Consider the following 57,671-nt stretch of genomic DNA (forward strand, 5'->3'; position numbering starts at 1 on the left):
CAAATGTAAAGGAAAGTAATCTTGAAGCTATTGAAAAATCATATGCGCTTTCTATTGAAAGAGTAGAGAATGAAACTTCAATTCCAGAAAGCAAGAAAAGATTAGAAAAATATTCAACGAAGTAAGGAGATACAATGAAATACGGCGATAAGATAATAGAAATGTACGGAGTTATTGTAGAAGTGCACGATGGATGTGTTTCAATTGATCTAAAAGGAAGATTGGGATTTATGAAGATACCAATGAGGATGCTTATTACAGATTATCCTGTGCAGGTAGGTCAGGAAGTGGGTTTTAGAATGAGCTTTATTGAGGTTCTTGCGCAGGAGCCTAACGAAAAATATGTTAGCAATATAGAAATAAGAAGTAGAAAGGAAGGGAAAGCATAATGAGTTTAACAACTGTTAAAGGTATGCAATCAGAAATATTTGTACCAATTACACCCCCACCAGTTTGGACACCAGTAACAAAGCCATTAAATGAAATGAGAGTTGCTTTTGCAACTGCCTCTGGAGTTCATTTAAAATCGGATAAAAGATTTAATTTAGCAGGAGATTTCACATTTAGAGCAGTGCCAGGTAATACAAATACTAATGATTTAATGGTATCTCATGGTGGATATGACAACGGAGACGTAAACAAAGATATAAATTGTATGTTCCCTATTGATAGATTAAGAGAACTTGCAGCTGAAGGTTTTATAAAAGAAATTGCTCCAATGCATTATGGATTTATGGGCGGCGGCGGAAACCAAGATAAGTTTAAAAATGAAACTGGTCCTGCCATTGCGAAGTTACTAAAAGCTGAAGGTGTAGATGCAGTTGTATTAACAGCTGGCTGAGGAACTTGTCACCGTTCTGCTGTACTTGTACAGAGAGCGATAGAGGAATCAGGGATTCCTACCATCATTATTGCAGCATTGCCACCAGTAGTTAGGCAGGCTGGAACACCAAGAGCGGTTGCACCACTTGTTCCAATGGGAGCAAATGCTGGAGCACCAAATGATAAAGAAATGCAAACTGGTATATTAAAAGCTACACTGTTACAACTTGTAGCGATACCATCAGCTGGAAAAATTGTACCATTACCTTTTGAGTATGCAGCAAAAGTTTAATTCACATTTCAGAAGTTTAGCACAGCATAGGGTATGAATAACTTCTAAAATGATGATTTAATTAAAAATATAGGAATGTCTCTAAATTTAATTTGAGACATTCCTATAAAAACATTCTATATAATAGAAAATTTAAAAACATTTGCACTTATAAAACTTAAAATGAATAGAAAGATGAGGTATATATCATGAAAGCAATGAAGATGATTAATGCAGTAGACTCACATACTATGGGAGAACCAACAAGAATTATAACTGGTGGAGTACCTGTAATTCCAGGAAATACTATGCCTGAAAAAAAAGAATATCTAGAAACACATTTAGATTATTTGAGAACAGCAATTATGCTTGAACCGAGAGGCCATAATGACATGTTTGGATCCATTATTACTGCTCCAACAATGAAAGAAGCAGATCTTGGAATTATCTTTATGGACGGTGGCGGATATTTAAATATGTGCGGTCATGGTTCTATTGGAGCTGCGACGGTAGTAGTAGAAACTGGAATGATTCCAATGGTTGAACCATATACAAATCTAACACTAGAAGCACCAGCAGGACTAGTTAAAGCAAAAGTAAAAGTAGAAGATGGAAGAGTAAAAGAAGTTTCTATAGCGAATGTACCTTCTTTTCTTTATAAGGAAAATGTAGAATTAGATATTCCGGAATTAGGAAAAATTACTTTTGATATTTCTTTCGGTGGAAGTTTCTTTGCACTAGTTAAAGCTACTGAGCTAGATATTGATATTTGTCCTGAAAATGCAAATAAACTATGTGAAGTTGGCATAAAAATTTTACATGCAATTAATGCAGCAGTTCCAGTACAACATCCATTACTTCCACATATAAATACTGTAGATTTGGTTGAAATATATGGACCTGCTAAAAATCCAAAGGCTACACTTCAAAATGTAGTAGTATTCGGAGATGGACAAGTGGATAGATCCCCTTGTGGAACAGGAACAAGTGCTAAACTTGCATATTTGTATGCAAAGGGACATTTGAAGAAGAATGAAGAATTCATATATGAGAGTATTATTGGGACTATGTTTAAAGGGAAAGTACTTTCAGAAGTACAAGTTGGGGAATTTAAAGGTATCATTCCAGAAATAACAGGTAGCGCGTACATCACTGGATTTAATCAATTTGTTATTGACGAAGAAGACCCTTTAAAATATGGATTTAAACTATAAATATAATGAATATTTAGTTGCATTTTAATTAGAAAAAGGAGGAATTTATAATGTTATTTGCCGTATTATCAGTACTAGGTCTTTTAACTCTTTATTTTTCAATGATTTTTATTAAGGATTATATCTTAGCATCAAAGGAAAACAGACTAGAAAAACCAAGTTTTTTTGCCACAGGAGCTGTAGGATTTGCCACCAATTTCTTTGATACTCTAGGGATTGGTAGTTTTGCACCTACAACTGCATTATTAAAACAATTTAAACTTACAAATGATAGAACAATGCCTGGAACATTAAATGTATCATGCACAATTCCAGTAGTATTGGAAGCATTTATTTTTATTACAGTAATAAAAGTAGATCCAATTACACTTATTTTTATGCTTTTCGCAGCAACAATAGGAGCGATTCTTGGAGCAGGATATGTTGCTAAGTTGGATGTAAAGAAAATTCAATTGGCAATGGGAGTTGCTTTACTAGTTGTAGCACTTATTATGATTCTTCAACAATTAAACATATTTCCTGCTGGAGGAGACGCAATTGGTCTTACTGGAGGAAAACTAATATTTGCTGTTGTAGCTAACTTTATACTGGGTGCATTAATGACACTTGGAATAGGCCTTTATGCTCCATGTATGGCACTTGTATTTGCGCTTGGATTAAGCCCAGCAATTGCCTTTCCGATTATGATGGGTTCTTGCGCATTCTTAATGCCAGCAGCTTCCGTTAAGTTTGTTAAAGAAGGAGCTTATGATAGAAAAGCTTCTATGGCAATAACGGTATTTGGAGTAATAGCGGTACTTATCGCAGCATATATTGTAAAATCCTTACCACTTGACATATTGAAATGGCTTGTTGTAGTGGTTATTATTTATACATCAGCTATGATGTTTAAATCGTATTCAAAGCCGGTTGTAGCAAAAGCATAGAATTTGTTTAAATATACTAATAATATAAAAATGAATTTCACTTAAACGGACTCTTTATAAAAAAATAAATTTGAAAGATATATCTTTAATTAAAAAGATGATTTCTGTATTACAGAAATCATCTTTTTTATGTTCGAATTTTAAATATTCATTACAATGAAGCATGTATAGCTCAATTTAATTTGCCATTGGAATTAGATTTTTTTTTATAAAATACTGAAAATATTAAAATCCCAATTATAGAAATTAAGGTGCATTCTTTATAATAGATAATAATAAAGTTATTTTTGAAAGTATATTTTACAATCTCTTTAGAGGCTACATCATAGCATCTGTCTATAGAGTCTAAGCTTATATATTTAGAAGTGTCTTTGGGTGTGTGAATTCGCGTCATATCATTGTCACAAAAAGTTATAGCATCAATGTTTTCTTTCCTAAAGCCTTCATGATCGCTAGCATCTTCAAAAAGATAATTAAAAAATATTTTTCCGGTTTTGCAGGTATTTGAAACTGATTTTATAAAAGGTGTTTTATCCGTATCTTTTTTTCCACCCATAATACATAGTGGAACAGCATTATTACTTCCAATCATATCAAAGTTAAATACTTTACTACCCTTTATATCACTTTTGTAGGTTTCAATAAATGCGTTTGAACCTAAGCATCCAAATTCTTCTGCATTAAAGCCTAAGAAAAGAATGCTTCTATCAGGTTTGCCAAGAGAAGTTAAATACTTACTCATCTCAAGCATAAAAGATAGACCAGATGCATTATCTAAAGCCCCATTATATATAGTACCATTTAAATCTGTACCTATATGATCAAAGTGTGCAGAAACAATTATTGGGGGCATAGATATATCCCTGCCTTCTAAATACCCCATAACGTTAGTTACACTGGCTTCTGAGACTATATAGGGGATAAAACAATCAATTGTACAGTCTCTAGCTAATAAATCTTTAAGTTCTGTAAGCGTCTCTTTAGTAATCATAATATACATGTTATAACTGGAATCGTACATAAATGAACTTCTAAAAGATAGGTCATTATCTTTCGGAACAAACAATATAAAGGGGCCGCCCTCGGTAGTAACTTTAATATAGCTTTCTTTTGCTACTTTAACATTGCTTTTGCTAAACGTTAAATTATTGCTTTTAAAGTTTAACATATCTTCTTTGAAATCTTTGCTATAAATAAAGGTTTTTACAATATTTCCGCTTACATCTAAAACCCTCAAATATGGACTATTACTAATTTTCTTAGGATACAGGACTTTGAAGTTTTGAAATTCACTACCTTTATAGGGTTTTAATCCACTATTTTTAAATTCACTGTTAATATAGGTAGCAATTTCTGCATTTTCTAAGGTCCCAGGTAACCTTCCTTTAAATTGGTCAGAAGAGATGTATTTAATATTTTGGTATACATTTGTAGGATTGAATCTATATAGGGTATAATATATATGTGAACTGTAGAAAAATAGTAAAAGACAAGTGGATAAAAAATAAGAGCATATTAACTTTTTCATATATTTCTCCTAAAAATTTATATCTTTTATATAGATATGAGTATTGAACTTGGGGTATGATTAATTATGTTAATTTTGTGGCTTAAATTAAAATTATAAATTATGAGAGGAGGATTGGCTATTTAGACACCTTTAAATAAATTATTAACAAAGAGTTATTTATTTTAGTGTGATTTAAACGGATAGCTGAGAAATATGGAAAATATAGAAAGTAGATTAATTAGTGAATTTAAAATAACTAGGGAACAGGCCGAAAATGTAATCCAATTATTAAATGAAGGGAATACGGTTCCTTTCATTGCTAGATATAGAAAAGAGAGGACGGGAGGACTTGACGATATAGTCCTAAGAAATTTCACAGAGAGACTTATATATCTTAGAAATTTGGAAGAAAGAAAAACAGATGTAATACGTCTTATTGGGGAACAAGAAAAGCTAACAGAGGAAATTGAAGGATCAATAAATAAATGTGAAACCTTAACAGAAATAGAGGATATTTATAGACCCTTTAAACCAAAGAAAAGAACTAGAGCTATTATTGCAATAGAAAAAGGGTTAAAGCCCCTTGCTGAAACTATTTTCAGTGGTGAGTTTAAAGGTGAAATAAACGAGTATGCGCAGGAATTTATAAGTGAAGAAAAAGAAGTGAAGACTTCGGAAGATGCGCTTCAAGGTGCTGGAGATATTATAAGTGAAATGATTTCAGATGAGGCTGATTATAGAAAATGGATTAGGGCACTGGTACATAATCAAGGAATTGTAGAGACTAAGGGCAGCTGTGATGAAACTACACCATTTGAAATGTATTATGAGTATAAAGAGGGAGTTAAATCTATTCCGCCTCATAGAATTCTTGCTATAAATAGAGGCGAAAATAGCAAGATACTTTCTGTGAAAATTAAAGCTGATAATGATAAAATTACTGATTACTTAAGAGCTAAATGTTTAAAAGGTAATAAGGAAACTGATAAGTATATAGAACTTAGTATAGTTGATTCAGTAAAAAGACTTATATTTCCTTCAATTGAAAGAGAAATAAGGTCAGAGCTCACAGAAAAAGGTGAAATAGGAGCTATTGAAATCTTCAAGGCTAATTTAAAGGCTCTCTTAATGCAGTCACCTATAAAAGGGAAGGTAGTACTTGGATTTGATCCAGGGTTTAGAACTGGGTGTAAAATAGCAGTGTTAGATGACACAGGTAAGGTTTTGGACATAGCTACAGTATATGCTACTGCAGGAAGTAAAGATGGTGTTCAAAAATCTATAGGTATTATTAAGGCCTTAGTAAAAAAACACAATGTAGAAGTGATATCCTTAGGTAATGGGACAGCAAGTCGAGAGTCAGAAGAAATTTTAGCTCAGATAATTAAAGAACTTAAAGAGGAATGTTCAAAAGATTTGTACTATGTTATAGTTTCAGAAGCTGGGGCATCAGTATATTCTGCATCAGAGCTTGCATCTAAAGAATATCCAGACATAGATGTATCCATTAGAGGTGCTATTTCCATAGGGCGTAGACTACAAGACCCACTGGTGGAACTTGTAAAAATAGATCCTAAGGCTATTGGTGTGGGACAATACCAACATGATGTAGCGCCTAAAAAACTTGATGAATCCTTAAAAGGAGTAGTTGAAGACTGCGTTAATGCTGTTGGGGTAGATCTTAATATTGCAACACCTTCACTATTATCTTATATATCGGGGATAAATGCTGCTATAGCTACAAATATTGTAGCTTATAGAGAAGAAAATGGTAAGTTCGTAGCTAGAAAAGAATTACTAAAAGTGAAAAGATTAGGTGCCAAGGCGTATGAACAATGTGCTGGATTTTTAAGAGTAATGGAGAGCAAAGAGTTTCTAGATAATACCTCAGTTCATCCGGAGTCATATGTTGCAACAAAAAAATTATTGGGTTTCTTAAAGTATTCAAAAGAGGAACTTAAATCTTTGAATTTTAAAGATTTAGATCAGAGAGTGGAAAGTATTAGCCTTAATGAACTAGCAAAAGATTTAGAAATAGGTGTTCCAACTCTTAGAGATATTATTAAAGAAATCAAAAAACCAGGCAGAGATCCAAGAGAAGAATTACCTAAACCACTATTAAAAACAGGTGTAGTTCAGATGTCGCACCTTAAACCAGGAATGAAACTTATGGGTACGGTAAGAAATGTATCTGACTTTGGAGCCTTTGTTGATATTGGAGTTCATCAGGATGGGTTAGTACATATAAGCCAGCTATCAGATAAATTTGTAAAGCATCCATTAGATGTAGTTACAGTTGGAGATATAGTTGAGGTTAGTGTGCTAGAAGTTGATGAGAAAAGAAAAAGGATATCATTGTCAATGAAAAATATATAATTTAGATATTGCTTTTTACGTAAAATGTATATATAATTATATTATAAAATAAAATTTGATAATCTTCAGGGCGGGGCGAATTTCCCCACCGGCGGTAAAGCCCGCGAGCCGAAAGGCAGATTCGGTTTAATTCCGAAGCCGACAGTAAAGTCTGGATAAAAGAAGATGTGATATATGTGAATTCGCCCTGACATAGTTCTATGTCAGGGTTTTTATTATATCCATCCCTAGAAGACATATTCAATTAGGGGGTATAAAAATGAGAGACGAAAAACTTATTAAACTAATCAAAATTTCACTTTTATCTGTTATGGCTTTTCTTTTAATGTACATTGAATTACCGCTTCCGATGTTTCCAGAGTTTTTAAAAATTGATATTAGCGACCTACCAGCGCTACTCGGTGCTTTTGCATTAGGTCCGATAGCAGGGGTTACTATTGAACTCTTTAAAAATATATTGCATGGATTGTTAGCAACAAAAACAGCATTTGTGGGAGAATTAGCAAATTTTCTAGTAGGGGCAGTTTTAGTATTCGTATCTGGATATATATATAAAGTTCGAAAAAGTAAAGGTGGAGCTGTTGTTGGACTTCTAACAGGAGTAGTTTGTATGTCACTATTTGCAGCAATATTAAATTATTTTGTTATATTACCTTTATATGAAACAGTATTAGGATTCAAGACAAGTATGGTAGTAGGAGCAGGAGCAATTATAAATCCTAATATTAAAAATTTAAATTCTTTTGTTATATGGATGATTATTCCTTTCAATTTATTTAAAGGAGTAATTATATCAGCAATGACGTTAGCTTTATATAAGAGTGTTTCGCCTATACTTCACAAAGAACATATAGAGCAAAGATACAAAGATAGTCAAAGGATTATTGATAGAAAATAAGAGAACTAGCAAATAAACGGGTACCTATTTTATAGGTATCCGTTTATTTGTTAGTTTTCTTAAAATATGTTATAGGTTTCGATTCCACATAATTACTGCATCTTCACCGTTATCTTCATAGTAATGGCGTCTAATGCCTTCTGTTTCAAAGCCATATTTCTCATACAAGTTTATGGCAAGAAAATTTGATTTTCTAACCTCTAAGGTTATTGCAGAAACCTTTTGTTTCCTACATATTCTAAATAAAGCTTCTACAATCATGTCACCACCACCATGACCACGAGCCTCTGGGTGAACAGCAACATTAGTAATATGGGCCTCATCTATGATTAACCACATTCCACCATAACCTACTATAGAATTGCCCTTTTTTAAAACAACATATCTAGCAAATTTATTATCTAACTCACTTTGTAGGGATTCAAAACTCCATGAAATAGGAAAGCTTAGTTCACTAATGTTGAGTATAGATTTAATAGATGAACTATCCATTGAAAAAATTTTAAAATCGCTATTCATTAATCTTTTGCCTCATTTTTTCTTCATATTCTCTTTCAGCTTGTGGTTTCCTAAGGTAAATAGGCACTGATGCATATATATCATCGAAAACTCCCTTAGATAAAAGTTTAAGGCCTAATTCTCCAAGAGATGAGGCTTTAGCTAAATTTAAATGCGCTGGAGCAAACCTAGCCTTAGGTAAATGTGTTATGATGTTTTCTTTGAATTTTGGAACCCCATCTCCTACAAATGATATAGCACAATTTTTTTCTTTAAGCATGGTTATTAATTCATCTATAGAAATATTCATATATTCACTTGTGCGGATTAATTCCTGATTATCAAAAGTATATAAGGCGGTATAAACATTATCTCGTAGCGCATCTAATATGGGACAAATAACCCCATCTGTATATGCTAGGTTGTATGCTAAGGAATCTAAAGTAGATACAGTTACAAATGGCTTATCTGTACCTTGGCTGAGACCCTTAACTGTAGCAAGCCCTATTCTAAGACCTGTAAAGGAACCAGGCCCCTTTGAGGCTACAAAGGCATCAATATCATTTATGCACATCCCAGTGTTATTAAATAATTTATCAATTATTGGCATAAGTATTAAAGAGTGCTGCTTTTTATAATTAAAGGTTATTTCGCCAAGCACATTTTCATCCTCAAGGATTGCGCATGTTGCTGCTGCTGTTGCAGAATCTATGCTTAAAATTTTCATATTTTTATCTCCTTTATATAATCATATCTATTATCAGAATATATAAAACTGATTTTCCTGTAATTATCTCCAAATTCGGGGAGTTTTTCTATGGTGATGGTTAAATTATTTGGGGGAATCAATTCCTCAATATAATTAGCCCATTCAATTATGCTAACTGCATCACTAAATATATATTCATCAAAGCCTATAGCTTCTATTTCGTCGGGATCATTTACCCTGTATACATCAAAATGATATAATTTTAAACGACCTGTATACTCATTTACAATTGTAAATGTAGGGCTTGTTACATGGTCTTCAATCTCTAAGCCTTTTGCAATTCCCTTTGTTAAATGAGTTTTACCAGTACCTAAATCACCAATTAAGCAGATTATGTCACCTGAATTTACAAGCATACCTATTTGCTCACCTATTTTATAAGTTTCATCTACTGTAGTTACTACGAATTCCATAAGTTTCACCTCACTAGATATTTTATCCTATAAAATAAAAAAAGAAAAGGAAATCTAGAATATTACCTGTAATATATAGATTTATTTTTACTAATTATATTTGTAAAATTAAAAACAATTGTTTATACTTAAATTCTAAAATAATGTATAATAGCTTATATACCTATTAAGGAGGGGAAAATAATGTTTGTTAATAATTTGATGCTCTTAAAAGAAAAATTAATTATGGTAACACCAAAGGTGACTATAGGTAAAGCTTTAGAAATTATGGAAGAAAATAATTTTCTATCAATACCAGTGGCTGAGGGTAATAAATTTATTGGTTCAATATCAAAAGAACGGATTTATACTTATTATTATGAAAATTGTCTTGAGAAAAAATGCTTGTTATCAGATTTTATAGTTGAAAATGTAATGAGGACTGATGTGCCTATTATTAATCCAATGCAACAGGCAGAAGAAGCAGCTCATTTTTTAGAGACAAGGAGTGTTTCCTTCGTTGCCGTAGTTGATAACAATGGTAATTTTAAGGGCATAGTTACACATCATGCTATATTTCATCAATTTACTGAATTGTTTGGTCTTGATAAGGGAAAACGATTAGGGGTTATAGCTTATGATATTCAAGGTCAGATTTCTAAGCTTTCAAAAATAATAACTGAAAATAAAGGCGATATAATTAGTTTTGTAGTCATTGATCCCAAAAGTCTTACTGAGGTCAAAGAAATCGTTGTGAGACTTGAGACCGATAATTTTGATGACATCGTTGCAAAAGTAAAGGCTGCTGGTTTTAAAGTGGAGTAATTTGCAAATCATAAAAATAAATATTAGGAAGCGCAGAGTGTGAATTATATGATTAATCTGTGTTTCTTAATAAGTTAAAATATAAAAGACTTGCATTTTAAAAAAATACATGGTATGATTTGAATGTATTTTAGGGGTATAGCTCAGTTGGTGGAGTAGCGGTCTCCAAAACCGTTGGCCGTAGGTTCGAGCCCTACTACCCCTGCCATTTTCTAAAAATTTTATACGCAATAAAGGGGTATGGCTCAATTGGTAGAGTAGTGGTCTCCAAAACCATTGGTTGTAGGTTCGAGTCCTACTACCCCTGCCAAACAAAACCTGTGAAATTATTTTCACGGGTTTTTACGTTTATTTATAATGAATCATCAAATTTTAATATTAGGTAGCCCAAAAAAATATACTGGGTTTTTAACTAGTGATTTTTTAAGATGCCTTGTAATTGGAGGGTATGTAATGCAGCAATATGACATAGTAGTAATTGGAGGAGGTCCAGCAGGCCTTGCAGCTGCTATTTCAGCTAAAGAACACTATGAAAGTGAAATTTTGATTTTAGAAAGAGAAAATCAATTAGGCGGGAATTTAAATCAGTGTATTCATGATGGATTTGGTATAAATGTTTTTAATGAAGATTTGACAGGTCCAGAGTTTATACAAAAATTTATAGATAAGGTTAACAAGTTAAATATCTCATATAAATTAGATACAACGGTTTTAAGTATAAGCAATAATAAAGAAATGAATGTAGTAAATGCTGAAGGCGGAGTTTTTAAAATTGCAGCGAAAGCTATAATAATTGCCACGGGGTGCAGAGAGAGACCAAGAGGATTTTCTAATCTGCCAGGTAGTACATGTGCAGGTATATATACAGTTGGTTCTGCACAGAAATTTGTAAATATAGAAGGGTATATGCCAGGAAAAGAAATAGTTATCTTGGGCACGGGAGATATTGCATTAACTATGGCAAGTAGACTTTCAATTGAAGGGGCTAATGTTAAGGCTGTAGTAGAAAGTAAAGACTTTATTGAAGCAAGTGATAAAAGACTAGGTGGTTTGTTAAATGATTTTAATATACCTTTAAGAACAAAACATAAGGTCGCTGATATTAAAGGCAAAGGCAGAATTGAGGGTGTTACTTTAGTAAAGCTAGATAATAATGATAAAGTTATTGGTGGAAGTGAAGAATATATTCCTTGTGATGCTCTACTTTTATCTGTAAAATTATATCCTGATAATGAATTAGCAAAACAAGCAAAAATAGTGATTAATTCAGCAACAGGTCAAATTGAGTTAAATGAGGATTCACAAACTAATATTGCTGGAATCTTTGCTTGTGGAAATGTAGCTCTTGGGTATGATTTTTCTGAGAATGTGATAAAACAAAGTCAAAAGGTAGGGACTGTTACTTCAAAATACTTAAAGGATTCTATTTTTTAAGGTTTAACTGTTAGTTTATTCTAACAGTTTTTTTTTTATATGTTTATAGGAAATTATAAATATCTACTGCCTATACTGAGAAAAATAATATTCAATAAATTTCAATCTACATAATCTTCAATAATTTTCATGATTTTCAAAACCTTAAAATAGTGTTGACATATTTTAAGGTTAAGCATACAATATAATAAAGAAAAGTAATTCATACTAAAATACTAGGAAATACTGTGAAAAAGGAAAGTAATATAAGAAAAACTTACAGAGAGAGAGTCTATAGCTGAGAAGATTCTTACGGAAAACTTATATGAAGTGCCCTTTGGAGTTGTGCACCGAATTAGGCGTACTAAAATAAATAACAAGTATATTAACTGTTATTTATTTTAATGTGACTTGGGTAGGCTGCATCGGGATTCCCCCGTTATAGGGATAGAGCATAGCGCTGTGCTTGAAAGAGTGGCTTTATAATCACTAAAGTGATTATAACTTAGAGTGGGACCACGAAGTAAAACTTCGTCTCTAATTTAGAGGGAGTTTTTTTGTATTTAAAAATATTTTAGCAATGCACTTACAATATAAAACAGTTTTTTTTATTTTGGAAAATTGTATAAATATAGAAATATAGAAATATAGGAATATAAATAGTGTTTGAAGTTAAGTCAATTGTTTTAAATTTGGAGGGATATTATTATGATGTATAACAATGTTTTAAATATGATAGGAGCAACACCGGTTTTAAAATTAAACAAATTAGTGGTGGGTGACATGGCTGACATTTATGTGAAACTAGAAAAATATAATCCAGCTGGGAGCATAAAAGATAGGGCAGCCCTAGGTATGATAGAAAAAGCTGAAAAATTAGAACTTTTAAAAGAAGGCTTTACTATAGTGGAACCAACAAGTGGAAATATGGGAATAGCTTTGGCTATGATTGGAAGAATCAAAGGATATGATGTAATTATTGTTATGCCAGATACCATGAGTGTTGAAAGAAGGAATTTAATCAAGGCTTATGGCGCACGACTTGTGCTTACAGATGGTACAAAAGGGATGAAGGGTGCTATTAACAAGGCAAAAGAAATAGCAGATGAAAGTCCTACATTTTTTATGCCACAGCAATTTACTAATTTAGCAAATCCAGAAAAACATTATGCTACTACTGCAGAAGAAATCATGGAAGACATTGAAGATTTAGATGTTTTTGTAACCGGAGTAGGAACTGGAGGAACAATAACTGGTGTAGGCAGAAGACTAAAAGAAATTAAAAAAGACATTAAAGTAGTTGCGGTTGAACCAGAAAACTCGCCTGTATTATCGGGAGGCGAACCTGGACCGCATAAAATACAAGGAATAGGGGCAGGGTTTACCCCAGATATTTATGATGCAAGTGTAGTTGATGAAATAATAAAAATATCTGATGAAGAGTCTTTTGAAATGGCAAAACTAATGGCTAGTGAAGAGGGTGTATTAGTAGGAATTTCAACAGGGGCTAATATTGCAGCAGCTATAAAAATTGCTAAAAAGTTAGGTAAAGGTAAAAAAGTAGTTACTATTGCACCTGATGGTGGGGAAAAGTATATTTCAATGGGTATTTATGACTAAATTCGCAATATAATTCTATAGGAGTGAATGATTGTATGCTTAAAATGTTAAAATATGAGATTAAAAATGTATTAGAAAAGGACCCAGCAGCTAAGAATTGGGTGGAAGTAATATTATTATATCCTTCTACACATGCTATAATATTATATAGAGTAGCTCATTTACTATACAAGCATAAAATATATTTCATATCTAGAGCACTATCTCAAATAGCTAGATTTTTTACTGGAATAGAAATTCATCCTGGGGCTATAATAGGAAAAGGATTATTTATAGACCATGGAATGGGAGTAGTAATCGGAGAAACTACGGAAATAGGAGACAATGTGACCTTGTATCAAGGAGTTACACTAGGTGGAACAGGAAAAGATAAAGGGAAAAGGCATCCTACTTTAGGTGATGATGTGGTGGTAGGTGCTGGTGCAAAGATTTTGGGGCCAATCAAAATTGGAACTGGAAGTAAAATTGGTGCCAATGCTGTAGTTTTAAAAGATGTATTAGCTAAGGCAACTGCTGTGGGGATACCTGCTAGAGTGATTTTTGGCAAAGCTGTCCCTATAATAGAGATTAAAGATTATGTTGGTAAAACAAGAAAAATATACAATGATATGATAATATAAAAAGGATGACGATATGGGTAAAAAGGAAGAAATAATTGAGTTTTGTAAAAAAAATGGTTTAGATACAATAGGATTTAGCGAATGTAAGATTTTTCATGAGCTAAATCCTTATTTTGAGAGAAGAAAAAAGCTTGGTCTTGAAAATGAGTTTGAGCAGCAGAATATAGATAATAGATTAAATCCATTTTTATATATGCCAGAAGGGAAAACTATAATTTCTATTGCCTTTCCATATTTATATAGCTTGGATTTTAATGAAAAAACGCATTTTTCTAAATATACATTGGGAAGAGATTATCACGTAGTTTTAACTGAATATATGAATAAAATTTGTAAATTTATTGAGGCTATGGGTTGCAAAGCTTTATGTTTTGTGGATAGTAATGCGCTGCCGGAGAGATATATTGCCTGCAATAGTGGAGTAGGATTTATAGGTAAAAATAATGCATTGATAACTGAAAAATACGGATCTTATGTTTTCCTAGGAGAAATTATAACAGATTTAATTATCCAACCAGATAAACCACTCCTTCAAAAATGTGGTAATTGCCATATATGCTTACAAGCATGCCCTACAAATTCTATAGTTAAAGGGAAATCAGGAATGAATAATAATCCAAATATTTGTTTATCTTACATAACTCAGAAAAAAAGTCTAGAAGATCACTGGTTTGAAAAATTAAATGGTAGGTTATTTGGTTGTGATACTTGTCAGAGCATCTGCCCATACAATAAAGGGATTGAGCTTAGTAAAATTAGTGAGTTTAAGCCATATGAACACATGAGAAACATAGATCTTGAAGCACTAATAAATATGGATAATAAACTATTTAAAGATAAGTACAAAATGACTTCTGCTGGGTGGAGAGGTAAGAGTATACTTAAGCGGAATGCTATTATTAATGCAATAAATATAGATAAAAGTAAAATTGAAACTATAGAGAAGGATGCATCACCATATATAAGGGATTATTATTATAGACTTTTAAAGTTTTTCAAATTATAATAAATATATAAATACTTTTTTATGAAAGGTGGAATTTTGATGATTTCTCCAATGTTATTAAGAATAATAGACATTTTACCAGATAAAGTGGTATCTTTTATAGCAAAAAAAATGCTGGATACATATATGAATAAATACGCAAATATAAAAACTTATGGAATGGAGAAAATTGCGGGTGCGAAGGCTCCTATAATTTTTATATGTAATCATTTAAGTAATGCTGATGGTTTAATTATGAACAGACTATTAAAGGATAATAATGTAACTTTTGTTGCAGGTATAAAACTAACAGATAATAAGCTCACTAAACTTGGGTTTCATTTGGCTAAGACTATAAATATAAAACCTAATTCCGCAGACAAGGAAGCTATATCTAAAATAGTTAATACTCTAAAACAAGGTAATAACATATTTATATTTCCAGAGGGTACTAGGAGTAGAAATGGGAAAATGGCAGAGGGTAAAAAGGGTATTCTATTAATGGCTAAGTTATCAAAGGCAACAATTATTCCAATGGGCATTTGGGGCACAGAAAAATTATTGCCAATCAATGATAAAGGAATGGCTTCTGAAAAATTTAATTACGCAGATATAAATATTAGCATAGGTGATCCGATTATTCTTCCAAGTAAAAATGAAGATGAAGATAAAAATCGATATCAAGATAGGGTTATGAATGAAATAATGTCGAGGATAGCTATACTTCTTCCTGCGCAGTATAGAGGAGTATATGCTAATTCCAAATAGGTAATAATGAGAATAAGTAAAAAAATAAAGCACTTGAAAATAAGAAATTATGTTTAAAAACTGAAATCTTGTTTTATAAATGTATCGTATATATTATAAATGATATTATTATCATCATTACAAATGATGGTAAACATTCATTAATTTGAAAAAAATAAAATAAATAATGCATTTGAAGGATAATTTAATGATTTAGTTTGGTATTTTGAACTAAAAGATATATAATAGACTTGTGATTAAATATGAAATTCTTATAGATTTTTATAAGGACACACAAAATAAGAGGTTGGAGGCGTTTTACAATGGGAAGTAAAGTATTAGGCAAATTCTTAAAAGAAAATTTAGAAGATTTAAAAAGTAAAGGTTTATATAATGTAATAAATGTGCTAAAAGGTGCAAATGGACCTGTTATTGAAGTTGGAGATAAAGAATTAATAAACTTATCTTCAAATAACTATTTAGGGCTTGCTACTGATCCTAGAATGATCCAAGCAACAATTGATGCAACTAAGAAATATGGTGCAGGTGCAGGCGCTGTTAGAACTATAAATGGTACTTTAGAGATTCATACTGAATTAGAACAAAAACTTGCTAAATTTAAACATACGCAGGCGGCTATTGCATTCCAGTCAGGGTTCAATTGCAATATGGGAGCAATTTCAGCAGTAATGAATAAAAAAGATGCTATTCTTTCAGATTCATTAAATCATGCATCAATAATAGATGGATGTAGATTATCTGGTGCTAAAATTATAAGAGTAGAACATTCTGATATGGTAGATTTAAGAAATAAAGCAAAAGAAGCAGTAGAATCAGGATTATATGAAAAAATCATGGTTATTACTGATGGTGTATTCTCTATGGATGGTGATATTGCTAAACTTCCTGAAATCGTTAAGATAGCAGAGGAGTTTGACTTAATAACATATGTAGATGATGCTCATGGTTCAGGAGTGCTTGGAAAAGGTACTGGTACTGTTCATCACTTTGGTTTGTCAGACAAGATAGACTTCCAAATTGGAACACTATCAAAGGCTATTGGTGCTGTAGGCGGATACGTAGCTGGAACAAGAGATCTTATTGATTGGCTTATGGTTCGCGCTAGACCATTCCTATTCTCTACATCATTAACTCCAGGAGCTGCAGGTGCTTCTATTGAAGCAATTAATATTCTTACAGAAAGCACTGAGCTAAATGATAAATTATGGGAAAATGCAAATTACTTAAAGAAGGGTTTAAAAGAACTTGGTTTTGATATTGGAAACAGTGAAACTCCAATTACTCCATGTATAATAGGAGATGAAGTTAAAACTCAAGAATTTAGTAAGAAGCTTTTCGAAGAGGGAGTTTATGCAAAATCAATAGTATTCCCAACTGTTAGAAAAGGTACTGGAAGAGTAAGAAATATGCCTACTGCAGCACATACAAAAGAAATGTTAGATAAAGCACTAACTATTTATGCAAAAGTTGGTAAGGAAATGAACATAATAAAATAATATATAAAGTATAGGCATAGCTCCTAGTTAATAGGTGTTGTGCCATATAATATTAAACGGTTACACATATATATTATTTAGTTGAATATGGAGGGAACATAATGAAAAAAATATTAGTAACAGGAGCCTTAGGACAAATAGGTTCAGAATTGGTAATGAAAATGAGAGAAATATATGGTAATGACAATGTAATTGCTACGGATTTAAGAAAGCTAGAGAGCAGCCCTGTAGTTACCACAGGACCTTTTGAAATACTAGATGTGACAGATCATAGTGCAATGCTTGGAATAGCTAAAAAATACGAAATAGATACACTAGTTCATTTAGCAGCACTGTTATCAGCTACAGCGGAGGCAAAACCTTTACTGGCTTGGAATATAAACATGGGTGGACTTGTAAATGCATTAGAAGTTGCAAGAGAACTTAATTGCAAGTTCTTTACACCAAGCTCTATAGGTGCTTTTGGACCATCTACACCTAAAGATAATACTCCACAGGATACAATTCAAAGACCAACTACTATGTACGGTGTAAATAAAGTTGCAGGTGAGTTGTTATGCAATTATTATCATAAAAAATTTGGTGTTGATACAAGAGGAGTGCGTTTCCCAGGGTTAATTTCATATGAAGTTCTTCCAGGAGGAGGAACAACTGACTATGCTGTTGATATATATTACGAAGCATTAAAGTCAGGTAAATACACTTCATTCATTGCAAAAGGAACAAAAATGGATATGATGTATATGCCAGATGCAATAAATGCAATAATTAAGTTAATGGAAGCTGATGGATCAAAATTAATACACAGAAATGCATTTAATATTGCAGCAATGAGTTTTGAACCAGAAGAAATAGCTGCTGAAATAAAAAAACATATACCAGGATTTATTATGGATTATGACGTAGATCCAATAAGACAAGATATAGCTAATTCATGGCCAAATTTTATTGATTCAACTTGTGCCAAAAATGAGTGGGGTTTTGCTGCTGAATATGATTTGGAAAAAATGACTACTGATATGCTACAAAAATTACGTGATAAAGGAATTGGCACTAAATAATATTTGAACACTATACGCTGTTTGCCCATAGGGTAAGCGGCGTATTTTATTAATTAGTGTGGTATTAGATTATTTTGGTATATAGTATGATAAAATAATAATATAGAAATAGTTTGATTCATAAAAAGTAGGTGATTTATATGAATAAAAAATCAATTAAAGCTGTGCTTGAAATTCTTAATGAAACATATAAAGGTGCAAAATGTGGACTTGATTTTACAAACCATTATGAGCTTTTGGTTTCAACTATATTATCAGCACAATGCACAGATGAGAGAGTAAATATTGTTACAAAAGATCTGTATAAGGAATATAATACACCGGAGGATATGATTAATTTATCACAAATGGAACTCGGAGAAAAAATTAAAAGTTGTGGATTTTATAACAATAAAAGTAAAAATATTTTAGGAGCTACAAAACTTATATTAGAAAAACATAAGGGTGAGGTTCCAAGAACAATGGAAGAATTGATAGAGCTTCCAGGAGTAGGTAGAAAAACTGCTAATGTGGTACTATCTAATGCTTTTGGCATTCCAGCTATTGCTGTAGATACTCACGTTTTTAGAGTTTCAAAAAGAATAGGGCTTGCATCAGGGAAAAACGTGGAAGAGGTAGAGCAGGAGCTTATGAAGAATATTCCTATAAAAATGTGGAGTGATGCTCATCATTATATTATATGGCATGGTAGAAAAATATGTAAAGCTAGGAAACCTAATTGTAATATGTGTCCTATAGCACCTTATTGTGAATTTTTAAATGGAAAATAAATAGTTGTAGCTTTTCATGCGAAAATTAATAGTTGAAAAATAAAAGTCCTCTAATATTTTGTAAATATTAAAGGGCCTTTGATTTTTATGAGAATTATAGAATAATATTTAAAAGTTCATCTTCAATAAGGTGATTATATTTTCCTTGTCTATAATCATTAACTAAATCTTTCTTTTCTTCTATTTTTAGTGAAGTCATCATCTCTAATAATTTTTTTGGAAACTCTATATAGGCTCCCTTTGGATTCATTTCCGAATCAAAAGTTATAATAGTTGGGATTCTAGATTGACCAGTGTATTCCTCTAAAAAATTTTCATAGCCACTTTTGGGAAAACAGAATAAGTTTATGTTTTTGTTTTCTTCTGCCATTCTCTTTATAAAGGGTAAAGTAACGATGCAATCAGGACAGTAACCTTCAGAAAAAATTGCTACATTAATAACAGAAGTTAATTTCTTAAGAGAATCTTTAGTGCTTGAAGAAAGATTAGTAGAATTATAAGCTATAAGTTGTATGTCACCATGTTCAAGTTTTGATTTTTCTAAATATGCTTCAAAAGTTAGGCCTTTTAATAAGTTTATCATAATTAATATCACCCTTTCAATGGAATTATTAATTATAATTTTACCATTTAATATTATACAATACAAATCTAGTTAATGTAGATTATGTATTTAAACATAAGAATGTAATGACAAAGACTTCATAGCATAATAAAAATATGAAATATTTCGTGAAATCCAAAAAGCTTTAAATTTATTTTAGGCCATTTAGTGGCATATTTAACACCACCTACAGTATAAAAAAGTCCACCTACTAGTAGACATATAAAGCCACCTAAGGATATAGCTTTTATTATTGGTACAATGGCAACAACGGAAATCCAACCCATTAATATATAAAAGCCGGTATATAACCATCTAGGGGCATCAAACCAAACTATTTTCAAAATGATTCCCACAAGAGCTAGAAACCAAATAGCTAGGAAAAGAATTGTACCCAATGTTCCTTTTAATGCTATTAAGCATATAGGGGTGTAAGTTCCTGCAATTAAAACGTATATCATAGAATGATATACTCTTCTAAGTACTTTTATAACTTTTTTTGATGATGTAGACTTATGATAAATTGAACTTGCACAGTAAAGTAATATTGCACTTATTCCGAACACTGCAAGAATAACAGCGTTGTATGGATTTGTTGTGTTTAAGGAATACTTAATTAGCAGGATTAAACCTATTGCGGATAAAATGGCACCCACTAAATGTGTAAGGCTACTTATAGGTTCTCTGAACTTTGATAACAAATCTCTCACCCCTCAAAAGAATATAATCTAGCATCTAAAGGTAGTAATATGAATACCTAGTGTAAAACTCATGTGATATCTGCGAAACAAATATAGTATCCAGTAATAAAAGTCCTATACATAGTTTTAAGGACTAGCTTATATATATATTTACATTACGTGTAATTAATGCTATATAATGAAGGAGAGGTAAAATAAATGGATTACAACAAGGAAAGCTTAAATAATTTAATAGAAGAGATTATAGGAACAAAAGATGTTACTTTAATGGAAATACCTTGCGTAGATTTATATATGGATCAAGTTACAACTTTTTTTAATGAAAAACTTGGAAGTCTTAAGAGAAACGAAGACGATAAAATTCTTACAAAGACTATGATAAATAACTATACCAAAGGTAAAGTATTGATGCCAGCAAAAAATAAGAAATATACTAATGAGCATATGATACTACTTATGCTTATATATAATTTAAAGCAAACTATATCACTTAGTGATATTAATACAGTATTTGATTCCATTATCGATGTAAAGGATGCAAAAGATATAAGTCTTTCATTAGAAGATTTATACAACAATTTTATAGATATAAAAGAAATACAAAACCAAAATTTTGCATGTGATATTGATACAGATAGATCATTTATAAAAGATAGAATTAAAGAAATGGGAAAAGTGGATGGAGAATTAATAGAAGTAATATTATTGGTATTGTTACTTATTAATAAAGCTAATATGCAAAAGAGAATGGCTGAAAAATTAATTGATAATTTCTTAAAGAAAAAATGATGATTTTCACAAGATTTATTAACTATTTCTATGAATAGAAATCATTATGACTGTTTAAAACTTGGTATCAATGTAGTATAATATAATGTAATGGTATACAATAAATTGAATTATTTACACACATTATAATAGGCTATTATATTTAATTCTTTTTATGTTTTATGTGCTTATATTAAAATAAGGAGATGGTCATATGTCAAAAGTTGTAGAAAAATTTTTAAAATATGTAAGTTACGATAGTAAATCTGATGAGGAATCATCTACTGTTCCAAGTACAGAGGGTCAAATGAAACTTGCAAAGGAATTAGTTAAAGAATTAAAAGAAATGGGTGTACAAGAGGTAAGTGTAGATGATAATGGATATGTAATGGCAACAATTCCATCTAATGTAGAAAAAGTTATACCAACTATAGGATTCATAGCACATATAGATACTGCTCCAGATATGTCTGGAAAAGATGTTAAACCTAAATTTGTAGAAAATTATGATGGAGGAGATATAATATTAAATAGTGAAAATAACATAGTATTATCTCCAAAGGACTTCCCAGAATTAAAGAATTACATAGGGAAAACTCTTATAACTACTGATGGTACTACACTGCTAGGAGCTGACGATAAAGCTGGAATTTCAGAAATAATGTCTGCAGTAGAGTATTTATTTGAAAACCCTAAGTTTTCACATGGTCCAATTAGTATTGGATTTACACCAGACGAAGAAGTGGGACGTGGTGCAGATATTTTTGATGTAAAAAAATTTGGCGCAGATTTTGCATACACTATGGATGGTGGAACTATTGGGGAATTAGAGTCTGAGAATTTTAATGCCGCATCAGCAAAAATATCTATTCATGGCAGAAATGTTCATCCAGGTTCAGCAAAAGGGAAGATGATTCACTCTACACTTATAGCAAATGAATTTATGAGTTCATTACCACCAAATGAAACACCAGCTACTACTGAAGGCTATGAAGGGTTCTATCATTTGATCGCTCTTAATGGGGATGTTGAAGAAACAAAGCTTCAATATATTATAAGGGATTTTGCTAGTGAAGGATTTGAAAATAGAAAAATATTCATGAAAAATATAGTAGATGTATTAAATGATAAATATGGCAAGGGAACAGTTGATATAGAAGTTAAGGATCAATATTACAATATGAAAGAAAAAATAGAGCCAGTTAAACATATAGTAGATACGGCATTCTTGGCTATGAAGGAAGTAGGAATAGACCCTATAATGGTTCCAATTAGAGGTGGTACAGATGGTTCAAGGCTTTCCTTTATGGGACTTCCAACACCAAATATATTTACAGGTGGACATAATTTTCATGGTAAATATGAATTCATACCTACATTTGCTATGGAAAGTGCGGTGGGGGTAATAATTAAAATAGTTGAGCTATATGCTGCGAAATAAGGTTATTTAAAACAAAGGAGCCATATTTTTATATTATGGCTCCTTTGTTTTTATTATTAACATAATTTATTAAAGGTTTGTTAATAAAGTTGACATAAAACTGTAACATAGAAGCCTTAATATATACTTAAAGGTAAAATAAAAGTTTGAATTCAATAATATGTATAGAAATTCGGTATAATAAAATTCTTTTAAATAATAGTATCTAAATGCTATATAATTACGAAAGTACAAGGAGGAAAATAGTATGAATGAAAATAAGAATAATGATGAATCAAATGAAGTGAATGAACCAGATGAAGTGAATCGAATAAATGAAACTATGCATAATGATGAAGCAAATGATAATATAATTCCTAGTGAAAACGAAAATTGTGATGATAATATAAATGATTCACAAGTAAACATAAATGAAGGATCTAAAGAAGATTTCACCGAAAATGTATCTAATAATGAGCTTTCCGAAGAAGAAAGTAGAACTTTACCTATCCAATTAGAAAATTCTAATTACACAGAAATAAATGATAAAAAGGTGAAAAAAAATGAAGGTGGTATGAGAAAGAGAATAATGTCCTATATACTAGTAGGGGCAATATGTTCTACCCTCGCAGGTGCAGGATCAGCTGTTGTTACAATGAATATGATGAAAAATACAAGTGCTACAAGTACACCGAATGCAGCTAGAACAACTGCTACATCGGTTTCTAGCAATTCAAAAGCAAAGCTTATAACTACTAATAGTACAAAAACTTTAACTACACCTGAAATTGTGAAAAAGGTAAGTCCAGCGGTAGTTGCAATTTCTACAAGTAGCACTAGTGTAAGTACTGCGGTTAGAGGACAGGATGCACAGCAGGAAGGTGTGGGCACTGGAATGATATTTAACAAAGATGGATATATTTTAACGAATTACCATGTTATAAGTGGAGCGCAAACTATTAAAGTTATGCTTAGTGATGGAAAGGAAGTTTCTGCAAAAGTAATCAATTATGATGCTGAAGCTGATGTAGCTGTAATTAAATTAGCTGATAATACTGTAGTGCCAGGTGTGGCTTCGTTTGGAGATTCAGATACACTTGAAGTTGGAGAAACGGTAGTTGCAATTGGAAATCCTCTAGGAAAAGAATTAATAGGATCTGTTACTACAGGAATTGTTAGTGCAGTTAATAGGCAAGTAAGCATTGAAAATAAAGATTTGAAATTTATTCAAACGGATGCAGCTATTAATCCAGGTAATAGTGGTGGCCCACTTGTGAATTCTAAGGGTGAAGTTGTAGGAATAAACACTGCCAAAATAAGTGTAGAAGGAGTAGAGGGATTGGGTTTTGCAATACCAATTAATACAGTAAATCCTAAAATGGATGCGTTAATTAAACCAATTCTCAGTATAGGAATTTCTTGCAGAGACATTACAGCAGATATTTCTAAGCAATACAATATGCCAGTAGGAGTATATGTTTCACAAATTAAAGAGTTTAGTGCTGCAGAAAAGTCAGGTATAACATCTGGGGATATTATAGTGAAATTTGATGGCAAAAAGATTAAAACTGTGGACGAACTAAATAAGATTAAAGGTACACATAAATCTGGAGATGTTGTTAAAATAGAATTAGTTAGAAATAGCAAGACAGTAAAAATAAATTTAACACTTTCTGAATAAATTAAATACATGGTAAATAAAATCAGTTAGGAATGTTAATATTCCTAACTGATTTTATTTACCATATTTAACTACAGATGGTAGATTAGTTAATGACTAATATTATAAGGTTACCCTCTGCTCTTTAATAAGTCCTTTCCTATATGCGGTAAGAAGCAGCTCTAAATCTTTAATTTGCTCCATAATATCTAGGCCTACATCTGTATCCGTTACACGGATACGGTTTGTAGATTTTTCTAAAACTATAGTGGAAGAAAGTATGTCCACACCTTCATCAATAGCCTTCTGAGTAGATTCAAAAGGGGCATGGGAGGCTAAAAGTAGTCCATAGGAATTATAAATAAGAGTATATCCTGCTATGCCTGTTTCTGGTTGATAGGCCTTTGAAAAACCACCATCAATAACTAAAAGTTTACCATTAGCTTTTATAGGGCTCTCGCCTTGTTTAGTCTTTACAGGAACATGCCCATTTATAATGTGTGAGTCATTGGGGTTTAATTCGAATTCAGCTAATACATTATTGCATATTGTTTCATCATCTCTATATTTATAGTAAGGATTCTTAATCTCTTTATGAGTGATTTTGTCATTTATAAAATACCTTTCAAAGGTAGTCATTTTATCTTTACCAAATAATGGAGAATTTGAGCCGCACCACAAATACCATATAGAGTCCAGGGCATAAAGCTTAGAGTCTGAATTGGCTTTGCCAAAGTAGGCTTCTCTTGCTAATCGTTCAGTTCGATCTATATAGGATTTTCCACTATAAGTAATATTATCTATTTTCATTTTTTTAAAACTACCATCTGCATTTAGTGCAATACAACCATGATAAAGTAAATTCGAGTTATATTTTAAGTACATACTGCCTTTAGAGTATAAAAAACGCACATGTTTTTGAAGCTTTTCACTATTTAAGAAAGAAGACTTAAGTTTGTCAATAAGTTCTATTTCCTCCTGTGTTAATTTATAAGGGTCATTAGGATCTATAGTTGGAAAATTAATATCGTTTAGTGTGTATTCTTTTCCACTAATATCTATGGTACCCTTTTCATAATTTATTTTATGGAGAAGTAATCTGTTTTGCATTTCATAATTAGGGCGCCTTTTTATTATTGCGCCTTCAAGTTTAAATTGAATTATAGAAATGGCTTTATGCATCTGAGCCATTAAATTTAGGTCGTTTTCTCTATAATTATTTTCAGACAAAACTTTAGGCTTAAAAGAGTTACAGGGGTCATCACTATAGAAATCTAAAGCAAAGGTTGCAAGGGGTAATAGGTTAATGCCATAACCTTCCTCTATAGTATCTAAGTTTGCATATCTAGTTGAAATACGAAGAACATTAGCCATAGAGCTTTCAGAGCCCGCGGCAGCACCCATCCAAAGTATATCGTGATTGCCCCACTGTATATCGATTGAATGGTAGTGCATAAGAGTGTCTAAGATTATATGTGCTCCAGGTCCTCTATCATAAATATCACCTAAAATATGAAGTCTATCTATAGTAAGTCTTTGAATTAGGTTTGCAATAGCAATTATAAACTCTTTAGCTCTCCCAATTTTTATTATAGTTTGAATAATTCCATTGTAATACTCCTGCTTATTAAAAGTATTTTGTTGTTCGTGAAGTAATTCTTCAATAATGTAAGAAAAATCTGCAGGGAGTGCTTTTCTTACTTTAGATCTAGTATATTTAGAGGAAATAGTCCGACAAATTTTAATAAGTTTATGAAGGGTAATTTTGTACCAATCGTCTATATCATCCTCTTCCCTAAGCGCTAGGTCTAGCTTTTGCTCAGGATAATATATAATGGTGGCTAGTTCTTTCTTTTCTGTTTCTCTAAGAGAATTACCAAAAATATCGTTAATCTTCCTTTTGATTACTCCAGAGGCATTTCTAAGAACATGATTAAAGGATTCATATTCACCATGAATATCTGTAAGAAAATGTTCAGTTCCTTTAGGTAGATTTAATATAGCTTGCAGATTTATAATTTCAGTACAAGCATCAGGAATCGTAGGATACTTGCTAGCCAATAACTTAAGATATCTTAAATCTTCTTCTATAGTATCAATGGGTGTATCACTAGAAAATATCATTTTGACTCTCCTTTATAACTTTAATAATTCTATTGGTGTAGCTCATTGAATATAAAGGCTACACTTAATATTATAATACATTATTATAGAATATTGTATTACCAAAACAAAAATTATTATTTTATTTATATTAGTTGATAAAAAGACTTAAAATACACCAGACATAAGTGTCTTTTGAATAGAAAATATTGGGTTTAAATAGTAAAAGCACACTAGCTTTATATGCCAATGTACTTTTACTATTTTGCAGAGCTTTATGCCTTTACTACTGCATTTGGCTTTTCAAGTAAGATATTAGCTCTTTCAATAGCTTCATCAAGGTTACTACATATGTTTGCTTCGCCTAATTTATCTATAAATCCATAGTTACAAAGAACTGTAGTAGGCTGTTCTTGAAGATTTAATATTATTAATTGAGTTCGGTGTTTTTTACAAATACCATAAAGCATTTCTAACGCATGGTATCCTGTAGCATCCATAGCGGGAACATTGGACATTTTTACAATTAAGATTTTAGTAGGAATACCTATTTCTTTAATTGCATGCATAAATTTGTCTGCTGCACCGAAAAAGAAAGGACCATTAATTTCATATAGTGATACATTTTCTGGAGTTTTTATGCTGTCAATAAGCTCAATCTGGTCTAAATCCTCATGTTCATCAAGAATATACCGAACATCAGAAACATCAGCCATTCTTTTCATGAATAACAATGAGGCAAGAAGTAGGCCTACTCCAATTGCAATTACAAGATCAAAGAAAATTGTGAGTGAAAAAGTTACCAGTAATACTAAGGCATCACTTTTAGGAGCTTTAAATATTTTTTGAAAAGACTCCCATTCGCCCATATTGTAAGATACTATAATTAGTACAGCAGCTAAAGATGACATAGGTACAAGCTTTACATAAGGCATGCATACTAAAAGTATTACCAATAGAGCTAATGCATGAACTATACCAGCAATAGGAGTTCTACCACCGTTTTTTACATTAGCTGCAGTTCTTGCTATGGCACCAGTTACCGGAATACCACCCACAAGACCAGAACAAATATTAGCCATACCTTGAGCCACAAGTTCCATGTTAGAACGATGTGAACCACCAATCATACCATCAGCTACTACTGCAGATAAAAGCGATTCAATTGAACCTAAAATTGCAATTGTTAGGGCTGGGAGCATTAGCTGTTTTATCATAGCAAAAGAAGTATGAGGAAGAGAAATGGTAGGCAACGCGCTTGAAATATCTCCAAAACGACTTCCAATTGTTTCTATATTTAAATTAAATAGGAGAGTTATTACGGTGGTGAATACTATTGCAATAAGTGTTCCTGGAATTCTTTTATTTATTTTAGGCCAAAATACGATTATTAAGAGTGAAACAATACCGACACCCATACTTTGTAAATTTAAAGTGCTAAAACTATTAAAATAAGCAGCCCATTTAGGAATGAAGGCTGAAGGTACGACTTTCATGTTTAGCCCAAAGAAGTCTTTAATTTGTGTGGAAAAAATAATAATAGCGATACCACTTGTAAATCCAGTTGTGATAGGATATGGAATGAACTTTAGCATACCACCAAATTTTAGAAGGCCCATTATTATAAGAAAGATACCTGCCATTATTGTAGATACAATTAGGCCATCAATGCCAAATTTTTCAACAATACCAAATACAATAACTACAAAGGCTCCAGTGGGACCTCCGATTTGAACTCGACTTCCTCCCAGTAAAGAGACTATAAAGCCGCCAACAATGGCTGTATAAATTCCTTTTTCAGGAGAGACGCCTGAAGCTATGGCAAGTGCTATAGCTAAAGGTAAAGCAATAATTGCAACAATAATTCCAGCAATAAAATCTTTAATAAATTGATCTTTTGAATAGTCTTTCATACAGGTAACCAGTTTTGGTACGAACATATTTTCACTCCTCTATTTAATTAGTATTCGAATATTGAAAATTAAATAAATTTTTCAAGTATTATTTTACTTGAAAAATATATTATTCTTAATATTATTTTATTTTAAACCCATTGACTTTGATTATTTTTCTGAAAAGTAAAAGCAAGATAGATTATATATAATATTTGATACTACATAATATATTTAATAATATCACATTTCAAGGAGAAAAACAATTTAGAATTTTTGCTTTTTAATAAGGTAAAATCCTTTTGTTGATTTGATATAATATTATTGGTACAATCTATTGCAGGATAGAGGGATAGTAAAAATAATAATTCACACAAACGTTAATTAATATTTAAAGATATGTAAGGGGATATTTTATGGAACAAGATGAGTATTTATTTAATGTATATTCGCTATATAATTTAGCAAGATATGCTTTTTTGAAAATTGAATCTAATTATTCGAGGATGGTTGAAACTTCAGGAATAACACTGCCACAACTTAGGGTCCTTTGGATTATAAAAGTTTATCCGGGGACTTCACTTAGCAACATTGCTAGGATAGGATGCTGGACTTCGCCTACAGTTAGTAATATGATTAAAATTTTAATGAATAAAAAATTGATATATAACGAAGAAACTATTAATAAAAAGGTATATAAATTTCAATTAACACAAATGGGTAACTGGTTAATCTATATAAATAAACAAGACAAGAATAAAAAATTCTATCTTATTGACTTAATAGGTTTATTTTCACATAGTGAATTAGATTTTATTATTGCTATTTTTACTGGAATTATAATAAAAGAAGAGAAAAATTTTATTTTTGACTATATCGAGAAGATTAATGAAATGAATTTAAAAGTTGATTTTAAGGATTTTGATATAAATACAATTAGTATTATAAAAAAAACAATTAGTGTGTATAATCTTTTAAGAACATTCATATTAACTGTTAATGATACTCACAGAGAACCACTTAAGGAGTTTAATGTCACCTATCCTCAAATTAGAGCTTTATGGATAATTGCTGCATTCCCAGGCATTACTTCAAGTGAATTAAGTGAAATTAGCTTTTGGTCACCTTCTACGGTTCATGTAATAGTAAAAAATTTAAATAATAAGCATTTTATTCATAAAGAAAAAGCTTCTATTAAAAATGCTCATTATTTAGACATAACGCAGCAAGGAGAAACTCTGGTAATAGAAGACTATAAGAAAAATCAAAAGACACTATTAATCTTTCAAGAATTAAAAGACATAAGTTTCGGAGAAATTTTAAATTTAAATTCTCTTTTAATGAGAATGAATATTACATTGGGAAATTACAAAACGGAAGAATATATTAAAAGAACTTTTAATATTATTAAAAGAAAAGCATTGTAATATTGGTATTTTCAAAAGTGATTATGATTTTTGTAATCACTTTTTATATTTTTTGCTATTATGCTTCCTATAAAAATAAAAGCCTGCATATGAAATATATTAAAAATATATTTATCTTATAATACATAATTAATAAGAAAAAATAGCAAATTAGTATAGTATACAATTAAAATTCATAACTTATTGTATAATGAATTTTTTTGACATAGTTAAATGTGCTAAATAATTAATCAATATATATTCCATAAAATAGAAAGGTGGTAATGAGATGACTAAAACGTTAAGAACCATTGCAATTGTTGTAGCAGTAATTCTGGTAATAACCATGCCTATTATTGGAGGATATAATAAGATGGTGAGTTTAGAACAAAAGGTAAAGGTAGCGGAAGGAAACATAGATACTCAATTGCAGAGAAGGTCAGAGTTAATTCCAAATTTGGTAGAAACAGTGAAGGGTTATGCATCTCAAGAAAAAGATATTTTTATAAAAATAGCCGAAGCAAGGGCTAAACTAGGAGGAGCCCAAACGGTAGGGGACAAAGCACAAGCGGATAGCGAACTTGGCAGTGCACTTTCAAGGCTTTTAGTAGTTGTAGAAAAGTATCCGGATTTGAAATCTAGTCAGAATTTTAGGGATTTAACTGTTGCTCTAGAAGGTACAGAAAATAGAATAGGTATAGCGAGGCTGGATTATAATAAAAGTGTTGATAACTTTAACACTACCATTAAAAAATTCCCTGGCAGTATTATAGCAGGTATTTTCAGATTCCAAGAAAAAGCATATTATAAAGCTAGTGAATCTGCTAAAGAATTACCAAAGGTTGACTTTAGCAAATAGGAGTTAAATTATGAAAAACTATTTAGTAAAATCATTGAAAAATAATTACAAAATTCATTGGATTATAGATACAAGACATAAGATTAAAATTAGAAATCTTATGTTGACTATGATAAGTACATTTTTATTAAGTGGAATATTAGCTATGACGTTTGTGAATGCAGAGCCTAAATTTCCTGTGGCTACAGAGTTAAAATATGTTAATGATTATGTTAAAGTGATTGATAATGAATCTGCACAATATATCTTGTCAGTAGGTAAGGAACTAGAAAATAAAACTGGAGCGCAGGCTACTGTTGTGGTCATAGCTTCGCTACAAGGTGAATCTATAGAATCGTATGCTAATGGCCTTTTTAGAAACTGGGGTATAGGGCAAAAGGATAAAAACAATGGGTTATTAATTCTATTGTCAATGCAAGAAAAAAGATGGAGAGTAGAAGTAGGTACGGGCCTTGAAGGCGCTATTACGGATATATATTCTGCAAGTGTTATGAATGATTTTGCAGTCCCAAAGTTTAAACAGAATCAATACGGTCAGGGACTTAGGGCAGCGTATTCAATCATTTCCGATAGTATAGCTAAAGAATATAAGGTGAAATTAGATAAGAATATTAATGTTCCAAAATACAATGAAAATGTTCGAAATTCAAGTGCACCAAAAAAAGGTAATGGATTTTTATTAATAGGTTTAATCCTATTAATCTTTCTTGACTTTATTCTTAATAGAGGAAGAGTAACTAGATTTATTATTACAGTGCTATTTTGGAGCTCAATAGGTAGACGAGGTGGAAGAAATGGTGGTGGGTTTGGAGGCGGTTCGGGTGGCGGATCTGGAGGCTTTGGAGGAGGCTCGTCAAGTGGAGGAGGATCCTCTGGCGGGTGGTAATAAATTGATTTAGTAGAATATATTAAAAATCACATAAATTATTGTATTATATTACAGTTTTAATTTTATGAAATTAAAAGTATAATATTAATAAGGCACATTAGATAGAAAAACTTAATGACTTGTTATTTATTTGAATGTGCTCTCTAGGACCCCTACTAGGAGAATTAAATATTAAAAGCAGAAAAACAATTTATTTTCTGCTTTTAATATTTGCAAATTTATATTAAGATATATTTAAAAGATGGACTAGCATTATGACTAGTTATTTTTTTTGAAGTTTGCAATTAGCGGTGAGAGGATAGGTGGAATTATGCGTATAGGGATTGATTTAGGTGGAACTAATATAGTAGTAGGTATAGTTACAAATGAAGGGAAGATACTAATTAAAAAAAGTACACCAACATTAGTTACAAGAGGAGCAGCAATAATAATAGATGATATGGTCAAGTTAATATATAAGACATTAGATGTGTCCCATATTTCTATGGAGGACATTGAACTTATTGGTATTGGGGTTCCGGGACTTGTTGACTATAAAAGTGGATTAATAAAAGAATGTGTAAATCTAGGTTGGGGAAATGTAGATATATGTACAATACTTAAAGAAAAAACAGGTAAAAAAATTTTTATAGATAATGATGCAAATGCTGCGGCTGGTGCAGAATTTCTTTTTGGAACAATGAAAAATCATTTAAACTCAGTTTTTTTAACTTTGGGGACTGGTGTAGGTGGAGGAATAATTTTAAATGGTAAACTACATAGAGGAATAAATGGATCAGGAGCAGAAATAGGACACATGATAGTAGGAGAAAATTTTTATGATTGTGCCTGCGGTAATAATGGTTGCCTTGAAACTTTTACTTCTGCTACAGCATTAATTAAATTTGCTAAAAAATTGATAAAGGAAGATCCTCAGGATACATTAATACTCAAAAACACTGTCTTTGATGAAATTGATGCTAAAATAATTTTTGACTGTGCAAAACAAGGAGATAAATTGGCTAATTTAGTTGTAGAAAGATTTGTTAAATATTTTGCTATAGGAATCTGTAATATAGTAAATATTTTAGATGTATCGATGATAGGTATTGGCGGTGGAGTTTCTGCAGCTGGGGAATTTTTCATGGAATTACTAATAAGCGATATAAAAAAATATAAATTGTTTAAAGAAATACCGGTTTGTTACATAAAAATTGCAGATTTAGGAAATGATGCAGGTATTATTGGAGCAGCCATGTTAGATATACTATAAGCTTAAGCATGTTTCAGGAGGAGGGTTTCCTTCTGAAATTATTTTAATCTAAAATTATTGTTATATTTTTAAAACCCATATCCAATAAAATACCTTGTAAAAGTAATTTACAATTAGTGTCAGCCATATCTAAAAATCCTGTTTTAATTAAATCAGCCTCAACCTTGTATTTTTCATTACTGATTTCATTTATCATATCTTGCATACTAAGCTTATTAAACATTGAGGATTTCTCATCATAAACAAATAAGTCACCATTATTTATTACATGATCTAGAATTTTAGACTTTTTCAAAGTGATAGTAACACTTTCTTTGTTAACTACAACATTTAAATCTTTCAAATCTACTCCAGCTTTAATATAGCCACTGTATTTTATTAAAAAAGATTTTTCTGTAAATGGAATAGAGAAATCTTTGAAAGTTTTACTGTTTTTTAGAGAAATTATATTTGAATAGTTATATTTTATGGTGGAAAGCTCAGATATTTTGGATAATCTTTCTGCAATGATTGTAGTATTTATAACTTTATCATTTTTAAAATTGTTTATGGTGGAATAAATAATTATTGCCCAGATAGTTGAGCATATGAGTACAATTACAAAGACTAGTTTGTTTTTGTGTTTTATATGGTTACAGACTGATTTTAGATGCATATTAAAACAACTCCTTATAATATTAAATAAAGTAAAATCAAATAATTATAGAAACATGGTATTATATTATATGGGAGTCCATGACGTTTCAGAAGGTAAGTGATTTACTTTTATAAAAAGTATAATATTTGATGGAAGTACTATAAAGAAAAATATTTCGTGCAAACGGTTGCACAAATGAAAAAAATTATGTATAATAATTATAAAACTTAAAGATAAAATAAACGAAAAATATAGGAGGGGAAATTTAATGGATATTAACAATCTTCCAAGAGTTGCTTATTTTTGTATGGAGTATGGGCTCAATTCAGATTTTAAGGCTTATGCAGGTGGACTAGGAATACTTGCAGGTGATCATTTAAAAGGAGCTAAAGATTTAAATCTTCCACTGGTGGGAATAGGTCTTAAGTGGAAACAAGGATATACAGAACAACTTATAGATAAAAATGGGAAAGCATATGATACATATCATAATTATACTTATAATTTTTTAAAAGATACAGGGGTAAAAGTAACTGTTAAAATTAGAAATTTAGATGTAATATGTAAGGTTTGGAAATTAGATGAATTTGGAAACAATCCATTGTACCTTTTAGATACTGATATACCAGAAAATGGTGATACTTGGATAACAGGTCAATTGTATGGATGGTTTGGAGAAGAACGAATAGCTCAAGAAATAGTGTTGGGCATAGGTGGAGTAAAAGCATTAAGAGCTTTGGATATCCCTATAGATGTATACCATTTCAACGAAGGTCATGCAGCACTAGCGGCTACAGAGCTTATAAAAGAAAAAATGCAATCAGGATTTAGCTTTGAAGAGTCTTGGAATAAAACCCGCGAAGAGGTAGTATTTACAACTCATACGCCAATAGTTGAAGGAAATGAATCTCATGATGTTTCTAAATTAGAATATATGGGAGCATTTAATGGATTAACTAGAGAGCAAATGATTAGATTTGGTGGAGAACCATTTAATATGACGGTAGCAGGACTTAGACTTTCAAGGAAGTCCAATGCAGTAGCGCAGCTTCACAAGTTAACTGCGAATAAAATGTGGAAAACTGTTGCTGGAAGGTCTGTTATTATTGGTATAACTAATGGAATTCATAAACCAACTTGGGTAGATCGTCGAATTACTGAGGCTTATGAAAACAATGGAGACCTATGGGTGACCCACCAAACTGTTAAAAAGGAATTAATAGCATTTATTAAAGAAAGAACAAATGTTGAGCTGGATGCAGATAAGTTACTTATTGGATTTTCAAGAAGAGCTGCACCATATAAGAGAAGTGATTTGATATTTACAAATGAAGAAATTATTTCTCCACTGCTTAAAAGTGGAAAAGTTCAAATAGTATTTTCAGGAAAAGCCCATCCACTTGATGATACAGGAAAAGAAATAGTAGCTAAGCTTGTAAGAATGATGAAAAAATATCCAAACAGTGTAGTATTTTTAGAAAACTATGACATGAATATAGGAAGAATGCTAACTAGGGGATCAGATATTTGGTTAAATAATCCTAGGAGACCATTAGAAGCTAGTGGAACTTCAGGAATGAAAGCTGCAATGAATGGTGTGCTTAACTGCTCTATTCTAGATGGCTGGTGGCCAGAGGCTTGCAATGACGATGTGAATGGATGGCAGTTTGGAGATGCAGTAGGTCTTGATGATTTATCTCCTGTAGAATTAGATAAGCATGATACGCAGGCACTTTATGATACTCTAATAAATAGAGTTATGACTACTTATTATGGTAATAGAGAAAAATGGGTAGAGATGATGAAGGAAAGCATTAAAACTACAAGCTATGAATTCTCAGTTGAGAGAATGCTTGATGAATATTATAATAAAATGTATATAAAATAATAGAAAAAGCCATGAGAAATCAAGGCTCCGCTATGCTTACTAGTGTAAGCGCGTTTATATTAATATTTTTTCCTGGCTCAGTTATGAGACTTCTTACAAATGATACGGAAATAATTAAAATGGGGGTAATATATCTAATAGTAATGGGAATTGTTTAACTTCCCCAAAATATTGCAGGAGTTTTTAATGGGGCTTTAAGAGGGGCAGGATATATTAAGGTACCAATGATTGTAGCCGGTGTTGGAATTTGGGTAATAAGAATTCCCTTATCACTACTTTTAACATTTAAATTTAATATGAGTATAAATGCTATATGGGTAGATATGGGTTTAGACTTAGTAGTGAGATTTATATTGAGTTTCACCTTATATAAAACAAGAGATATTTATAATAATGAATTGGGTTTTCAGGATATATAAATAAAAGGCTTACCAATTTTGTACTGGTAAACCTTTTATTATATGAATTATTATTTTACTTCTACAAGCCATCCTTCTGGAGCTTCTACTTCTCCAAATTGGATGCCATAAAGAGTATCATAAAGTTTTTTTATAACTGGACCTACTTCTGTCTCACTGTGGAAAACATGGAGCTCATTATTATATGCTATTCCACCAATAGGAGTTATTACAGCAGCAGTTCCACATGCACCTGCTTCTTTAAAGTCACTAAGATTATTTATTGGAACATCTCTTTCCTGGACTTCAAGTTTTAAATATTCTTTTGCAATATGCATTAGTGAATATTTAGTTATACTAGGAAGTATTGATGGTGATTTTGGAGTTACAAATACATTATCATTTGTAATTCCAAAGAAGTTTGCAGCACCGACTTCTTCAATTTTGGTATGAGTTGCAGGATCAAGATAAATGCAATCTGCAAATCCTTTTTCTACAGCATTGGTATGAGCAAGAAGACTTGCAGCATAGTTACCACCAACTTTTGCAGCTCCTGTTCCATGAGGTGCAGCTCTATCGAATTCTTCTGCAATCATAAAGTTTACAGGGGCCATTCCGCCTTTGAAGTAAGGACCTACAGGACAACAGAATATGCTAAATAAAAATTCTGGGGCCGATCTTACTCCAAGATTGTCTCCAATACCTATGACATAAGGTCTAAGATAAAGAGTTGCACCAGTTCCATAGGGCGGAACAAAGGATTCGTTTGCTTTAACAACTTGTACACATGCATCAACAAATTTTTCAATAGGAATTTCAGGCATAAGAATACGTTTACAACTTTTTCTAATACGTTTAGCATTTTCATCAGGTCTGAACAATTGAATTTTACCAGATCTTGTACGATAAGCTTTTAAACCTTCAAAACATTGTTGCCCATAGTGAAGAGCAGTTGAAGCTTCACTTATAGTAATATTGTTATCTTCAACTAGTTTTCCATCATCCCATTTTCCATCTTTCCATTTTGAAACATAACGTAAATCTGTCTTCGTATAAGTAAAACCTAATTTACTCCAATCGATGTTAGCATTTATGCTCATATGAACCTCCCTAATATGTAGTTTCTTTAATTAGAACATTTTTATAACAGTATTATAACATATAATATGGACATGTTATATTATAATAAGTATTTTAATAAATTAAGTTCAGAATACTTTTAAAATGAATAAAAAGTTGCATTAATAAATAAAAATTTTTATTTATTAATGCAACTCTCTATTTAGTGTTAAATATATTAAGGGATACTACTTTAATCTTTCAGGACTATTTTTTTATCTTTCCTCAAATTTAATGGAGTGACTGTCTTTAAAATAATTTTTTGAAACATTTTTTACATAATATAGTTTTGCCTTTGTTGGCAGAAATACAGTTATCTTTTAATACTGATTTTTTACATACCTCACATATAAAAGCTGAAGAATTACTATTAGAAACCACTGAACTTGATTTATTTGTTTTAGAACCTATGGTATTTTTTTTATTTGAAGGTGGGTCATAATTAATAGGTTGCTGCTTTTCTGTTTTTTCTACAATCCCATAATTCATAGCATAGGTACTTTCACCAAAAAGTTCCAGTTCAAATCTGGGATTCTCTGTATCATAAAATTCCTCGATAATAAGTCTAGTGATCTGGGCATCATTTACTATAAGACCACTTTTCTCTATACCATCGAAAATACTTTTTGTTATGTTGTTTGTATCAGGATGTCTTTTTATACTTTTATAATATACCTTTAAAACAGCAATAAGCGATTCTGTTAAAAAAATATTGGAATTTTGGATTCTACATTGATAAGCAATTTCTTCTTCATATAAAGCATATCTATCATGGTACTTACCGGAATTATAAGGTAAAATAGCTCTGCCATTCATGTTAAAAAGCTTAAAATTAGATTTTGAAATAGGTGAGCCTTTTATTATGACTTTTGCGTAGGTGTTACTCATATTTTCCCCCCAGGATCTACTTGTTATATTTTTCTGATGCATTAATTGAATTTTTTATGATACAATCACATACGCAATTATATCATAGAAAAAGAAAAAATATTATTATATGTACCTTAGTAAACTTAAATAAGTAGACGCAATTAAATAAATGAGTGCACTTGAATAAGCATATACCTTTTAAAAATACATATAAAAATACATATAAAAATACATATAAAAATTTGATATGCTAAAGTTAATAAAGTATAATTAATTTGTATTATTAACGCAACTCTTAAATATTAACTTTCTTAAAAGATAACTTTTTTAAATTAAACATTTTTAGAATGTTTTTATAAATAATAAAAGTAATTATAAACTATATTAAAGGTGGGTAAAAACAATGGAAAAGCAGATTAAAATACTTGCAATCGAATCAAGCTGTGATGAGACAGCAGCTGCAGTGGTAGTTAATGGTCGCCAGATTCTATCAAACATAATTGCATCACAGATAGATATACATGAAAAATTTGGAGGTGTTGTTCCGGAAGTGGCTTCTAGAAAACATATAGAAGCAATAAGTGCTGTAGTTCAAGAAGCATTAGATGAAGCTAAAGTGACATTAAAGGATATAGATGCAATTGGAGTAACTTATGGACCGGGGCTCGTAGGAGCATTACTGGTAGGAGTTCAATATGCTAAGGGCCTTGCATATGCAACTAATAAACCCTTAATTGGAGTTAATCATATAGAAGGTCATATAAGTGCCAATTTTATTCAATATAAGGAGCTTGAACCACCATTTGTATGTTTGGTAGCTTCAGGTGGTCATACTTTTATTGTATATATGAAGGATCACGGTGATTTTGAGGTCATGGGACAAACTAGAGATGATGCTGCGGGAGAAGCTTTTGATAAGGTAGCCCGCGCTATCGGACTTGGTTACCCTGGTGGACCTAAAATAGATAAGATATCAAAAGAGGGCAATGCTGATGCTATAAAGTTTCCAAGAGCTAATTTTCATGATAATACTTTAGATTTTTCTTTTAGTGGAGTTAAATCTTCTGTGCTAAATTACTTAAATAAGATGAATATGAAAAATGAAAAGATTAGTGTACCTGATGTGGCAGCATCTTTTCAAAAGGCTGTAGTTGATGTTCTGGTCCATAATGCTTTAGATGCATGTGCAATAAAAGGGGTACACAAAATAGCAATAGCAGGTGGTGTAGCATCAAATTCTTGCCTTAGAGATACAATGATAAAACAAGGACAAAAGAAAGATATAAAAGTTTTGTTTCCAGAAATGATACTTTGCACTGATAATGCAGCCATGATTGGTAGTGCAGCATATTTTGAATTGATTAAAGGGAGAGTTTCGGGTCTAAAACTTAATGCAATACCCAACTTAAAACTTGGAGAAAGATAGGATATTATAATTTAATATCCTTTTCTTTTAGTCTTCTATTTATGAATCTTTCAGCTATCATTAGAACAATGGCCATGGTGGGTACTGCAAGGAACATGCCAAGAACACCAAAGGTTCCACCACCAATTAATATGGAAAGAATAATAAGTAGTGGGCTTAAACCTACAGATTTTCCGAGAATCTTTGGACCTAAATATAATCCGTCAAACTGTTGAAGAATAATAATAAACAAAAGTACCCAAAAAGCTTTTACAGGGCTATCAAGTAGGGTAATGAAAAAAGCAGGAACCATACCAATTAAAGGTCCAAAATAAGGGATCATATTTGTAACTCCAACTATTAAGCTTATAAGTATAACATAAGGCATTTTTAAAATGCTAAGTCCCACAAAGCATATAAGACCAATAATAACGGAGTCTATAAATTTACCTATAACAAAACCTGAAAAAATATTATTCGCTTCATTACTAAATTTTAATAGGCCATCTGCATTTTCTTTTTTTAATACTGCATAAATCAGTTTTTTTATATTTAATATCAAGGCTTCTTTATCCTTTAAAAGATACAAAGACACAACAAATCCCAGCAAAAACTTCATAAAAGAAGAAGTAAAACCTACTGCTGTTAGAAAAGCAAAATTAATACCGGTATTTAAATACTCACTTAAATTAGACATGAATGTGGAGGTTGCTTCCTCTAAATATTTGGTTATACCATATTTATCAAGTGATTGAACTTTATCCATATTGTTAGAAAACCAAGTTTGCGTTTTAGTTATATATTCAGGGGTGGAGTCTGTTAATTCACGAATACTTACACCTATATTAGGAGTTAATATGGTTATACTAAAGAACGATATGCCTATAACACATATATATATTATAAGTAGTGTTAGAGCACGTTTTGTATGAAATCTTTTTTCCATACTGACCATTATAGGATTTAATAAGTAAGCTATACCGAATGCCCATATAAAGGAGCTTACGTAGGATAGGAAAATGCTAAAGGCGCCGGTTAGTAATTCTATATTATTTACTATTCTAAATAATATAAATGATAATAAAATTATAGGAACCAATTTTAAATAAGGGATTTTTTTATCGTTAAACAAGCTTAATTCACTTCCTTCATTAATGATTATTTTAGTAATAATACTATAAAATAATTATATCATAAATAATGAATTTAAAAGATATTTATAATAATTTTAAGACTATCATAAGGTTTGATGCTTCAAACTAAAGAATCTGTTTGGAAGTGACAATCAAGCAACAAAATAATAACAAACTTAGAAATACAGATTGTGGATAGATATAAAATATCAGCGATCTGTATTTTTTTTGATGTAAAATAAATTGTAAAGTTTTAAATATAATGGTACACTTTTCTTAAATATAATAATTACTAATTAAGTACTAATATTGCAACTTGGACAGAATATTAAAAACCCTGGTTGTTAGTAAAATAAATATTAAAAGAGTAAGAAATATTTTGAATAGGAGAAGAAAATATGGATACGGTGCTCTTAGTTAATGATTGTAAATTTGAAAATTTAATTATGAGGGACATGCTTGTAAATTTAGGGTATGAAGTTATTATAAGCAATGAATTTAATGCTATTAGTGACTTCCGAGAGTTAAACTGTAATAGCATTATAGCAAATTTCATTATGAAAGAAAAAACAGGAGATAAGATATTGCAACAGATAAAATACATGTATCCTGAAACAAAGTGTGTTTTATCTTCCAGCAATGATATGAGATTAGAGGATTTTGAAAGCAGTGTAATAGATGGGTTTATACATACACCTGTAACTAAAGAAAAACTAAAAAAAATAATGCTAAAAGATGCACAATCATTTAGTGAACACAAAAGCAAGAGGATACCTTCATTCTGCACTTATTGTGGAGAAAAAGTAGAACATAGTGAAAAACAAGCAATATATTGTAAATACTGTGGTGAAAAATATAAATTTTAGTTAATGAGTGTAGGGTTTTTAAATAATCCTACACTCATTATTTATTTTCTTTAACCATAAGTGATGTAAAAATTAAGAGCTTACGGATAAATAATTATTGTGAATATTATATCATAGCATGTGGAAATTGTGTTAAATATAAAACATTCTAGTTGATACACTAATATAAGTGGGGTATAATAGTTTAAGTTTAAATGATTTAAAATAGTAGTTATTTTTATGACTTAAGAGGAGCAAAATTATGACTATCCATGATAAAAAGGTAAAAAAGAATTTAAAACTATCCATTGTGGCAGTATGTTTATTTTTAAGCATATTCATTTCAATGTCTAGTTCAAATAGAATTTGGAAAACAGATAAAAATGCAACAGAAAACAAAGGAAATTCGAATAAAAGTACTGAAATTAAAGGTGAAGAACAAGTTGCAGCCAATACGAAACTAACAAAGATAGCATTTGAGAAAAATAATAATGTTTATCTTTATGATGAAACTAATGAACAAATTAAATCCATCGGGGATAAATTAAAGTGGAAGGATTTGTTAAGTATTTCTCCAGATAAAACAAAAATTGTATTTAGATACTTTAATAGTGAAAAAGCAATATATCCTCCACATGTAATTGTTTATGATATTAAAACTGAAAGTCTAACAGATATTGTTATAAATAATACAAACCTTCAACAAATTATTGCCTTAAAATGGATTGATAATGAAAATGTTTTGGTTACAGGTCACATTAATCCATCAGTTTCAGGTTATGCAGTATACAGCATAGAAAGTAAACAGGAGATAATAGCTTGTTTAGGCACCCTAAGAGATATTATTATAGACAAAAAAAATATTCTTTACAGCAATACACCTCATATATTTCCAAAACCAAAGGCCAATTTATATGTTAATGGTAATAAGATTTTTGAAACAATTGATGTTAAGGAAGAAATTTATGATGGGGTCATATCTAAGGATGGCAAAATGCTTGCCTTTAGAAGTTATGTAGAAAATGAAGTAAATTCAAATGGTGAGGCAACCGGCTATCTTAGTCTAGCTAAGGTTAATAGTGATGGAAAATCTATTAGCGATTTAAAGAAGATAACTATAAGTGGCGATACAAATGGAGAGATGAAGTTTGATAATGAAAACAATGTAAGTATTGTTGGCAATCAATTTATATATAAATTAAAGTCCGGAAGTCTTATTAAAGAAGAAAATACATTGCCAAAGATACCAGAACTTTCCACTCAGCAACTTACAAAATTTAAGAAAGTTTTGGCTAAGCAATTTCCAGAGGACGTTATTTCAGAAGAAACAGTGTTAGAGGATATAGATGTATATAACATGGAAGCATTCTGAATTTTAGATATAGTTTAAAGATTAAAGATTATAGTTTTTTTAAATTTCAATTATAAAAAAATGTTAACAAATTATTAAAAATTTGGTATAATAACCTTAAGAGTTTTGGTAAAAATATGAAAGAAGGGTTATTATGAAAAAGAAAAATACTTATAAGTCTGTAAGCACAAAAACCAAGGCAGAGTTTAAACCAAAGTCTATACCAAAATCAATAGGTAGCAAATTACTTATGTTACTAGGACTCATTATACCCGTAGCTGCATTAATAGGGTACTCTATGAATGTGAATTTTTTCTCTATTGCAAGAATTTTATCACTTTTTGTTCTTATCATAAGTATAGCTGCTTTTTTAAAAGATGAAATTATTTATCCTAATATTAAAGCGGTACAGCATGATAATTCATTAATCAATAAAAAAAAATTAGGATATAATGAAAAGAGAAGAAACTTTTCTTCGTTAATAAAGAAAGGAACGTTTCAAGTAATATTATCAATATTAACAATTATAGCATGTACCTATTTAGGACAAGCTATATATAAAATACTTGTATAATTACAAGTAATATATATTTAAATTCATTAATTAGGCATTTTCAAAAGTAGACTAGCGAAATGGCTAGTTGTTTTTGAAGGTGCCTTATATAAATAGAATACGAATAGGGGATATAAAAATGAAGAACAATTACAAATTCTTTAGAAATATTGATTGCGAATATTTTCCGTGTCACGAAGTTAAAAATGATGAAAATTTTAATTGCTTATTTTGCTATTGTGCGCTATATTTTCTTGAGGATTGTGGGGGAAATAAAAAATTTGTAAATGGTGTTAAAGATTGCTCATCTTGCATTATTCCACATTCTGAAAATGGATATGAGCATATAGTGCATAAAATAATGGAAGTAAATAAAACTAAAATGAAATAATGATTGTCTAAAATAAATCTAAGTTTAGCGTTTTTCTTAGATTATGCTATAACTAAAAGTATATATTGTTAGAATGCCTTCACTTCGCCAAGTAATTCTAAAGTTTATTTTATCCGTATCTGCTAAAAAATGCAAACTCGCTTTGCGCAAAAATGCATTTTTCTTACGCAGTTGCAAATAAAATAAATTGTGAATTACTAAGGCTTATTCAAATGCATTCTGCACAATATATACTTTTGTTAGCATAATCCAAGAAAAAATACATAATACTCTAAATGGATATTATCTTTACGATACAATCAAAAGGGGATGAGTGAATGGAGATTAAACAATTTAATTTAATATCTTCACTGCAGAAGAAGGAACTATATAATTTTATTAAGTGTACAGATTTAACTTATAATAAAACATATATAGAAATGACTAAAATATACGAAAGTGATACATTTAATGAGGGTAATAGTGTTTTTGTTTTATTTCATAAAGGGAAAATTAGAGGAAGTGCAGCTTTAATAACCAAGGAAATAAGCATTAATGGAGAAGCTTTTATCACAGATATTTGTGTTGAAGAAGAAAATGTGGGAAATGAAAATAGTTATTTAAAAAGTAAATTAAAAATTCCAAACACGGAAATGTTTTTGCAACTTTTGATAGAAACAGTAGTCAAATATTGCAATAAATTCAGTTGTAAAAGTATTAAAGCTGGTATTCGTGAAAGCGAAATATATCTCATTCCATTTATTAATAAATTGGAATTTAATCATATTTATGATGCGGTAATTATGAGATATAAAGAGGATGAAAATATGCATTTAAAAGTAAACAAGGAGATTGAGCTTAGGCCTCTTTGCATTTTGAATTCACATGAATATATGAATATTTATAATGAGGCTTTTGAAAGTAGTCCCAATGGAGGAACTATAGATGAGGTGGAAGTAAAAGATTATATAGTCCAATATGCTAACAATGAAGATATGATAGGAATATGTTATTTTGAAAAAAAACCTTGTGGTATATATGAGTTATCTATGGATGGAAATACAGGCTGGGTGGATACATTAGGCATTACACCCAAGGTCCAAAATAGCGGTTTAGGGAGCTCCTTAATAATAAAATGCATTGAAAAATTATACGAGAAAAAGTTAAATGAAATCAAACTTTTAGTAATTACATCTAACAACATTGCAGTTAAATTGTATAAAAACAAGGGATTTGAAAAGGAAAGTGTATTTTCTTATTGGTTTGAAAAATTAATTTAATTTTCTGAAAAAAGTATTGTATTTGAATTATTAACAGATTATAATAATTGCGGATACTAAAAATAAAATTTAATAATTTCACATAAATAGAGGTGCAGATAAAGAGGTAGTTTTTGAATGATAAGGATATGAACATCCAATATCAAAAATGAAGTATTTGTTTGCCGAAAGAATATGTTGGTTCGTAAGCTTATTCTTGGGGGTAGAGATTAGATTTCTATCACTGCCATAAAGATTTTTATGGAGGGCTATTTATGTAATGAAAAAATAATTTTTCATTGCATTAATAGCTTAAGTATTTTTGTTTATTAAGGCACTGAAAATTCAGTGCCTTTTTTGCGTGCTAAATAATAAAGTACTAGGCACAATATAAAAATACACTAGCAATAATGATGGATTATTTTTTCTAATAAGTAAGTGATATAAAGCGGATAAGTAAAATAAAAGAGGAGGAAGTTAAAATGAAATCTTTAATCAGATTAAGAATGAGTGCCCATGATGCACATTATGGTGGAAACCTCGTGGATGGAGCAAGGATGCTTCAATTATTTGGAGATGTAGCAACTGAACTTTTAATCTTAAACGATGGTGACGAAGGATTATTTAAGGCTTATGATTCTATCGAATTCTTAGCACCGGTTTATGCAGGTGATTTTATAGAAGCTGTTGGAGAAATAGTAAGCACAGGAAATTCATCAAGGAAAATGATTTTTGAGGCGAGAAAGGTTATAGTGCCAAGACCAGATATAAATGACTCGGCTTGTGATGTATTAGAAGAGCCAATAGTTGTTTGCAAGGCAAGTGGAACTTGCGTAGTCCTAAAAGATAAACAAAGGAAATAGCACTACAAGAGGGATAACAATTAATAATTGTTATCTGCCCCAGAGGAATACAGGAGGGATAACAATTAATAATTGTTATCTACTCCAGAGCACTACAAGGAGGACAACATGGAAAAATTAATAATTACTGCAGCTATATGCGGAGCAGAAGTTACAAAAGAGCATAATTCAGCTGTTCCTTATACTGTAGAGGAGATTGGAAGGGAAGCTGAAATAGCCTACAGAGCGGGCGCTAGTATTATCCATTTACATGTAAGACTGGATGATGGAACTCCAACGCAAGATAGACAGAGATTTAGAATGTGTATGGAAGAAATTAAAAGTAGATGTCCGGAAGCAATAATCCAACCATCTACAGGTGGAGCTGTTGGTATGAGTAATGCAGAAAGATTACAACCTGTTGACTTAAGACCAGAGATGGCAACTCTAGATTCAGGTACTTGTAATTTTGGTGGGGACGATGTATTTGTAAACACTGAAAATACTATTAAAGAATTTGGTGAAAAAATGATTAAACTTTCAGTAAAGCCAGAAGTTGAAGTTTTTGATAAGGGAATGATAGATATTGCTATAAGGCTTCAGAAAAAAGGTTTTATAAAAGCTCCTATGCATTTTAACTTCGTTATGGGTGTAAATGGTGGTATAAGTGCAACTCCAAGAGATTTAGTATTTATGGCAGGAAGCATTCCTACAGGAAGCACCTTCACAGTTTCAGGTGTAGGAAAAAGCGAATTTGAAATGGCAGCAATGTCAATAATAATGGGTGGACACGTAAGAGTTGGATTTGAGGATAACGTCTATATTTCAAAGGGAGTTCTAGCAAAGTCAAACGGAGAGTTAGTTGAAAAGGTTGTACGGATTGCCAGGGAATTAGGTAGGGAGATAGCTACTCCAGCAGAGGCGAGACAAATTTTGGGATTGCAAAAGGTTTAAAGATATGTAGCAGCAAAGAAAATAGATAAACTTAAATAAAGTATGGGGGGCAAATCATGAATAAGGTAGTTACTCCTGATAAATTAAAACCTCTTTTTAAAGATGGCATCACACTTATGATAGGTGGATTTTTAGGTTGTGGAACTCCGCATAAGATAATTGACATACTAATTGAATTAAATGTTAAAGATTTAACTATTATTGCAAATGATACGAGTTTTGCAGATAAAGGGCTGGGAAGACTGGTGGTGAGTGGCCAGGTTAAGAAGGTTATAACTTCGCATATAGGTACAAATTCTGAGACTGGAAGACTTATGAATGAAGGCAAATTGGAGGTTCAGCTTGTACCACAAGGAACATTAATAGAAAGAATAAGATGTGGTGGAGCGGGACTTGGAGGTGTTTTAACACCAACAGGGGTAGGTACCATTGTCGAAGAAGGGAAACAAAAGCTTATAGTAGAAGGCAAAGAATATTTGCTTGAGCTGCCATTAAGGGCTGATATCGCAATAGTTAAAGGTAGTATATCAGATGAATTTGGGAATACATTCTATCGGGGAACTACAAAGAACTATAACCCTACTATAGCCACGGCCGCAGACATAGTAATAGTTGAAACAGAAAAATTGGTAAAAATAGGTGAACTTGATGCTGACTTGGTAATGACTCCTGGAGTTTTAGTTGATTATATATTGGGAGGTATTGAGTAATATGATTATAGATAGCAAGATTGCAAAACAGATAATTGCAAAAAGGGTTGCAATGGAACTTAAGGATGGACAGCTTGTTAACCTAGGAATTGGACTTCCTACAATGGTTTCAAACTATGTTCCTGAGGGACTAATGATTACGTTTCACTCTGAAAATGGAATGGTTGGCATGGGACCCATTGCAGAGGCTGGCAAGGATAGTGAGGATATTCAAAATGCGGGTGGACAGTATTGCAGCATACTTCCCGGTGGAGCTTACTTTGATAGTGCAATGTCTTTTGCATTAATTAGAGGGGGGCACGTTGATATTACAGTGCTTGGAGCCTTAGAGGTAGATGAAGAAGGAAATCTAGCAAATTGGATTATACCAGGTAAAATGGTTCCTGGCATGGGCGGAGCAATGGATCTTGTTACGGGAGCTAAAAAGGTTATCGTATCAATGCTGCATACGGGAAAAGGAGAACCAAAGATTCTTAAAAAATGTACTCTTCCACTAACGGCTAAGGGAAAAGTTAACTTAATAGTAACAGAACTTTGCGTAATTGAAGTTACTAAAAAAGGACTTGTTTTAAAGGAAATACACAAGGATACAACAATAGATGAGGTTAAATCACTTACAGAGGCAGAGCTCATCATATCAGAAGATCTAAAAATAATGGATATATAGGGGGAACTCATGATGAATAAAGGATGTAAATATGGAACTCATAGGGTACTAGAACCAAAAGGTGTGTTACCACAACCAGCAACTAAAATCTCAAATGATATGAATATATTTGATAATGAAATTTTAATTGATGTTCAAGCGCTAAATATAGACTCAGCTAGCTTTACTCAAATAGAGGAAGAGGCCGGTCACGATATTGAAAAAATAAAAGCTAAAATTATTGAAATTGTGGATGAACGTGGAAAGATGCAAAATCCTGTAACAGGATCAGGTGGAATGCTTATTGGAAGGGTTGAAAAAATAGGTGAAGCACTGACTTTAATAACTGATCTTAAAGTTGGAGACAAAATTTCTACTTTAGTCTCATTATCATTAACTCCACTTAGAATAGATGAAATTATAGATATTAAACCAGACATAGATAGAGTTGTAATAAAGGGAAAAGCTATTTTATTCCAAAGCGGCTTATATGCAAAACTTCCTAAAGACATGGATGAAAACTTAGCATTAGCAGCATTAGACGTTGCAGGAGCGCCAGCTCAAGTTGCTAAGCTTGTTAAACCAGGACAATCAGTTCTACTTTTAGGTGCAGCAGGAAAATCGGGAATGCTTTGCTGCTATGAAGCGGTTAAAAGAGTAGGACCAACAGGAAACGTTATAGGGCTTGTAAGAAATCAAGAAGAGAAAGTAAGACTTGCAAGATTAAACTTAAGAATGCAAATAGTTATTGGAGATGCTAGAAATGCTATTGATGTAATGAACACTACACTGAGGCATAATAATGGGCAAGAAGTTGATGTAGCAATAAACATAGTTAACGTTCCAAATACTGAAATGTCAACAATACTGCCAGTAAAAGACAATGGCATTGTATACTTTTTTTCAATGGCTACAAGCTTTACAAAAGCAGCACTTGGAGCTGAAGGTGTAGGTAAAGATGTTACTATGATTGTAGGAAATGGGTATACTAAAGGTCATGCAGAGATAACTCTCGAAGAGTTAAGAGAAAATGAAACATTAAGAAGTGTATTTGAAGAATTATACGTTTAAACACATTTTAGCACCCCAGGTCATGATTTAATTATGATTTAGAGATGCCATATAAAGTTAAATTAGATGCTCTCTAAAGCTTATTAGTATATCAACGATGGATAATGAAATCAAAAATTATTATACGATGGAGGTACCAATATGAAAATTAATAGAAGAGTTGAATTATTTAAAGATGTAACAGATGAGCAGTGGAATGATTGGAAATGGCAAGTTAAAAATAGAATTGAAACTGTAGATGAACTTAAAAAATATATACCACTAACAGAAGATGAAGAAGAAGGAGTTAAAAAATGCGTTCAAACATTAAGAATGGCTATAACTCCTTATTACTTAGCATTAATAGACCCTAGTGATCCATATGATCCAATAAGAAAGCAAGCTATACCAACAGCTAATGAATTGCATAAGGCAGATGCTGATTTGTTGGACCCACTACATGAAGATGCAGATGCTCCAGTGCCAGGACTCACTCATAGATACCCAGATAGAGTATTACTACTCGTAACTGATCAGTGCTCAATGTACTGTAGGCATTGTACAAGAAGAAGATTCGCAGGGCAAAGTGATGATGAACTTCCAATGGATAGAATAGATAAAGCCATTGAGTATATCAGAAATACTCCAGAAGTTAGGGATGTATTATTATCAGGTGGCGATGCGCTACTTCTTTCAGATGATAGATTAGAATATATAATCAAAAAATTAAGAGAAATACCACACGTTGAAATAATAAGATTGGGTTCAAGAATACCTGTAGTTCTTCCACAAAGAATTACACCGGAACTCGTAAATATGCTAAAAAAATATCACCCGGTTTGGGTAAACACTCACTTTAACCATCCAAATGAAATTACGGAAGAGTCAAAACTTGCTTGCGAGAGGATGGCAAATGCAGGAATACCTTTAGGTAATCAAACAGTTCTTTTAAAGGGTGTTAATGACTGTACACATGTAATGATGGATTTAGTTCATGAGCTTGTTAAAATTAGAGTTAGACCATATTATATCTATCAATGTGACCTTTCCATGGGACTTGAGCACTTTAGAACACCAGTATCTAAAGGAATAGAAATTATTGAAGCATTAAGAGGTCATACTTCAGGATTTTGTATACCAACCTTTGTTGTTGATGCACCAGGGGGTGGTGGAAAAATTCCAGTAATGCCAAGTTACCTTATATCTCAAAGTCCTGAAAAAGTAGTACTTAGGAATTTTGAGGGTGTTATTACTTCTTATGAGCAACCAACTAGCTATACTTCGGGCTGTCATTGCGACGTATGTGAAGGTAAGAAAGTGGTTCATAAAGTAGGAGTAGCAGGGCTATTAAACCGTGAAAAAATGTCTATGGAACCAGTTGGACTTGAAAGAAATTTAAGAGGAAATCACGAGTAAAATGAGAGATAATAAGGGAATGCTGAGTATTTTCCAAATGGTTCAAAAATATGACAGTATTTCAATTATAGGAATGAATAAAAATGTAGGAAAAACAACCACTTTAAATCATATATTGAAAGAAGCCAGAGGGACAATGTCCCTTGGGCTTACATCAATAGGAAGAGACGGAGAAGAAAAAGATCTAGTAACAGCTACGGAAAAACCTAAAATTTACGTAGAAAATGGAACTATAATTGCTACTGCAAAACAGTGCTTATTAAATAGTGATATTACCAGAGAGATTTTAAAAACAACAGGATTTAATACTCCCCTGGGAGAAATAATTATATGTAGGGCATTAAGTGATGGATACGTAGAACTTGGAGGTCCATCTGTAAACTCACATATGGCATTAATATGTGATGAGCTTAAAAATTTTGGAAGTAAGCTTGTAATTGTGGATGGAGCTCTTAGTAGAAAAACGTCTGCTTGTCCATCAATTACTAATGCTACAATTTTATCAACTGGGGCCGCAGTTTCAAAAAGTATGAGAGTGGTTATAGAAGAAACCAGTCATACTATTAATTTATTATCCATAGAAAATGAAATGGACCATGAAATATTAAAGCTGGCGGGTGTAGTTTTGCGAAGTGGTAGAGTAGGTATTATACACAGGGATAATACAATGAAAAATTTAGATGTGGTTACAGCATTAGGAGCTTCTAAGGAAATCGCACGAGCAATAGACGAAAATACATCCCATGTAGTTATTAAGGGTGTGGTTTCAGACAACCTCTTAGAGAATATTATGGCTATTACAAAAATGTATAGAGGGGTAACTTTCCTAGTTGAAGATGGAACAAAGCTGTTTTTAACTAGGGACACCCTTTATAAATTTAAAGTGCAAGGTGGGATTATAAAAACAATAAATCCCATTAAAATAGTTTGTGTTACTAGCAATCCCAAATCACCTTATGGGTATGAATTTGATAGGCATAAGTTTTTAGATGGACTTAGGAATAATTTAAATGTACCTGTATTTGATGTAATTGGGGGGGAGTAAAATGAAATTTTTAGATGCACAGCAGAGGGAACAAATTGGCTTTTCTTTTGTTATGGATAAATTAGGAATAACTACTCCCTATGGACTCCAAGAAAGAAAAAATATTGTGCCTTTTAAACATTCAGAAATAGATATATTAAATCATGAATTAAATAGTTTAGATACTGTAATTAATTCTATAAATTCTCATACTGAGGAGTATAACTCAATAGGAAGAATATTCTGTAAGCTTAAAGATATTAGAAATTCCATTAAAAGATGTAGTGAAGGTGAAACGTTAGATGAGATTGAATTATACGAAATTAAATATTTTTCAATGCTGGTAGCGCAGTTAAAAGATGTGCTGGATGAATTACATCTTAATATCGGAGAACTTAATCTAAACTCATTACATGGAATTATTTATACTCTAGACCCAGGAGACACAGGAATACCTACTTTTTATGTTTATGATGAATATTCTAAAATTTTGAAAAGCATTCGTGAAAATAAAAAACAAAAGGAAAAGGAAATTTTCACTGCTAAAACCGAGGAAGAAAGAAGCCTACTAAAGCAGCAAAGGCTAGATTTAGTTATAGAGGAAGAAGCAGAAGAACTTAGGATTAGAAAAGAGTTAACCACAGATATTTCTAAAGAAACCAAGTCCCTAAACCAGAATATAAAAGCCATAGGTAGATTAGATTTTTTAATTGCTAAAGCTAATCTATCAATAGCTTATAATGGGACAAGACCAAAAATTTGTAGTGAAATGAAGATTCGACTTTCTGATGCTTCGAGTCCTGAAATTAAAGAAATATTAGAGAAGGATAAAAAGCGATTTACCACTGTTAGTATAGATTTAAATGCAGGGACAACTATTATAACAGGTGCAAATATGGGAGGGAAAAGTGTTACTCTAAAGACTATTGCTTTGAATCTATTACTGGGACAAATGGGTTTTTTTGTATTTGCAAAGGATGCGGAGTTTCCAATCCTTAATTTTATTCACTTTGTTTCAGATGATATGCAGTCAGTATCCAAGGGGCTTAGTACATTTGGAGCAGAAATAATAAAGTTAAAAGAAGTGGTAGAGTGTGTGAAAAGAGAGGACGGTTTTATAGCTTTAGATGAATTTGCCAGAGGTACTAATCCAAAAGAAGGGTATTACCTTGTGAAAGCTCTTTGTAAATACTTGACTAAATTTAATTCAGCCAGCTTAATTTCAACTCATTATGATGGAGTGGTCCAAGATAATATGGAGCATTATCAGGTGATGGGACTAAAAAATGTGGATTTTAATGAATTAAAATATAAAATAAATGAAAATAAAACTCATTCTGTTGAATTAATACAAGAACATATGGATTATAAGTTAGAGAAGGTTTCAAAAGAAAATAAAGTACCAAAAGATGCACTTAATATAGCATTATTACTAGGACTTCAAAATGAAATAGTTGATATAGCAAAAGAATTCTATAATCAGGAGGAACAAAATGGAGAGTAAATTAAATTTAAACTGGGCTATTGTTGATAAAGCTAGAAAATCAGCTAAAAATATAGCAAAAGATACACAGGAATTTATTGATATACATACTACAGTAACAGTAGAAAGAACCGTTTGTAGACTTTTAGGAATTGATGGTGTAGATGAAGTGGGAGTACCTATTCCTAATATCGTCGTGGATAATATTAAAAATGGTAATGGATTGGCACTTGGTGCTGCAATGTTTATAGGAAATGCTATGGTTGAAACTGGCCTTGCACCACAAAAAATTGCGGAGTCTGTAGCAAAAGGTGAAATTGATTTAACTAAACTTCCCATGCATGATGAATTTGAGATCAAAATGGCGGTAGATAAAGTAGCTAAAGAAATGGTTGCTAAGATCAAAGTAAATAGAGGCAAGAGAGAAGCATATCTTGAAAAATTTGGCGATAAGAGTGGACCATATCTTTACGCAATAGTTGCTACAGGTAATATCTACGAGGATATAACCCAAGCAATAGCAGCAGCAAAGCAAGGCGCAGATATAATTGCAGTTATAAGAACTACAGGTCAAAGCTTACTGGACTATGTTCCATATGGAGCAACAACGGAAGGCTTCGGAGGAACAGTAGCATCACAAGAAAACTTTAGACTTATGAGAGAAGCCCTTGATAAAGTAGGGGAGCAGCTAGGAAGATATATAAGACTTTGTAACTATTGCTCAGGACTTTGTATGCCTGAAATAGCTGCTATGGGAGCTATAGAAAGATTAGACGTTATGCTCAATGACGCTTTATATGGAATTCTTTTCCGCGATATAAACATGCAGAGAACTATAGTTGACCAATATTTCTCAAGAATAATCAATGGATTCGCTGGAGTTATAATAAACACTGGAGAAGATAACTACTTAACCACGTCAGATGCAGTAGAAGAAGCTCATACTGTACTTGCTTCACAATTCATAAATGAGCAATTTGCATTAGTTGCTGGAATTCCAGAGCAGCAAATGGGACTTGGACATGCATTTGAAATAAGTCCAGATGTTGAAAATGGGTTCTTATTTGAACTGGCACAAGCACAAATGGCAAGAGAAATATTCCCTAGAGCACCACTGAAATATATGCCTCCAACTAAGTTTATGACTGGAGATATATTTAAGGGGCAAGTACAAGATGCTTTATTTAATATGGTTACCATCATGACAGGACAAAAATTGCATCTTCTTGGAATGCTTACAGAAGCAATACACACTCCATTTATGTCAGATAGAGCCCTTGCAATAGACAATGCTCAATATATATTTAGAACTATGAAAGATTTAGGCTCAGAAATTACCTTCAAAAAAGGTGGCATTATGGAAACAAGAGTAGATGAAGTATTAAATAAAGCTGCAGATCTAATTGGGGAAATCGAAAAAGAAGGTTTATTCAGCACACTGCAACAAGGGAAATTTGCAGGAATTAAGAGGCCTCTAAATGGTGGAAAAGGACTTGCAGGAGTTGTAGAAAAAGATAAAGCTTACTTCAATCCATTTGTAGATTTAATGTTAGGGTCTAAGGCAGCTGATAATTGTTGTGTGCAAAATGAGCATGTAAGGGGGATTAAGTAATGAGCGAAGGACAATATTCATTAGAAGTCAAAGATTATGATAAAAGTTTAGACCTAACAAAGCTTAAACCCTATGGAGATACCATGAATGATGGTAAGGTTCAAGTGAGTTTTACACTTCCAGTTGAAAATAATGAAAGAGGTGTAGAGGCAGCACTTCAGCTTGCTAAATCTATGGGTCTTATTGACCCAAACTGTGCTCATCATCGCGCTTTAGATAGTGAATTTAGTTTCTATGTGATTTATGGTTCATTAGTGCATTACGTAAACTATGAAGAAGTCCATGTTCAAACTGTAGAGGGAGAAGTAATGGATATGAAACAAATTGGTGAGTATATAAAAGAAAACATTAAACGTGAAGTAGTAATAATTGGAGCTAGTACAGGAACAGACGCACATACAGTTGGAATAGATGCTGTTATGAACATGAAGGGCTTTGCAGGTCACTATGGCCTTGAGAGGTACCCTATGATAGAAGCGCTGAACTTAGGAAGCCAAGTTGAAAATGAGGAATTCATTAGAAAAGCTATAGAACTTAAGGCCGATGTTCTTCTAGTTTCTCAAACAGTAACTCAAAAAGATATACACATCCAAAACCTTACTAATTTAGTAGAATTATTAGAAGCAGAAGGAATAAGAGATAAAGTTGTGCTAATTTGTGGAGGTCCAAGAATAACTCATGAACTGGCTAAAGAACTTGGATATGATGCAGGTTTCGGGCCAGGTAAATTTGCTGATGATGTAGCAAGTTTTGCTATTACAGAGATGGTTGAGAGAGGTCTCGTTTAAGGAGAAAAATATTTATAGAAATCAAAGTACACCCCTAAAGTAAAAAAAATTACTCTAGGGGTGCATTTTTATTTGGTAGAATTATAAACATTAGTAGATATTAATTTTCATAAGATATCTAGTAATTGCAATTGTAGTATGAGTAGTCATTGAATCAGTTGGTATAAGAAACAATTTGAAATACATAGAACGTAACAAATTAATACTATATGTTAATTTAAAATTATTTTTAAGAAATATGCAATAGCTTTAATTCAAAGTGAATATAACTCAATTACTATTATGTAACATTAACTTTGGTTTTCATCATTATTTTTGATGTGTTTATTTAAAACTGTAACCTTTTTCAATAAATTTCATAAAATAATACTATAAGAAATTTTAGGAGGATTGATTTGCAAATCCTAAAGATAGGTTCAAGAGGAACAGAGGTAATGGAAATACAAGCACTACTTAATAAATTAGGTTATAGTGTGGGCGGGGTAGATGGAATTTATGGACCTAAAACATCGGCTGCAGTTGCCAGGCTCCAGAGAAATTTTGGACTATCACCTACAGGTGTAGTAAATGATGAAACTTATAAACTTATGAATAGTTTTTTAATAGGTTATGATACTTATAGAATTAGACCGGGCGATACAATATATATTATAGCAAGGAGGTATTATACAACAGTCCAAAGTATAATTACTGCTAATCCTGAAATAAACCCCAATAATTTAAAAGTTGGGAGGGAGATTATAGTTCCTCATTCATTGGAGGTGGTTTATACAAATATCGACTACACTTATGACATTATGAAAAGAGACTTAGAAGGGCTAAAGGCTAGGTATCCATTTATTGAAGTCGCTAGTGCAGGTAAGAGTCAGCTAGGAAAAGAACTTTATTATGTAAAATTGGGAAATGGACCTAATAAAGTTTTTTATAATGGAACCCATCATGCTATTGAATGGATAACTACTGTACTTTTAATGAAATTTATTGAAAATTTTGCTAAAGTCTATGCTTTGGGACAACCTTTGGAAGGTTATAATGTCCAGGATATATGGAATAAAAGTAGTATATATGTGATGCCTATGGTAAACCCAGATGGAGTCGATTTAGTGCTTAATGGCTTAGATAGGAGTAACCCATATTACAATGATTTAATTAAGTGGAATAATGGAAGTGATGATTTTTCTAAAACTTGGAGTGCAAATATAAGGGGGGTAGACCTTAATCATAATTATAATGCTCTGTGGCAAGAGTCAAAAGATGCAGAAAAAACTTATGGAGTATATGGACCAGGTCCGTCAAGATATTCAGGTACCGCGCCAGAATCAGAACCTGAGTCTAAAGCTGTAGCGGATTTTACAAGGAAAAATAATTTTAGATTAGTAATAGCTTATCACAGTCAAGGGGAGGTAATATACTGGGATTTTGAAAATTTGGCTAGCAATGAAGCTAGAAAAATAGGAGAGATATTTTCGGGGTTAAGTGGTTACGAATTGGCAGAAACCACTGGAATTACAAGCTATTCCGGATATAAGGATTGGTTTATAGATAAATTTAGAAAGCCGGGATATACCATTGAAGTTGGACTTGGAGAAAATCCTCTACCGATAAGTCAATTTAATGTAATTTATAAGGATAATATCAAAGTATTATTAGAAGGAGCGGTGGTTTAACAGTATATAAATATTAAATTAAAAGTTTTTTCTTAGATTATGCTATAACAAAAAGTAGATATTGCTAAAATGCTTTCACTTCGCCAAGTAATTCTAAAATTTATTTTATCTGCATCTGCTAAAAAAAGCAAACTCGCTGTCGCTCAAACATGCTTTTTTCTTTACGCAACTGCAAATAAAATGAATTTTGAATTACTAAGGCTTATTCAAATGCATTATACGCAATATATACTTTTGTTAGCATAATCCGAGAAAAAAATACTAATATTTATTATTTTTTATACATAAACTAAGATTCTGCAAACTTATTTTATACCTTTTGCCACATTCACATGTTGAACCTTCAATGGTTGTTAAAATTGTGGCAACGTTAAGTAAAGGACTATTCTAATCTCAACATCTAAATATCCTGCATGCCAAACATTTAGATGTGGATAAAGTAGTAGTTAAAAAAAGTATGAAATTTATCCGGAGTGACTTGCAACAAGAAACGAACAAATTTAATTTCCTATTTGGAGTTCGGTTGCAAGGCGCGTAGGATTAATTTCATACTTTTTAATTTTTATTCTGCGGCATCTATAAAGTATTCCCAAGTTACATAAAGATCTAGGAGTTCTTTTTTTACATTTGCAAGCTGATTGTTTACGTCGGAGCTTTTAATAGGGTTTGAATATACTTCTTCCGTGCAAAGATCGTTATTCAGCTTTTCTGATTCTTGTTCTAGTGAAGAAATTTTATCTTCTAGATCTTTTAGGTCTACTTTTTTTTGTTTTTCTAATTTTTCTTCCTCTCTCTTTTTCTTTTTATCAAAGTTAATTTGGGTTTTTGACATTCCAGCCGTGGCTTCTTCTTCCTGGAACCTA

At 31.6% G+C, this 57,671-nt stretch carries 53 protein-coding genes, 2 tRNA genes and 2 riboswitches (1 of these 57 running past the window's edge); of the genes, 42 read left to right on the forward strand and 13 right to left on the reverse strand.

Annotation, left to right across the window (positions count from 1 at the left end; translation table 11 throughout):
- Positions 1–134: 134 nt before the first annotated feature.
- The 4 genes from KPL51_RS03510 to KPL51_RS03525 all read left to right on the forward strand — a co-directional run bounded on the left by KPL51_RS03510 (position 135) and on the right by KPL51_RS03525 (position 3,233).
- Positions 135–389, forward strand: coding sequence for a CBO2463/CBO2479 domain-containing protein (locus KPL51_RS03510; protein ID WP_216157440.1), 255 nt, complete (start codon positions 135–137; stop codon positions 387–389).
- Entirely contained in the window at positions 389–1,114 is a 726-nt protein-coding gene (prdB, locus tag KPL51_RS03515) for a D-proline reductase (dithiol) protein PrdB (protein ID WP_216157443.1), read from the forward strand. The genes KPL51_RS03510 and prdB overlap by 1 nt, the downstream gene beginning before the upstream one ends.
- 188 nt (positions 1,115–1,302) lie before the next feature.
- Positions 1,303–2,307, forward strand: a complete 1,005-nt coding sequence (locus KPL51_RS03520) for a proline racemase (RefSeq protein WP_216157446.1) — start codon at positions 1,303–1,305, stop codon at positions 2,305–2,307.
- Positions 2,308–2,357: 50 nt separating this feature from the next.
- Entirely contained in the window at positions 2,358–3,233 is an 876-nt protein-coding gene (locus tag KPL51_RS03525; protein ID WP_216157449.1) for a sulfite exporter TauE/SafE family protein, read from the forward strand.
- A 172-nt stretch (positions 3,234–3,405) separates the two neighbouring features.
- On the opposite strand, the gene KPL51_RS03530 is transcribed toward KPL51_RS03525, so the two are convergent.
- On the reverse strand, positions 3,406–4,761 hold the full coding sequence (locus KPL51_RS03530; protein WP_216157452.1) for a M28 family metallopeptidase: 1,356 nt from the start codon (positions 4,759–4,761) through the stop codon (positions 3,406–3,408).
- Positions 4,762–4,956: 195 nt separating this feature from the next.
- On the opposite strand from KPL51_RS03530, the gene KPL51_RS03535 reads away from it, so the two are divergent.
- Both KPL51_RS03535 and KPL51_RS03540 read left to right on the forward strand, forming a co-directional pair.
- Positions 4,957–7,119 (forward strand): Tex family protein, encoded by a 2,163-nt coding sequence (locus tag KPL51_RS03535; RefSeq protein WP_216157455.1) that lies wholly within the window; start codon positions 4,957–4,959, stop codon positions 7,117–7,119.
- A gap of 57 nt (positions 7,120–7,176) precedes the next feature.
- Positions 7,177–7,290, forward strand: a riboswitch (FMN riboswitch).
- 88 nt (positions 7,291–7,378) lie between these two features.
- Positions 7,379–8,017 (forward strand): ECF transporter S component, encoded by a 639-nt coding sequence (locus KPL51_RS03540; protein ID WP_216157458.1) that lies wholly within the window; start codon positions 7,379–7,381, stop codon positions 8,015–8,017.
- A gap of 69 nt (positions 8,018–8,086) precedes the next feature.
- Here the strand turns inward: KPL51_RS03540 and rimI are convergent, their stop codons facing one another.
- Genes rimI through tsaE form a run of 3 tightly spaced genes read right to left on the reverse strand, consistent with a single transcriptional unit; the run spans position 8,087 to position 9,697 of the window.
- The gene (rimI, locus tag KPL51_RS03545) at positions 8,087–8,536 is read right to left on the reverse strand and encodes a ribosomal protein S18-alanine N-acetyltransferase (RefSeq protein ID WP_216157461.1); all 450 of its coding nucleotides are present in this window, start codon (positions 8,534–8,536) and stop codon (positions 8,087–8,089) included.
- Positions 8,529–9,242, reverse strand: coding sequence for a tRNA (adenosine(37)-N6)-threonylcarbamoyltransferase complex dimerization subunit type 1 TsaB (gene tsaB, locus KPL51_RS03550; RefSeq protein WP_216157464.1), 714 nt, complete (start codon positions 9,240–9,242; stop codon positions 8,529–8,531). Before tsaB ends, rimI begins: the two co-directional genes overlap by 8 nt.
- Positions 9,239–9,697, reverse strand: a complete 459-nt coding sequence (gene tsaE, locus KPL51_RS03555; RefSeq protein WP_216157468.1) for a tRNA (adenosine(37)-N6)-threonylcarbamoyltransferase complex ATPase subunit type 1 TsaE — start codon at positions 9,695–9,697, stop codon at positions 9,239–9,241. The genes tsaB and tsaE overlap by 4 nt, the downstream gene beginning before the upstream one ends.
- Before the next feature lie 183 nt (positions 9,698–9,880).
- On the opposite strand from tsaE, the gene KPL51_RS03560 reads away from it, so the two are divergent.
- The 11 genes from KPL51_RS03560 (at position 9,881) to nth (ending at position 19,234) form a co-directional block, all read left to right on the forward strand.
- Positions 9,881–10,501: a CBS domain-containing protein gene (locus KPL51_RS03560; RefSeq protein WP_216157471.1), complete on the forward strand. Its 621-nt coding sequence runs from the start codon at positions 9,881–9,883 to the stop codon at positions 10,499–10,501.
- Positions 10,502–10,633: 132 nt separating this feature from the next.
- A tRNA-Trp gene (locus KPL51_RS03565) sits at positions 10,634–10,709 on the forward strand.
- A gap of 26 nt (positions 10,710–10,735) precedes the next feature.
- Positions 10,736–10,811, forward strand: a tRNA-Trp gene (locus KPL51_RS03570).
- 143 nt (positions 10,812–10,954) lie between these two features.
- On the forward strand, positions 10,955–11,935 hold the full coding sequence (locus KPL51_RS03575; RefSeq protein ID WP_216157475.1) for an NAD(P)/FAD-dependent oxidoreductase: 981 nt from the start codon (positions 10,955–10,957) through the stop codon (positions 11,933–11,935).
- A 687-nt stretch (positions 11,936–12,622) separates the two neighbouring features.
- On the forward strand, positions 12,623–13,534 hold the full coding sequence (cysK, locus tag KPL51_RS03580) for a cysteine synthase A (protein ID WP_216157477.1): 912 nt from the start codon (positions 12,623–12,625) through the stop codon (positions 13,532–13,534).
- A 35-nt stretch (positions 13,535–13,569) separates the two neighbouring features.
- Positions 13,570–14,154 carry a serine O-acetyltransferase EpsC gene (epsC, locus tag KPL51_RS03585; protein ID WP_216157481.1) on the forward strand — a complete coding sequence of 195 codons (585 nt, stop codon included), beginning with the start codon at positions 13,570–13,572 and terminating at the stop codon, positions 14,152–14,154.
- 13 nt (positions 14,155–14,167) lie between these two features.
- Positions 14,168–15,160 carry a tRNA epoxyqueuosine(34) reductase QueG gene (queG, locus tag KPL51_RS03590; protein ID WP_216157484.1) on the forward strand — a complete coding sequence of 331 codons (993 nt, stop codon included), beginning with the start codon at positions 14,168–14,170 and terminating at the stop codon, positions 15,158–15,160.
- Positions 15,161–15,199: 39 nt separating this feature from the next.
- Complete coding sequence (locus KPL51_RS03595; RefSeq protein ID WP_216157487.1) at positions 15,200–15,907, forward strand: lysophospholipid acyltransferase family protein; 708 nt, start codon at positions 15,200–15,202, stop codon at positions 15,905–15,907.
- A 302-nt stretch (positions 15,908–16,209) separates the two neighbouring features.
- The gene (locus KPL51_RS03600) at positions 16,210–17,403 is read left to right on the forward strand and encodes a glycine C-acetyltransferase (protein WP_216157490.1); all 1,194 of its coding nucleotides are present in this window, start codon (positions 16,210–16,212) and stop codon (positions 17,401–17,403) included.
- 101 nt (positions 17,404–17,504) lie between these two features.
- Positions 17,505–18,464 (forward strand): L-threonine 3-dehydrogenase, encoded by a 960-nt coding sequence (locus KPL51_RS03605; RefSeq protein WP_216157493.1) that lies wholly within the window; start codon positions 17,505–17,507, stop codon positions 18,462–18,464.
- A gap of 140 nt (positions 18,465–18,604) precedes the next feature.
- Complete coding sequence (nth, locus tag KPL51_RS03610; RefSeq protein WP_216157498.1) at positions 18,605–19,234, forward strand: endonuclease III; 630 nt, start codon at positions 18,605–18,607, stop codon at positions 19,232–19,234.
- 94 nt (positions 19,235–19,328) lie between these two features.
- Here nth and KPL51_RS03615 read toward each other — a convergent pair whose 3' ends face one another.
- A complete protein-coding gene (locus KPL51_RS03615; protein WP_216157501.1) occupies positions 19,329–19,817 on the reverse strand; it encodes a thioredoxin family protein in 489 nt (162 codons plus the stop codon).
- A 119-nt stretch (positions 19,818–19,936) separates the two neighbouring features.
- Positions 19,937–20,539 carry a PAQR family membrane homeostasis protein TrhA gene (gene trhA / locus KPL51_RS03620; RefSeq protein WP_216157504.1) on the reverse strand — a complete coding sequence of 201 codons (603 nt, stop codon included), beginning with the start codon at positions 20,537–20,539 and terminating at the stop codon, positions 19,937–19,939.
- 198 nt (positions 20,540–20,737) lie between these two features.
- Between trhA and KPL51_RS03625 the strand changes: the two genes are divergently transcribed.
- The 3 genes from KPL51_RS03625 (at position 20,738) to KPL51_RS03635 (ending at position 24,408) form a co-directional block, all read left to right on the forward strand.
- Entirely contained in the window at positions 20,738–21,328 is a 591-nt protein-coding gene (locus KPL51_RS03625) for a DUF1836 domain-containing protein (RefSeq protein ID WP_216157507.1), read from the forward strand.
- Positions 21,329–21,521: 193 nt separating this feature from the next.
- Entirely contained in the window at positions 21,522–22,748 is a 1,227-nt protein-coding gene (gene pepT, locus KPL51_RS03630) for a peptidase T (RefSeq protein WP_216157509.1), read from the forward strand.
- A gap of 247 nt (positions 22,749–22,995) precedes the next feature.
- On the forward strand, positions 22,996–24,408 hold the full coding sequence (locus KPL51_RS03635; RefSeq protein ID WP_224853693.1) for a S1C family serine protease: 1,413 nt from the start codon (positions 22,996–22,998) through the stop codon (positions 24,406–24,408).
- Between the two features lie 102 nt (positions 24,409–24,510).
- On the opposite strand, the gene KPL51_RS03640 is transcribed toward KPL51_RS03635, so the two are convergent.
- Positions 24,511–26,511 carry a fructose-1,6-bisphosphatase gene (locus KPL51_RS03640; RefSeq protein ID WP_216157512.1) on the reverse strand — a complete coding sequence of 667 codons (2,001 nt, stop codon included), beginning with the start codon at positions 26,509–26,511 and terminating at the stop codon, positions 24,511–24,513.
- Positions 26,512–26,765: 254 nt separating this feature from the next.
- Positions 26,766–28,430, reverse strand: a complete 1,665-nt coding sequence (locus KPL51_RS03645) for a SulP family inorganic anion transporter (RefSeq protein ID WP_216157516.1) — start codon at positions 28,428–28,430, stop codon at positions 26,766–26,768.
- Positions 28,431–28,798: 368 nt separating this feature from the next.
- Between KPL51_RS03645 and KPL51_RS03650 the strand changes: the two genes are divergently transcribed.
- The 4 genes from KPL51_RS03650 (at position 28,799) to KPL51_RS03665 (ending at position 32,788) form a co-directional block, all read left to right on the forward strand.
- Positions 28,799–29,809, forward strand: a complete 1,011-nt coding sequence (locus KPL51_RS03650; protein ID WP_216157519.1) for a MarR family transcriptional regulator — start codon at positions 28,799–28,801, stop codon at positions 29,807–29,809.
- Positions 29,810–30,077: 268 nt separating this feature from the next.
- Entirely contained in the window at positions 30,078–30,647 is a 570-nt protein-coding gene (locus KPL51_RS03655) for a LemA family protein (protein ID WP_216157521.1), read from the forward strand.
- A 10-nt stretch (positions 30,648–30,657) separates the two neighbouring features.
- Positions 30,658–31,533 carry a TPM domain-containing protein gene (locus tag KPL51_RS03660; RefSeq protein WP_224853697.1) on the forward strand — a complete coding sequence of 292 codons (876 nt, stop codon included), beginning with the start codon at positions 30,658–30,660 and terminating at the stop codon, positions 31,531–31,533.
- 313 nt (positions 31,534–31,846) lie between these two features.
- Positions 31,847–32,788 carry an ROK family protein gene (locus KPL51_RS03665; protein ID WP_216157524.1) on the forward strand — a complete coding sequence of 314 codons (942 nt, stop codon included), beginning with the start codon at positions 31,847–31,849 and terminating at the stop codon, positions 32,786–32,788.
- A gap of 43 nt (positions 32,789–32,831) precedes the next feature.
- Here the strand turns inward: KPL51_RS03665 and KPL51_RS03670 are convergent, their stop codons facing one another.
- Positions 32,832–33,443 carry a DUF4230 domain-containing protein gene (locus KPL51_RS03670; protein ID WP_216157527.1) on the reverse strand — a complete coding sequence of 204 codons (612 nt, stop codon included), beginning with the start codon at positions 33,441–33,443 and terminating at the stop codon, positions 32,832–32,834.
- Positions 33,444–33,693: 250 nt separating this feature from the next.
- Between KPL51_RS03670 and glgP the strand changes: the two genes are divergently transcribed.
- The gene (glgP, locus tag KPL51_RS03675) at positions 33,694–35,313 is read left to right on the forward strand and encodes an alpha-glucan family phosphorylase (RefSeq protein ID WP_216157530.1); all 1,620 of its coding nucleotides are present in this window, start codon (positions 33,694–33,696) and stop codon (positions 35,311–35,313) included.
- A 469-nt stretch (positions 35,314–35,782) separates the two neighbouring features.
- Here glgP and KPL51_RS03680 read toward each other — a convergent pair whose 3' ends face one another.
- Together KPL51_RS03680 and KPL51_RS03685 are read right to left on the reverse strand one after the other, a co-directional pair.
- Entirely contained in the window at positions 35,783–36,811 is a 1,029-nt protein-coding gene (locus tag KPL51_RS03680; RefSeq protein ID WP_216157533.1) for a branched-chain amino acid aminotransferase, read from the reverse strand.
- Between the two features lie 268 nt (positions 36,812–37,079).
- Entirely contained in the window at positions 37,080–37,718 is a 639-nt protein-coding gene (locus tag KPL51_RS03685; RefSeq protein WP_216157536.1) for a RusA family crossover junction endodeoxyribonuclease, read from the reverse strand.
- A 385-nt stretch (positions 37,719–38,103) separates the two neighbouring features.
- On the opposite strand from KPL51_RS03685, the gene tsaD reads away from it, so the two are divergent.
- Complete coding sequence (gene tsaD / locus KPL51_RS03690) at positions 38,104–39,126, forward strand: tRNA (adenosine(37)-N6)-threonylcarbamoyltransferase complex transferase subunit TsaD (RefSeq protein ID WP_216157539.1); 1,023 nt, start codon at positions 38,104–38,106, stop codon at positions 39,124–39,126.
- 4 nt (positions 39,127–39,130) lie between these two features.
- Here tsaD and KPL51_RS03695 read toward each other — a convergent pair whose 3' ends face one another.
- A complete protein-coding gene (locus KPL51_RS03695; RefSeq protein ID WP_216157541.1) occupies positions 39,131–40,237 on the reverse strand; it encodes an AI-2E family transporter in 1,107 nt (368 codons plus the stop codon).
- Positions 40,238–40,636: 399 nt separating this feature from the next.
- On the opposite strand from KPL51_RS03695, the gene KPL51_RS03700 reads away from it, so the two are divergent.
- The 16 genes from KPL51_RS03700 to KPL51_RS03775 all read left to right on the forward strand — a co-directional run bounded on the left by KPL51_RS03700 (position 40,637) and on the right by KPL51_RS03775 (position 56,808).
- Complete coding sequence (locus KPL51_RS03700; protein ID WP_216157543.1) at positions 40,637–41,104, forward strand: response regulator; 468 nt, start codon at positions 40,637–40,639, stop codon at positions 41,102–41,104.
- Positions 41,105–41,345: 241 nt separating this feature from the next.
- Complete coding sequence (locus KPL51_RS03705) at positions 41,346–42,455, forward strand: hypothetical protein (RefSeq protein WP_216157545.1); 1,110 nt, start codon at positions 41,346–41,348, stop codon at positions 42,453–42,455.
- A gap of 133 nt (positions 42,456–42,588) precedes the next feature.
- A complete protein-coding gene (locus tag KPL51_RS03710; protein WP_216157547.1) occupies positions 42,589–43,008 on the forward strand; it encodes a hypothetical protein in 420 nt (139 codons plus the stop codon).
- 118 nt (positions 43,009–43,126) lie between these two features.
- Positions 43,127–43,378, forward strand: coding sequence for a cysteine-rich small domain-containing protein (locus KPL51_RS03715; protein WP_216157549.1), 252 nt, complete (start codon positions 43,127–43,129; stop codon positions 43,376–43,378).
- Positions 43,379–43,695: 317 nt separating this feature from the next.
- Positions 43,696–44,637 (forward strand): GNAT family N-acetyltransferase, encoded by a 942-nt coding sequence (locus tag KPL51_RS03720; protein ID WP_216157551.1) that lies wholly within the window; start codon positions 43,696–43,698, stop codon positions 44,635–44,637.
- Positions 44,638–44,716: 79 nt separating this feature from the next.
- Positions 44,717–44,896: riboswitch (Lysine riboswitch) on the forward strand.
- Between the two features lie 202 nt (positions 44,897–45,098).
- Positions 45,099–45,479 (forward strand): 3-aminobutyryl-CoA ammonia lyase, encoded by a 381-nt coding sequence (gene kal / locus KPL51_RS03725; RefSeq protein ID WP_216157554.1) that lies wholly within the window; start codon positions 45,099–45,101, stop codon positions 45,477–45,479.
- A 108-nt stretch (positions 45,480–45,587) separates the two neighbouring features.
- On the forward strand, positions 45,588–46,412 hold the full coding sequence (gene kce / locus KPL51_RS03730; RefSeq protein WP_216157557.1) for a 3-keto-5-aminohexanoate cleavage enzyme: 825 nt from the start codon (positions 45,588–45,590) through the stop codon (positions 46,410–46,412).
- Between the two features lie 56 nt (positions 46,413–46,468).
- On the forward strand, positions 46,469–47,122 hold the full coding sequence (gene atoD / locus KPL51_RS03735; protein WP_216157560.1) for an acetate CoA-transferase subunit alpha: 654 nt from the start codon (positions 46,469–46,471) through the stop codon (positions 47,120–47,122).
- 1 nt (position 47,123) lies between these two features.
- Positions 47,124–47,789, forward strand: coding sequence for a 3-oxoacid CoA-transferase subunit B (locus tag KPL51_RS03740; protein ID WP_216157563.1), 666 nt, complete (start codon positions 47,124–47,126; stop codon positions 47,787–47,789).
- A 12-nt stretch (positions 47,790–47,801) separates the two neighbouring features.
- Positions 47,802–48,839, forward strand: coding sequence for an L-erythro-3,5-diaminohexanoate dehydrogenase (gene kdd / locus KPL51_RS03745; protein ID WP_216157921.1), 1,038 nt, complete (start codon positions 47,802–47,804; stop codon positions 48,837–48,839).
- A 141-nt stretch (positions 48,840–48,980) separates the two neighbouring features.
- Positions 48,981–50,234, forward strand: coding sequence for a lysine 2,3-aminomutase (gene kamA, locus KPL51_RS03750; protein WP_216157566.1), 1,254 nt, complete (start codon positions 48,981–48,983; stop codon positions 50,232–50,234).
- 19 nt (positions 50,235–50,253) lie between these two features.
- The gene (kamB, locus tag KPL51_RS03755) at positions 50,254–51,279 is read left to right on the forward strand and encodes a lysine 5,6-aminomutase reactivase subunit KamB (RefSeq protein ID WP_216157923.1); all 1,026 of its coding nucleotides are present in this window, start codon (positions 50,254–50,256) and stop codon (positions 51,277–51,279) included.
- Position 51,280: 1 nt separating this feature from the next.
- The gene (gene kamC / locus KPL51_RS03760; RefSeq protein WP_216157569.1) at positions 51,281–52,762 is read left to right on the forward strand and encodes a lysine 5,6-aminomutase reactivase ATPase KamC; all 1,482 of its coding nucleotides are present in this window, start codon (positions 51,281–51,283) and stop codon (positions 52,760–52,762) included.
- On the forward strand, positions 52,752–54,353 hold the full coding sequence (kamD, locus tag KPL51_RS03765; protein WP_216157572.1) for a lysine 5,6-aminomutase subunit alpha: 1,602 nt from the start codon (positions 52,752–52,754) through the stop codon (positions 54,351–54,353). Before kamC ends, kamD begins: the two co-directional genes overlap by 11 nt.
- Positions 54,353–55,141, forward strand: coding sequence for a lysine 5,6-aminomutase subunit beta (gene kamE / locus KPL51_RS03770; RefSeq protein WP_216157575.1), 789 nt, complete (start codon positions 54,353–54,355; stop codon positions 55,139–55,141). The genes kamD and kamE overlap by 1 nt, the downstream gene beginning before the upstream one ends.
- 395 nt (positions 55,142–55,536) lie before the next feature.
- Positions 55,537–56,808, forward strand: coding sequence for a M14 family metallopeptidase (locus KPL51_RS03775; protein WP_216157578.1), 1,272 nt, complete (start codon positions 55,537–55,539; stop codon positions 56,806–56,808).
- A gap of 562 nt (positions 56,809–57,370) precedes the next feature.
- Here KPL51_RS03775 and abc-f read toward each other — a convergent pair.
- Positions 57,371–57,671: the 3' portion of a ribosomal protection-like ABC-F family protein gene (abc-f, locus tag KPL51_RS03780; protein WP_216157581.1), read on the reverse strand. It continues 1,625 nt past the right edge of the window; only the last 301 of its 1,926 coding nucleotides appear in the window; its start codon lies off the right edge, out of view; the stop codon is at positions 57,371–57,373.

It is taken from the genome of Clostridium bowmanii (genome assembly GCF_018861315.1).
GTDB lineage: Bacteria > Bacillota > Clostridia > Clostridiales > Clostridiaceae > Clostridium_AD > Clostridium_AD bowmanii.

What these genes read in the sequence shown, in the direction of transcription:
- KPL51_RS03740 (WP_216157563.1), top strand. Translation starts at nt 47,124, where the DNA reads ATGATTATAGATAGCAAGATTGCAAAACAGATAATTGCAAAAAGGGTT.
- KPL51_RS03520 (WP_216157446.1), top strand. Translation starts at nt 1,303, where the DNA reads ATGAAAGCAATGAAGATGATTAATGCAGTAGACTCACATACTATGGGA.
- KPL51_RS03715 (WP_216157549.1), top strand. Translation starts at nt 43,127, where the DNA reads ATGAAGAACAATTACAAATTCTTTAGAAATATTGATTGCGAATATTTT.
- KPL51_RS03700 (WP_216157543.1), top strand. Translation starts at nt 40,637, where the DNA reads ATGGATACGGTGCTCTTAGTTAATGATTGTAAATTTGAAAATTTAATT.
- nth (WP_216157498.1), top strand. Translation starts at nt 18,605, where the DNA reads ATGAATAAAAAATCAATTAAAGCTGTGCTTGAAATTCTTAATGAAACA.
- KPL51_RS03595 (WP_216157487.1), top strand. Translation starts at nt 15,200, where the DNA reads ATGATTTCTCCAATGTTATTAAGAATAATAGACATTTTACCAGATAAA.
- tsaD (WP_216157539.1), top strand. Translation starts at nt 38,104, where the DNA reads ATGGAAAAGCAGATTAAAATACTTGCAATCGAATCAAGCTGTGATGAG.
- kal (WP_216157554.1), top strand. Translation starts at nt 45,099, where the DNA reads ATGAAATCTTTAATCAGATTAAGAATGAGTGCCCATGATGCACATTAT.
- kamC (WP_216157569.1), top strand. Translation starts at nt 51,281, where the DNA reads ATGAAATTTTTAGATGCACAGCAGAGGGAACAAATTGGCTTTTCTTTT.
- KPL51_RS03535 (WP_216157455.1), top strand. Translation starts at nt 4,957, where the DNA reads ATGGAAAATATAGAAAGTAGATTAATTAGTGAATTTAAAATAACTAGG.
- KPL51_RS03560 (WP_216157471.1), top strand. Translation starts at nt 9,881, where the DNA reads ATGTTTGTTAATAATTTGATGCTCTTAAAAGAAAAATTAATTATGGTA.
- pepT (WP_216157509.1), top strand. Translation starts at nt 21,522, where the DNA reads ATGTCAAAAGTTGTAGAAAAATTTTTAAAATATGTAAGTTACGATAGT.
- KPL51_RS03670 (WP_216157527.1), bottom strand. Translation starts at nt 33,443, where the DNA reads ATGCATCTAAAATCAGTCTGTAACCATATAAAACACAAAAACAAACTA.
- kamB (WP_216157923.1), top strand. Translation starts at nt 50,254, where the DNA reads ATGCTGAGTATTTTCCAAATGGTTCAAAAATATGACAGTATTTCAATT.
- kdd (WP_216157921.1), top strand. Translation starts at nt 47,802, where the DNA reads ATGAATAAAGGATGTAAATATGGAACTCATAGGGTACTAGAACCAAAA.
- kamA (WP_216157566.1), top strand. Translation starts at nt 48,981, where the DNA reads ATGAAAATTAATAGAAGAGTTGAATTATTTAAAGATGTAACAGATGAG.
- kamD (WP_216157572.1), top strand. Translation starts at nt 52,752, where the DNA reads ATGGAGAGTAAATTAAATTTAAACTGGGCTATTGTTGATAAAGCTAGA.
- KPL51_RS03615 (WP_216157501.1), bottom strand. Translation starts at nt 19,817, where the DNA reads ATGATAAACTTATTAAAAGGCCTAACTTTTGAAGCATATTTAGAAAAA.
- rimI (WP_216157461.1), bottom strand. Translation starts at nt 8,536, where the DNA reads ATGAATAGCGATTTTAAAATTTTTTCAATGGATAGTTCATCTATTAAA.
- cysK (WP_216157477.1), top strand. Translation starts at nt 12,623, where the DNA reads ATGATGTATAACAATGTTTTAAATATGATAGGAGCAACACCGGTTTTA.
- KPL51_RS03685 (WP_216157536.1), bottom strand. Translation starts at nt 37,718, where the DNA reads ATGAGTAACACCTACGCAAAAGTCATAATAAAAGGCTCACCTATTTCA.
- atoD (WP_216157560.1), top strand. Translation starts at nt 46,469, where the DNA reads ATGAATAAGGTAGTTACTCCTGATAAATTAAAACCTCTTTTTAAAGAT.
- KPL51_RS03705 (WP_216157545.1), top strand. Translation starts at nt 41,346, where the DNA reads ATGACTATCCATGATAAAAAGGTAAAAAAGAATTTAAAACTATCCATT.
- kce (WP_216157557.1), top strand. Translation starts at nt 45,588, where the DNA reads ATGGAAAAATTAATAATTACTGCAGCTATATGCGGAGCAGAAGTTACA.
- KPL51_RS03635 (WP_224853693.1), top strand. Translation starts at nt 22,996, where the DNA reads ATGAATGAAAATAAGAATAATGATGAATCAAATGAAGTGAATGAACCA.
- KPL51_RS03605 (WP_216157493.1), top strand. Translation starts at nt 17,505, where the DNA reads ATGAAAAAAATATTAGTAACAGGAGCCTTAGGACAAATAGGTTCAGAA.
- KPL51_RS03720 (WP_216157551.1), top strand. Translation starts at nt 43,696, where the DNA reads ATGGAGATTAAACAATTTAATTTAATATCTTCACTGCAGAAGAAGGAA.
- KPL51_RS03540 (WP_216157458.1), top strand. Translation starts at nt 7,379, where the DNA reads ATGAGAGACGAAAAACTTATTAAACTAATCAAAATTTCACTTTTATCT.
- KPL51_RS03660 (WP_224853697.1), top strand. Translation starts at nt 30,658, where the DNA reads ATGAAAAACTATTTAGTAAAATCATTGAAAAATAATTACAAAATTCAT.
- KPL51_RS03650 (WP_216157519.1), top strand. Translation starts at nt 28,799, where the DNA reads ATGGAACAAGATGAGTATTTATTTAATGTATATTCGCTATATAATTTA.
- KPL51_RS03710 (WP_216157547.1), top strand. Translation starts at nt 42,589, where the DNA reads ATGAAAAAGAAAAATACTTATAAGTCTGTAAGCACAAAAACCAAGGCA.
- KPL51_RS03640 (WP_216157512.1), bottom strand. Translation starts at nt 26,511, where the DNA reads ATGATATTTTCTAGTGATACACCCATTGATACTATAGAAGAAGATTTA.
- KPL51_RS03645 (WP_216157516.1), bottom strand. Translation starts at nt 28,430, where the DNA reads ATGTTCGTACCAAAACTGGTTACCTGTATGAAAGACTATTCAAAAGAT.
- KPL51_RS03600 (WP_216157490.1), top strand. Translation starts at nt 16,210, where the DNA reads ATGGGAAGTAAAGTATTAGGCAAATTCTTAAAAGAAAATTTAGAAGAT.
- kamE (WP_216157575.1), top strand. Translation starts at nt 54,353, where the DNA reads ATGAGCGAAGGACAATATTCATTAGAAGTCAAAGATTATGATAAAAGT.
- KPL51_RS03665 (WP_216157524.1), top strand. Translation starts at nt 31,847, where the DNA reads ATGCGTATAGGGATTGATTTAGGTGGAACTAATATAGTAGTAGGTATA.
- epsC (WP_216157481.1), top strand. Translation starts at nt 13,570, where the DNA reads ATGCTTAAAATGTTAAAATATGAGATTAAAAATGTATTAGAAAAGGAC.
- KPL51_RS03625 (WP_216157507.1), top strand. Translation starts at nt 20,738, where the DNA reads ATGGATTACAACAAGGAAAGCTTAAATAATTTAATAGAAGAGATTATA.
- tsaE (WP_216157468.1), bottom strand. Translation starts at nt 9,697, where the DNA reads ATGGAATTCGTAGTAACTACAGTAGATGAAACTTATAAAATAGGTGAG.
- KPL51_RS03530 (WP_216157452.1), bottom strand. Translation starts at nt 4,761, where the DNA reads ATGAAAAAGTTAATATGCTCTTATTTTTTATCCACTTGTCTTTTACTA.
- KPL51_RS03525 (WP_216157449.1), top strand. Translation starts at nt 2,358, where the DNA reads ATGTTATTTGCCGTATTATCAGTACTAGGTCTTTTAACTCTTTATTTT.
- queG (WP_216157484.1), top strand. Translation starts at nt 14,168, where the DNA reads ATGGGTAAAAAGGAAGAAATAATTGAGTTTTGTAAAAAAAATGGTTTA.
- KPL51_RS03680 (WP_216157533.1), bottom strand. Translation starts at nt 36,811, where the DNA reads ATGAGCATAAATGCTAACATCGATTGGAGTAAATTAGGTTTTACTTAT.
- KPL51_RS03510 (WP_216157440.1), top strand. Translation starts at nt 135, where the DNA reads ATGAAATACGGCGATAAGATAATAGAAATGTACGGAGTTATTGTAGAA.
- tsaB (WP_216157464.1), bottom strand. Translation starts at nt 9,242, where the DNA reads ATGAAAATTTTAAGCATAGATTCTGCAACAGCAGCAGCAACATGCGCA.
- KPL51_RS03655 (WP_216157521.1), top strand. Translation starts at nt 30,078, where the DNA reads ATGACTAAAACGTTAAGAACCATTGCAATTGTTGTAGCAGTAATTCTG.
- glgP (WP_216157530.1), top strand. Translation starts at nt 33,694, where the DNA reads ATGGATATTAACAATCTTCCAAGAGTTGCTTATTTTTGTATGGAGTAT.
- KPL51_RS03575 (WP_216157475.1), top strand. Translation starts at nt 10,955, where the DNA reads ATGCAGCAATATGACATAGTAGTAATTGGAGGAGGTCCAGCAGGCCTT.